This is a genomic window from Saonia sp., from assembly GCF_056326165.1.
Genome location: NZ_JBWFBN010000006.1, coordinates 115,344 through 173,014 on the forward strand (window position 1 = coordinate 115,344; position 57,671 = coordinate 173,014).

A 57,671-nucleotide genomic window follows, 5' to 3' on the forward strand; every position below is an offset into this window, starting at 1 on the left:
AGAACTTTTCTCCTCTAAATATCCCATTTCAGCAAGATTCCAAATAGTATGGGCAATTGTTCCATAGGCTTCACTTTTACTATCTAATTTTTTAAGTACATCATCAATTTTTTTTTGGCCAAAACCAACAACAAATGTTAAACAAGCAATGACGGATAGGAGTATTTTTTTCATAATTGGAAGAATAAATTAGCTATTAGATAAATATACTAAAAACAAGTTCATTCTTTTGTGCTGACAAGGGTCTAATGCTTAATTTTGCGACTTATTTATCAATTATGAATATTCCACAGTCTAGTTTTCCAAGAATAGTAATTATTGGCGGTGGTTTTGCAGGTGTTTCATTGGCTAAAAAGTTAAGTAAGAAAGAAGTTCAGGTAGTATTGTTGGATAAGCACAACTACCATAATTTTCAGCCATTGCTGTATCAAGTTTCAACAGGTGGACTAGAACCAGATTCAATTGCCTATCCTATTAGAAAGATTTTACAAGATTATCCTAACTTCTTTTTTAGACTTGCTGAGGTTGAAGAAATTTCTACAGAAAATAAGATAATTAAGACTGATATAGGAGATTTAAAATATGATTATTTAGTGCTTGCAACTGGATCTGAAACCAATTTTTTTGGTAATACCGAAATAGAGAAGAATAGTATGGCCATGAAAACCATACCACAGGCACTGAACCTTAGAAGCCTTATTCTAGAAAATTTTGAGCAGGCATTGCTAACAGATGCAATGCACGAAAGGGATGCTCTTATGAATTTTGTTATTGTAGGCGGTGGTCCTACAGGAGTTGAGTTGGCTGGTGCATTGGCGGAAATAAAAAAAGGAATCTTACCCAAGGATTACCCAGATTTGGACACAAGAAGGGCTCAAATAAATTTAATTCAATCTGGAGATTGTCTTTTAAAGGGAATGAGTGCCAAGGCATCTAAAAAAGCGGAAGATTTTTTAGAAAAATTGGGAGTGCAAGTATGGAAAGAAACTCGAGTTACGGGGTATGACGGAAAATTGGTTACTACTAAAACCGATCTTACTTTTGAATCCGCCACCTTGGTTTGGGCAGCAGGGGTAAAAGCGGTTAGTATTAAAGGGTTGGATGCCATAGATTTTCTTACTTATGGTAACCGACTAAAAGTGAACGAATTTAGTCAGGTCAAAGGATTTGTTGATGTTTTTGCTATCGGTGATGTGGCTTTTATGGAAACAAAAGATAGCCCTAATGGGCACCCAATGATGGCACAGCCAGCCATACAACAAGGAAAATGCTTGGGAGACAACTTGGTTAGGATATTGGAAAACAAGCCTTTAGAATCGTTTCAATACAAAGACAAAGGAAGTATGGCAACCATTGGCCGTAACAAAGCTGTGGTAGATTTGCCAAAATTTAAGTTCCAAGGTGTCTTTGCATGGTTTGTGTGGATGTTTGTACACCTGTTTTTTTTAATTGGTTTCCGCAATAGAATGGTGGTCTTTGTAAACTGGGTTTATAATTATATTCGTTTTGATCGGGAGGCACGTTTAATTATTAGACCATACAAGAAGAATTATACTCAATTTAAGGATTAATACCTTGGAGATGTTCTTTATGATTATATCAGTAAGTTTTAATCAGTTTCCGTAATTCCACCGTAAACAATTAATAATTGTGCTAAACCATATGTGAGCATAATTGCTACACCCGAAAAAGGAAAATCAGTATAAAATTTATTGAGGGCCAAAAGTGAATCTGAAATAATAAAAAAGAGTGCTCCAAAAAGCAAAAACAAATAGCTTGCTGAATTTACAAAAGACTTCCTTATCAAAGCAACTAACCCCAGTAACATAATTGCAAAAATATAGATTATGACATAGGGCAATAATGCTCCAAGATTGGGTCCAATAAAGAAAAGTATTAAAGCAGTATATAAAAGCAAACCAATTGAGGAAATTACAAGATACTTAGATTGTAGAAATGATTTCTTAAAAAACCCAGTGATATACATGAGGTGTGCCATTAAAAAAGCAAAAAGACCACCCATAAAGTAGAGTTCAGATTTATTGGTGAACATTAGCAAAACATCACCAAGTAATGAGAACAACAACCCAAGGGCTATAAACTTTTTAGTTCTACTATGTACCTTCTTTTGTAATAACAAAAAGACTAGTAGAGAAATAGTAATGGCTGGTTTTGTGGCGTAACGGATGGATTCATATTTGGCAAATGCACAGCCTATTAAATCCATTGACAAAATAATGCCAAAAATAATAGTGAATAACCTGTTCTTCATAACTGCTCTTAATTTTTTCTTGGATGAAATTTATTTAAAACATCAGCTAAATGACTGCGGTCTACATGCATATATACCTCAGTTGTAGTAATGCTTTCATGTCCTAACATTTGTTGTATTGCTCTTAAATCTGCGCCGTTTTCTAATAAATGGGTGGCAAAGGAGTGCCTAAACGTATGCGGACTAATATTCTTTTTCAACCCAATTTTTTCAGCTAATTGTTTTATAATGGTGAATACCATGGCTCTTGTCAATTGCTTCCCCCTTCTATTTAGGAACAACGTGTCCTCATAACCTTTTTGGATGGTCATGTGTACTCTAACTTCTTTTCTATAGATATTGATGTACTTTTTATTGACCTTGCTAATGGGTACAAAACGTTGTTTGTCTCCTTTGCCAGTTACTTTTATAAAATCTTCATCAAAGAATAGGTCAGATATTCTTAAACCTATTAGTTCTGATACTCGTAATCCACAGCCATACAATGTTTCTAACATAGCTCTATTGCGTTCACTTTCTGGCTTAGAAAGGTCAATAGCTTCTATAAGAGCGTTAATTTCCTCTTCTGAAAGTGTATCTGGAAGTTTTCTGCCAATTTTAGGGGACTCTATTAAATCTAAAGGATTGTCTTTTCTATAATCTTCAAAAACCAGATAATTAAAAAAACTTTTGAGACCAGAAATAATACGTGCCTGTGATCTTGGGTTTACGGCTGTAGCAACCTCATAGATAAATTGCTGAACAGTTTCTTTATTAATGGATAGGGGAGTTTCTGTTAGTTTATGTGATTCTAGAAACAATAGGAGTTTTTCAACATCAAACACATAATTTTTTATTGAATTGGCAGATAATCCACGTTCTATACTTAGATAATGTTGATAATCTTGTATGGCTTGTTTCCAATTCATTACTCCAAAGATAGTATCATATCATTCAAAAAAAATAGTGGCACACCATTTGATTTAAGTTTTTATATATTTGAGAAAACACAAACGAAACACTAATTATTATGAAAAAATTATTTATTGCTCTTATTGTAGCATCATTCTTGCACCTGGGCTTGCAAGCCCAAGGAAATGTAAAATTTGGGGTAACTGGTGGACTGCTTAACACCAATGCTGATATAAACGTATCTCTTTTAGGATTTAATTTGGCAAACCTTGATGCTGTTAACAAAACTGGTTTTTATGTTGGAGGCCTGTTGGATATTGCCGCTACCGATAAATTACATGTGCAACCAGAACTTACCTATGGTAGTGCTGGGGATTTGTCCTTTGTTTATTTACCTGTTATGGCAAAATATTATGTAGCGGATGGCTTTCATGTACAAGCAGGACCACAATTTAGTTTCTCATCTAATTTGGATGATATTAAACAGGCAATACAAGATGTAGAAGGCGTTTTGGGAACGAATGGTAATATTGATGATGTGTTGAATACTGTTGGGGTAGAACTTGGTTTTGGCGCTGGGTTTGATGTTAGTGAAAACTTTATGATTCAGGCACGATATGCATTTGCACTTACAGATTGGTATTCAGGACCTTTAGGAGGGTCATTAGATGTTAAAAGTGCAACATTAAATATCGGCGTAGCTTATTTCTTTAAATAGGGAAGAAAAAATATATTAAAAAGCGGAAGTTTATCTTCCGTTTTTTTTTGCATTTATTTTCATTTACTTTTACCATTATGAAGCTACTAATCATAAACGGACCAAATTTAAACCTTCTCGGTAAGCGCGAACCAGAGGTATACGGCAGTACTACTTTTGAAGATTATTTTAAAACGTTGCAAGCTAAATTTTCTGAAATTTCTCTGGAATATTACCAATCTAATATAGAGGGAGAAATCATAGATAAATTACATGAAGTTGGTTTTTCGTATGATGGAATTATACTCAATGCTGGCGCTTATACCCATACTTCAATTGGTATTGGAGATGCTATAAAAGGGATTGAAACTCCAGTTATAGAGGTTCATATATCTAATACCCATAAACGAGAGGAATTTAGACATGTGTCCTATATTTCCCCAGTGGCAAAAGGTGTTATTCTTGGTTTTGGATTACAAAGCTATGATTTGGCAATACAGAGTTTTTTGTAGTTTTTACGTCATTGCGAACATAGTAAAGCAATCTCCATATGAGCAATATATCTTAAAAAGTTATACCTGTATTTTTAAGGAATGTGTAGCAATTAAAAACCTTGGTATAAGGTTTCGATTCTGCTCAGCCAAACATTTTTTACTGTTCTCCTTTTAAATACTTTTTGTCTACATAAAAAGTAGCAAAAGGTAAAAGGGATGCAATTCCTAAAATAAAAAACTTTTTAAAGCCCCACTTTTTTTCAAAAGTCAGTATAACCAATAACACAACATAGGCAATAAAAAGTCCTCCATGTACATAACCTATCCATTTATTAGGTTCTGGAATATTTGCCCAATACTTTAAGGGCATACTAAATCCAAAAAGCATAAGGTAGGAGATGCCTTCTAGGATGGCTGTTCCTCTAAAGATTTTTAGCATTATAAGTGGATTACTTCATCATAAGCATGAGCTACAGCTTCCATAACTGCTTCACTCATGGTTGGGTGTGGGTGTACTGCTTTTAAAATCTCATGTCCAGTAGTTTCTAACTTACGTGCAACAACAGCTTCTGCAATCATATCTGTAACTCCAACACCGATCATATGACAACCTAACCATTCACCATATTTGGCATCAAAAATTACTTTAACAAACCCATCTGGATTTCCAGCAGCTTTTGCTTTACCACTAGCGGAGAAAGGAAATTTACCAATTTTAATATCCAATCCTTTTTCTTTTGCTTGTTTTTCAGTTAGACCTACAGATGCAATTTCGGGCATGCAATAAGTACAACCTGGTATGTTTCCATAATCCAATGGCTCAACATGCATTCCAGCAATTTTTTCTACACATATAATTCCCTCTGCCGAGGCAACATGAGCTAATGCAGGCCCAGGAGTTACATCACCAATGGCATAATATCCTGGAATGTTTGTTTGGTAAAAATCATTGACCAAAATCTTATCTCTATCGGTAGCAATACCAACATCCTCCAAACCTATGTTTTCTATATTGGTTTTTATACCCACTGCAGAAAGCACTATGTCTGCTTCCAAGATTTCTTCTCCTTTACTGGTTTTAACAGTCACTTTAACTCCTTCTCCAGATGTATCAACCTTTGTTACTTCAGAAGAAGTCATTATTTTAACTCCTGCTTTTTTAAAGCTGCGCTCCAATTGTTTGGAAACATCCTCATCTTCAACAGGAACAATATTTGGCAAATATTCAACAACAATTACTTCTGTACCCATTGCATTGTAGAAATACGCGAATTCAATCCCGATAGCACCACTACCAACTACAACCAATTTTTTAGGTTGCTTTTTTAGACTAAGGGCTTCACGATATCCAATGATTTTTTCACCATCTTGTGGCAAACTTGGTAATTCTCTACTACGGGCACCTGTAGCAATAATTATATGATTGGCGGAATATTCTGTTTCTTTTCCATCTTCAGCAGTTACTACTACTTTTTTGCCAGATTTTATTTTTCCAAATCCGTTAATGACTTCAATTTTATTTTTTTTCATTAAAAACTGAACGCCTTTGCTCATTCCATCAGCAACATTTCGGCTTCTTTTTACTACAGCATTAAAATCTTTGTCCACTCCATCAGCTATAAGTCCATAATCGCCAGCATGTTGCAAATACTCAAAAACTTGAGCAGATTTCAACAATGCTTTTGTTGGAATACAGCCCCAATTTAAGCAAATACCACCTAGGCTTTCCTTTTCTATAATGGCTACTTTTAAACCCAATTGAGAGGCTCTAATAGCCGTAACATAACCTCCAGGACCACTACCTAAAACAATAACATCAAAGTTGCTCATGAATATTTTTTTTGATATGCTTTTTTGCAGGTGCAAAGTTACAAAACCAAAACGGAAAGCCTATAAGGGGAGTAAAAATTAATAAACTAAAATTTCATTTTTTAATTTAACCTTTAGGAATAAATTTTAGTGCCGCACCATTAATACAATGTCTTTCTCCAGTGGTTTCTCTTGGACCGTCATTAAATACATGTCCTAAATGCCCACCACATGTAGCACAATGTTCCTCAGTACGCGCGTATCCTATTTTGTAGTCGGTGTCAAAAGCAACATTTCCTTCAATTTCACGGTCAAAACTTGGCCACCCTGTGCCAGATTTAAACTTATGATCGCTTTTGAACAATTCTGTGTTGCAACCTGCGCAGACATAGACCCCTTTTTCCTTATTGTTTAGTAAATCACTGGTAAAAGCATTTTCTGTTCCCGCTTTTCGAAGGATGTAGTATTGCAAATCAGTCAATTGGCTTCTCCACTCTGCATCTGTTTTTGTAACCGCATACTGTTCTTGTTTTGCAGATTCCTCTATTTTTTTTTCTTGAGAATTCCCTTTGCATCCAACTAGGACAAGAAATACAATAAAATATATTTTTTTGAACATGATGTATTTAAATGTTAAGGATTAAATATAATTCAAAATTAATATAACCATATCACAATTTTATCACGGAAACATAAAAGAAAACCCTATCCTCAAAATGAAGATAGGGTTCTGCTAAATTGTGTTGGGGATTAATCTAGCATAATTTTTTGTACATTCTTTTCTTCTACCCCTAAAGCCTTCATAACAGATGAGATATTAGACTTATCCATTTTACCAGATGTAAAGTCCGCAGGAATAACTGCAATTCTGAAAACCTGATTGTCTGTATCACCAGCCTGTAATGTTCCCAAATCAAAATCAGATTCCAAGAAAATATTCACATCCAAAAATGTGTGGTCATAATTGTACTGTAACAGTCCTTGGTCCAAAATTCTAGTTTGTGGTAATAGTCTCCATATATCCACTGCTTCTCCATTGTTATCTTCAGTTTGATCCCATAAGAGGTATACCAATACCACATCAGACTCAAATACCTCAATAGTTTGTGGAAACTCAAAGAAAATGGAATAATCATCCTCTGGAGTAAAACTTCCCTCTATATCTATAACTTGGCCTAAAATATTTATACCATCTTGTCCATTCTGGCCATCAATCCCATCAAAACCATCAAACCCTGGAGGTCCTGGAGGTCCTTCACATGATATGATGAATAGAGTTAAAAATGCGCCGAGTACTAATGTGATTTTTTTCATAATATCTAATTTTTAATTGTTTGTGTTTGGTTCTCAATAAACAGAAATAGACTGTTTAGAACACTTAGTTATTGGTTAAAAACAAAAAGCATTCCAAAAAAATGTTTTTAGCAAAAAAACTTATTTTAATGAAAATGTATAGTGTACTGTATAAGTAACTTTTCATTAGAAAAACATTACTTTTGGTGCCTGTTAACAATATTACTTCTTATGCAAATGGCCAAAGTAATTACACATAGTTTATTTACGGAATTTGATATAAATCTTTTTAAATCAGGTAAGCACTATAAACTTTATGAAAAGCTAGGTTCACATGCTATAAAAGTAGATGGGGTTGAAGGAACTTATTTTGCCGTTTGGGCCCCATCAGCAAAGCAAGTTTCTGTAGTAGGTGATTTTAACTATTGGACAGGTGGGGAGCATAATCTTTATGTAAGGTGGGATGAAAGTGGTATTTGGGAAGGTTTTATTCCAAATATAGGCCATGGCAGTAAGTACAAGTATAAAATAGAGTCTAATAATAATGGTATAATTACAGAAAAAGCTGATCCTTTTGGCAGGTATTGTGAGCATCCACCGAATACAGCTTCTGTAGTTTGGAATGCAGATTATAAATGGAACGATTCTGCTTGGATGGGCTACAGAGCAGATAAAAATGGGCTAGACAAACCCTATGCCGTTTACGAAGTTCATTTGGGTTCGTGGAAAAGGAAGAATGGCAATGAATTTATGTCTTACCTAGATTTGGCCGACGATTTAGTAAAATACCTTAAGGAAATGAACTTTACACACGTAGAGTTTATGCCTATTATGGAATATCCGTACGACCCTTCTTGGGGATATCAACTTACAGGATATTTTGCGCCTACATCTAGATTTGGAAAACCGGAGGAATTTAAAACGCTGGTTGATAAATTGCATCAAAACGATATTGGAGTTATTTTGGATTGGGTACCTTCTCATTTTCCAGAAGATGCGCACGGTCTAGGCTTTTTTGATGGATCTCATTTATATGAACACCCAGATTATAAAAAAGGATACCATCCAGATTGGAAAAGCTTGATTTTTAACTATGGAAGAAATGAAGTAAGGGCCTTTTTAATTAGTAACGCTTTGTTTTGGCTGGATCAATTTCATGCAGATGCCTTGCGAGTAGATGCTGTTGCTTCTATGCTTTATTTGGATTATTCTAGAGAAGAAGGTGAGTGGGAGCCTAATATGTACGGTAACAATGAAAATTTAGAAGCCATTTCTTTTATTAGAGAACTTAATGAAACCATATATACAACTTTTGATGGTGTACAGACCATTGCAGAAGAATCAACCGCTTTTACAGGAGTTTCCAAACCTGTAGAATATGGTGGGCTTGGTTTTGGAATGAAATGGATGATGGGTTGGATGCACGATACGTTGGAGTATTTTAAAAAAGAACCAATTTATAGAAAGCACCATCAGAATGATTTAACATTTAGTATGACCTATACGTTTACAGAGAATTTTATGCTTCCTTTTTCTCATGACGAGGTGGTTTATGGTAAGCAATCCCTCTTGTATAGAATGCCAGGAGATGAGTGGCAACGTTTTGCAAATCTTAGATTGTTGTTTGGGTATATGTATACCCATCCAGGTGCCAATCTTGTTTTTATGGGCGGTGAATTTGGGCAGTCCTCGGAATGGAATTTTCAACAAAGTTTGGATTGGCATTTGATTCAGTACGATTTTCATGCAGGGGTACAAAAAATGGTAAAGGATTTAAATGGCATTTATAAAAATTATCCTGCATTATATGAAAAACAGTTTAGCTCAGAAGGGTTCCAGTGGATAGATTATGGAGACCATGAAAATTCCGTTTTAACGTATATTAGAAAAGGGCATGATGAGAAAAATGATGTAATTGTGGCTTGTAATTTTACGCCAGTTCCTAGGGAAAATTATAGAGTGGGAGTACCTTTAAAAAAGAAGTTAAAAGAGATATTTAATAGTGATGATGTTGCCTATGGAGGTAGTGGAATGCTTAATAAAAATGTAAAAACTACCATGGAGCCTTGGCATGGATATAATAACTCTATTGAAATTGATATTCCACCGCTAGGTGTTGTCATTTTTCAATAAAAAATAGTATAAAAAAATCACATTATGCAAATACTTCGGTAATGTGCATTGTATAGTTTTAATATTATCGACCAAAGTATTTCTTTTGTTGGGGAATAAAATAAATAATTTATGATTACCAATACTGATGTTAATAAAAGAGGAAATCAATTTCCAAATTTTATCACTTCGTTTAAGCAAGAAAAAGATAAAGTATATTTTACAACCAAAAATGGAGTTATATTAGAAATAACCATTTTAAGAGATAGTGCTGTTCGTTTTAGATATGCTACAGAACATGTTTTTGAACCAGATTTTTCTTATGCTATAAGTGATGATGTAAGCACAGGATATAATCATTTAGAAGTAACCGAGGAAATTCCAGAATATGTTATAAAAACCTCTAAGATTATTATCTATGTAAAAAAGGATGACTTAAAAGTACAAATAGCAGATTTAGAGGGGAACATAATAAATGAGGACGAGCTTGGCTTTCATTGGGAAGAAAATTTTGATTACGGTGGTAACATTGTAAAAATGAGTAAAGTAACCCAGTCTGGTGAGAGCTATTATGGAATGGGTGATAAAGCTTCACATACTAATCTAAAAGGGAAAAGAGTAAACAATTGGGTCACTGACCAATATGCTTATGGAAAAGATCAAGAACCTTTATATAAATCTATTCCTTTTTATATTGGTTTGCATAACGAAGCTGCATATGGAATTTTCTTTGACAACTCTTTTAGCACTTATTTTGATTTTGCTCATGAAAAAAGGCATGTGACTAGTTTTTGGGCAGATGGAGGAGAAATGAATTACTATTTTTTCTATGGCCCCAAAATGTCGCAAGTTGTTGAAGCTTATACAGATTTAACTGGGGTACCAGAGTTGCCACCGATGTGGGCAATGGGCTTTCATCAATCCAAATGGAGTTATTTCCCTGAAAAAAATGTAAAGAAAATTGCATCTACTTTTAGGGAGAAAAATATACCCTGTGATGCCATTTATTTGGACATAGATTATATGGAAGGTTTTCGTTGTTTTACCTGGGACAACAAACGTTTTCCAAACCCTAAAAAAATGGTTGATGATTTAATGGAAATTGGCTTTAAGACAGTGACCATGATTGACCCAGGAATTAAAATTGACAATGAATATTGGGTATATCAACAGGCTATGGACAATGGTTTCTTTTGCCGTAGGGCAGATGGTCCACATTTTAAAGGAAAAGTATGGCCTGGAGAATGTAAATTTCCTGATTTTACAAATCCAGAGGTGAGAGAATGGTGGGCTGGTCTTTATAAAGAAATGATGGCAGATATTGGTGTTCATGGTGTTTGGAATGATATGAACGAACCAGCTATTATGGAAGTGCCCACAAAGACTGCCAACTTGGATATGAGACACGATTATGATGGTCACCCTTGCAGTCACCGTAAGGCTCATAACGTTTATGGTATGCAAATGGTTCGTGCAACTTATGACGGATTAAAAAAGTTTACTTATCCAAAAAGACCTTTTGTATTAACTAGAGCAGCCTATTCTGGAACACAAAGATATTGTGCTACTTGGACTGGGGACAATGTAGCTACCTGGGAACATCTTTGGATTGCCAATGTTCAGATTCAACGTATGTGCATAAGCGGGTATTCTTTTGTGGGAACAGATATTGGAGGTTTTGCCGAACAACCCAATGGGGAATTGTTTGCTAGATGGATTCAATTAGGAATTTTCCATCCTTTTTGCAGGGTACATTCCAGTGGCGACCATGGAGACCAAGAACCTTGGTCTTTTGGTGAAGAAATAACAGATATAGTTAGAAAGTTTATAGAGCTTAGGTATCAATTGTTACCGTATCTCTATACCATGTTCTATAAATATATTAAGGACGGTTTGCCAATGATACAGTCTTTGGTTTTCTATGATCAAGGTGATTCTCAAACCCATTTTAGGACAGATGAGTTCATTTTTGGGGAGAAAATTTTGGTTTGCCCAGTACAGGAACCAAATGCTCAAGGACGTAGGATGTATATACCTAGGGGAGAATGGTATAATTATTGGACAGACGAAATGGTAAAGGGTGGTGTGGAAAAATGGGTATCTGCAGACTTGGACAAAGTGCCAATGTTCATAAAAGCGGGAGCCATGATTCCAAAATACCCAATACAACAATATGTTGGTGAAAAGGAAATTGAGGAGTTAGTTCTAGATGTATATTATAAAGATGGTATAGAACATTCAGAAATTTATGAAGACCAACAAGACGGGTACGACTATAAAAAGGGAAGATATAGTTTGAGAAAATTTAGATTAAGAGGAAAACAAGATGAGCTTATTATTCAGCAATTTAAAGATGGTAGTTTTATTACACCTTACAAAACATTTAAATTGCAGTTTCATGGATTACCCTTTACAATTGAAACTATAGAAGTTGATAATGAGCAAGTTGAAACCAGTTCTGTAAAACTTAACCAAAATAATAGTATTATAGTAAGTAAAGACTTTACAGAATTACATATAACAGGGAATTAATTTTTTTGTAAATTACCTATGTTAAAATAAACACTAACATTATGAAAAAAGTAGTATTGGTAATGGCCATTTTTTTGGGCGTTGCCTCATGTAAAGTAAATCCCTTTACAGGGAAAAAAGTATTGAATTTTTACCCAAATAGTCAGATTTTTCCAATGGCTTTTGCGCAATACGATCAATTTTTAGGGGAGAACGAAACAGTGACTGGTACAGCAGAAGCCAACATGATTCGAAAAGTTGGTCAACGAATCTCATCTGCGGCAGAAAGATGGTTAACAGCAAATGGATATCCTGGATACCTTAAAGATTATCAATGGGAGTATAACCTGGTAAAGGATGAAACTGTAAATGCTTGGTGCATGCCTGGGGGTAAAATTGTATTCTATACAGGAATTTTACCTATTGCACAACAAGAAACAGGAGTGGCAGTAATTATGGGTCACGAGGTTGCCCATGCTTTGGCCGATCATGGAGCCCAACGTATGAGTGCTGGTACACTGCAACAAGTGGGAGCCGTTGCAGGAAATGTAGCCATTAAAGACCCACAGAAAAGGAATATGTTTAACCAAGCATATGGCATAGGTTCCCAATTGGGACTAATGCTTCCTTTTAGTAGAAGTCATGAAACTGAGGCTGATAGAATTGGTTTGCAAATTATGGCCATTGCAGGTTACAATCCAGATGAAGCTGCAGAACTTTGGAAAAGAATGAAGGCAAATAGTGGAGGAGAGGCTCCACCAGAGTTTATGAGTACGCATCCATCCAATGATACAAGAATTGCTAACCTTACTGCTTGGGCACCATTGGCTAAAGAAGAAGCTGCAAAGTATGGTGTTGTATCTTATTATTAATTAAAAGAAATTATTAATTGTATATTAGAAGCTGCTCTTTTTAGAGCAGCTTTTTTATTTTTAGCATATGGTAAAAGCATTGGCAATCAAAGGGAGTAAAAAACTTTTAAACGCATGGGCATTTTATGATTGGGCAAATTCGGTATATAGTTTGGTCATTGCATCGGCTATTTTTCCCATCTTTTATGGAGCTCTTTTTAGAACTGCGGAAATAGAGAAAGTAACGGTTTTTGGAGGTGAAATTGCTAGAGCTCCTCTTATTAGTTATGTGACCTCTTTGGCTTTTGTGTTTATTGCATTGATTATTCCGTTGTTATCAGGAATTGCTGATTACTTGGGGAACAAAAAAATATTCATGAAATTCTTTTGCTATTTGGGTGGAATTTCTTGTATAGGACTCTATTGGTTCTCTTTAGAAAATATTTATATAGGTTTAATCTGTTATTTCTTTGGTTTGGTAGGTTTTTGGGTAAGTTTTGCTATCAATAATTCATACCTGCCAGATATAGCCTTTCCAGAACAGCAGGACCGCATTAGTGCCAAAGGTTTTTCTATGGGTTATGTAGGTAGTGTTATTTTACTTCTTTTTAATTTGGCCATGGTGATGAAACCCGCTTTTTTCGGAATTCAAGGTGATGCGGGTGAAGCGGCAGAGATAAAAGCCATGAAGTATTCCTTTATTACAGTGGGTGTTTGGTGGATTTTATTTAGTCAATACACATTTAAGCATTTGCCAAAAGGAAACAAAAGGGAAGGGGAACGCAAGAATATTATTCTAAACGGTTTTAAAGAATTAAAAGGGGTATGGCATCAATTAGGAACTGAAACCAAGTTAAAACGGTACTTGGGTGCTTTTTTTGTTTACAGTATGGCAGTACAGACCATTATGTTGATAGCTGCTTATTTTGGCGAAGAAGAAATTATGTGGGGTTCGGATAGTGAACGTACAACTGGATTGATTATCAGTATTCTTGTGATACAAGTTGTGGCTATTTTAGGAGCCACTTTAACGGCCTTGGCCTCTAAAACATTTGGAAATGTAAAGACCCTTATTTTTGTTAATATTTTATGGGTGATTATATGTATATATGCCTATTTTATGGTAACTCCCATGGATTTTTATATAGCTGCCGGGTGTGTAGGTATGGTAATGGGCGGTATACAAGCCTTATCTAGATCTACATATTCAAAATTTTTACCTGAGACAACAGATACTACTTCCTTTTTTAGTTTTTATGATGTAGCGGAGAAAATAGGAATCATTATTGGCACATTTCTTTATGGTTTTGTGGCACAAGTGAGTAGTATGCGCAACGCCACCATATTTCTTGGGCTGTTTTTTATAATAGGGGCTGTTTTGCTTACAAGGGTTAATATTCAAAAGAAGCAATAATATTTTTTTAACTTTTTAAAGTTTGATTTTTTACTTTTTTACCTGAACTTTAGTAAGTTACAAATAGAAGTAAGTTGAAATTTATTCTGCAAACTTAGGTATTATGAAAAAACTTAAAAAGGAAGATATAAATCAAGAGGTATTTGATTTATACGATGATTATGCACACAATAAAATTGATAGAAAACAATTTCTTAAAAAGTTGTCACTTTATGCCGTTGGGGGAATAACAATTCCATCTCTTCTTAGTTTTATAATGCCCAACTATAAAGATTCTATTTTGGTAAAACCAAATGATTCTAGATTAGAATCGGGGTTTATTAATTATGATTCTCCAGATGGTGGAGGAAATATAAAGGCTCTTTTTTCTAAACCTGTTGAATCTAAAGGTAAATTACCAGGGATTGTTGTTGTGCATGAGAATCGTGGGCTTAATCCATACATAGAAGACGTTGGAAGAAGGGCTGCTTTAGAGGGTTTTATGACATTGGCACCAGATGCACTATCTCCACTTGGGGGATATCCTGGAAATGACGATGAAGGAAGAGCAATGCAAAGAAAAAGAGACCGAAACAAAATGCTGGAAGATTTTATTGCTGCATATGAATACCTTATTAACCATAAAGATTGCAATGGAAAAGTTGGTGTTGTTGGATTTTGTTTTGGAGGGTGGATTTCAAATATGATGGCTGTAAGAATACCTTCTTTATCTGCCTCAGTCCCATTTTATGGAGGACAACCATCAGAAGAAGAAGCTGCAATGATAAAAGCACCTTTAATGCTTCAGTTTGCAGGGTTGGATCAAAGAGTAAATGCTGGGTGGCCGGCTTATGAAAAAGTGCTAAAGGAACATGATATTGAACATTCGGCTTATTTTTATCCAGATGTGAATCATGGTTTCCATAATAATACTACACCAAGATATGATGATTCTGCAGCTATACTGGCTTGGAATCGCACTATGTCTTTTTTTAAAACAAAGCTTAGTTCATAATAATATATAAAGAATACCAATAAAAAAGCCCCATAATTGGGGCTTTCTTGATGAATAAACTCAAGTTGTCTTAACTTTTGGAAATATCTCCAGATCCGGAAGATTTAGAATCGATTTTTTTAGGATTTCCCCTGTAGTGAATGTCACCTGATCCCGCAACACGGGCTTTCAATTCTTCATTTACGGTAACTTTAATATCAGCCGAACCAGATACTCGCGCATCCACATAATCGGCTTCCATATCATATGCCTTAATATCCCCAGAACCAGAAATACTTACATCAAAATTTGATGCTTTACCACTTAAGGTAATGTCCCCAGAACCAGACATGTTTGCTTTTATTGTCTTGGCTTCAACAGTGAGAGAAATATCTCCAGAACCAGAAATGGAAGTTCTAAAATTATCGGTTCTAATAGTTGTTTTACCTACAATGTCACCAGACCCAGATAAAGTTGCCGAATCAATACTTTCTATTGGTACAGTAATATGTATACCCTCCTTCCAAAGAGATGGCCTAAGATTAACTCCTTTTTCTACTTTAATGACCAGTTTACCATCTTTAACTTCCGTCTTAATGTACTCCAATAAATTTTCTTCTCCTTTTAATATAAGTTCGCCCTCATTGCCTGCAACTAAATCTACATCAAACCATCCAGCGAGTGCAACGTCATCATAATCGCCTACTGATCGCTCAATGGTTACAACGTTTCCGTTTCCTTTTATTTTTCGGCCCCATTGTGCAGTAACGGTAGCTACCATACATAGTGCTAATCCAAATGTTGTTAATTTTTTCATGATTGATTAATTTAAGATTGATTAATTTTTATAAAATGATACACTTCCATATTCACTATCCACAGAAACCTGGTTACCACTGTTTTTCTTTCCATGATAGCCTTTGTAATGTTTCTCTTGTGATTTTTCTATACTAATATTGATTTCAAATTCATCCTTACCACTTACACCAGCATATTCAGTTGTAATATCAAAGTCAAAATAATATTGAGCGTCATAGCCAATTTTAATTCCTGTATAGTCAGTTCTAATATTTATATTTCCAGCGTCGGCTGCCATATTGTTGATTTTTACCGAACCATAATCTGCAGAAATATCAACATTGCCATGTATAGTTCCTAACTTTATACCCACATAATCTCCAGTTCCATGTACGTTGTTGGCTTCTCCAATTTCCATACTTCCATAATCATTGGAATATTCCAAGTCTTCCATATGCTCAACGGTGGCATTGGTATAATCAGCTTTTATGGTTAAATCTCCTGCTTTTTCAACTGTAAAACCAGAATAATCTGCTATAATTTCTCCACTGTTTATATAGCCAATGGTAGAACGGGATGTGTAATCAAAATTTAGTTGATTGTTGCGTCCTCGTAATTCTCCAAGCTCTAACCTACCATAATCACAGTTTATTTTTGCATGGCCATCTACACGATCCAATATTATATTACCGTAATCGTTGTTAAGGTTTACACTATTTTTAATAGGGAGTTTAATAGTATAGTTAATTTGCATATTTACATTATTGTTACCCCAGTTCCATCCCCAACTGCTTTTATTTTTGTTGAAAATAGTTCTTGCGGATACCATACTATTACTGGCTTCAAAATCTACTGAAATATTATCCAATTTACGTTGTACTTTCTCTTCGTTGTTGCCATTGGTCTTTATATGGACCTCAATAACAATTCTATCCTCGTTCCAAGAGGTAATGTTTAGATTGCCATAACTGTTGTTTACTTTAAGTAAGGCATCAGCATTTACATTATACTCTTTTTTAATGGTTTTTTCTTTGGTATACTTTCCTTTAAGTTTCCCGTTGTTCGCCATAAGGGCGGTAGGAAGAGCAAATAGCATTACGGCTACATATTTAAATAGTAAAGTTTTCATCATTATAATTCTTTAAATTCTTAATTGTTTCTACTTGGTTTAAAACCTCTTGTAATAAATCTATCCTTGTTTGGAAGTTGGTGATCATTGCACTTAAGATGAGTTTGCTGTTACCACCATTTAAAAGGTCCAGCTCCAAAACCTGATAATTAGTCTCCAACTTTTTAAGTTGAATCATGGTATCATCTATCATCTTTTTTGTCTCTGGAGTACTTTCGCTCTCCAATTGTTTTACCTGCTCATTTATTAAATTGACAAAGTAAAATTCTGTTTGTGATGCTTCTGGTGATATCTCTGCCACTTGCTCCTCAATGGAGGACGTGTTGCCAAAAAAAAGATTTGCGCCAATTGCACATAACAATGCTATAGATGCCGCTATGGACAAAGGCTTCCACCAAGACTTTCTTTGGTGTATACTAACTGCTCCGTTATCGGTATTTAGCTTTTCCAAAAATCTGGTCTCATGCCCAGTCATTGGTTCTTCAATATCAAAAGAACCTTGTAGGCTTTTAAATAGGTCTTCTAAATTTTCTTCCTTCATAATTAAGCAGTTATCATTTTTTGTCTGAGGCTTTCTTTAGCCCTGGAAATGGTGGTTCTGCAATTTGCATAACTCATATCCATTATATTGCTAATTTCCTCATAGTCATACCCTTCTATTAAATGTAAGGTCAAAGAAATTCTGTAATTATCTTTTAACCGTTTCATGGTCTCCATCACTTTTTGAGCCTTCAGTTCTGTTGCGCCATAATCCGAAACAATCGCTTCATTATCTTCGACCTTATACAGAATATCATCCAGACCAACTTCCTTGTTCTTTTGTTGTTTTCTGTAATGATAAATACTGTTGTTTATTACAATCCGTTTTAACCAGGATCCAAAAGTTACATCACCTTTAAATGTTTGCAGTTTGGTGAACGCGTTCAAAAATGATTCCTGCATTACATCCTCGGCTTCGGCACTATTCTTAACAATTCTAAAAGCAGTGTTGTACATTGCTTTGTAGTACCGGTTGTAAATTTCCAATTGCGCTGTTTGTTTTCCTTTTAAACACAATTGCAATAATTCATCAATATCAGTATGTCCTTTAGTTTGGCTCAAAAAGTTCAAGGTTTGTATTAGAGATGATTCAATTTAAGGATTGTTACAGTTTTTTTAAGTTTTTTCTTCTTTGTTGGCATAAGAATTGAATTATTATGATGAAAGATAAAGCTATATACTTGTATTCTGTTAGTATTTAAGCTTTTACAAAATATATTTTAACAATAAAGAATTTAGATTTCTGTTTTATTATGACAGAATGACGCAGATATATAGATATGGGAGATGCTAAGTTTTCAAATTTTGACAATATGTCGTTACAGGGGATTGATGAGGATTCAGAGTTAATACCGCTTTTGACTGCCGAGGATGAAGAGGAAATGACAAAAGAAGGATTACCAGAAACGTTGCCTATTTTGCCTCTGAGAAATACAGTTTTGTTTCCGGGAGTTGTTATTCCGATTACTGCAGGGCGAGATTCATCTATCAATCTAATAAAAGATGCTAATAAAGGTTCTAAGGTTATAGGTGTGGTTTCGCAAAAGGACGAAAGTGTTGAAAATCCTGGAATTAAGGATATCAATACCCTAGGGACTGTAGCAAGAATTTTAAGAGTTTTAAAAATGCCTGATGGAAATACAACAGTTATTATCCAAGGTAAAAAACGTTTTGAAGTGGCGGAGGTTTTAACTGAAAAGCCATACATGACTGCTACTATAAGAGAAACAAAAGAAGAAAGGCCAGACCAAACCAATGAAGAGTTTTTGGCTATTATAGATTCTATTAAAGAACTTTCATTACAAATTATAAGAGACAACCCTAACATTCCAAGCGAAGCGTCTTTTGCTATAAAAAATATACAGAGCAATTCCTTTTTAATCAATTTTGTTTCCTCTAATCTTAACCTTCATGTTAAGGAAAAACAAGAGCTTTTAGAAATCCCCAATTTGCAGGAGCGAGCTATGGCAACTCTTAAATACATGAATGTTGAGCTCCAAAAACTGGAGCTAAAAAATGATATTCAGTCTAAGGTTCGTAGTGATTTAGATCAGCAACAACGGGAGTATTTTCTTCACCAGCAAATGAAAACCATTCAAGAAGAATTGGGAGGCATTTCTTATGAGGAAGAAGTGGATGATATGGCTGTAAAAGCCAAGGAGAAGAAATGGAGTGAAAAGGTGCAGGAGCATTTTGAAAGAGAACTAGCAAAAATGCGTCGCATGAATCCACAGGTTGCTGAATATTCCATTCAAAGAAATTATTTGGATTTGTTTTTGGACTTGCCGTGGAATGAATTTTCCAAAGATAAATTCGATTTAAAAAGAGCCCAAAAAATATTGGACAGAGACCATTATGGTCTCGAAGATGTAAAAAAGAGAATTATAGAGTATTTGGCAGTATTAAAGCTAAGGAACGATATGAAATCTCCAATTTTATGTTTGTATGGACCTCCTGGAACAGGAAAAACATCACTTGGAAAATCGGTTGCAGAAGCTCTTGGTAGAGAATATGTTAGAATTTCTTTAGGAGGATTGCGTGATGAAGCTGAGATACGTGGCCATAGAAAAACTTATATAGGCGCCATGCCGGGGAGAATAATACAAAGCCTTAAAAAGGCAGGAACATCAAATCCTGTTTTTATTTTGGACGAAATAGACAAATTATCCAACAGTCATCAAGGAGACCCATCATCAGCCATGCTAGAAGTTTTGGACCCCGAGCAAAATAGTGAGTTTTATGATAATTTCTTGGAAATGGGATATAATCTCTCCAAAGTAATGTTCATTGCAACGGCCAATAATTTATCTACCATTCAACCTGCATTAAGGGACAGAATGGAGATTATTAACGTTACTGGCTATACTATTGAGGAAAAGGTAGAAATTGCCAAAAGACACTTACTTCCCAAACAATTAAAAGAGCATGGTCTTGAAACAAAACATTTAAAAATTGGGAAACCTCAGTTAGAAAAAATAGTTGAAGGATATACTCGGGAATCTGGTGTGCGATCTTTGGAAAAGCAAATTGCTAAAATGGTACGTTATGCAGCTAAATCTATTGCTATAGATGAGGAGTATAATGTGAAAATTTCTAATGAGGATGTAGAAAAAGTATTAGGCCCAGCAAGGTTGGAGCGCGATAAATATGAAAATAATGATGTTGCAGGTGTTGTTACTGGTCTTGCATGGACAAGTGTTGGAGGGGATATTCTTTTTATAGAATCTATTTTATCTAAAGGAAAGGGAACCTTAAATATAACAGGGAATCTAGGCAAAGTGATGAAAGAGTCTGCCACTATTGCGATGGAATACATAAAATCCAATGCTGATATCTTTGGGATAGATTCAGAGGTTTTTGATAAATACAATGTACATATTCATGTTCCAGAAGGTGCAACCCCAAAAGATGGGCCAAGCGCAGGTATTACTATGTTAACATCTCTAGTTTCTTTATTTACTCAGAAAAAAGTAAAGAGAAGTTTGGCGATGACAGGTGAAATTACGCTGAGAGGAAAGGTATTACCAGTTGGTGGCATCAAAGAAAAAATATTAGCTGCCAAAAGAGCTAGAATAAAAGAAATTATTCTTTGTGAAGAAAATCGAAAAGATATTCTTGATATTAAGGAGGATTATTTAAAAGGACTTACATTTCATTATGTTTCTGAAATGAGTGAGGTTATAAATATTGCTATTTTAAATCAGAAAGTAAAGAATCCCAAAAAGCTTTAGAAAAACATTTCTTACTATTTTTGTGGTATGAATAAAATCACCATAGCCATAGATGGTTATTCCTCAACAGGGAAAAGTACCATTGCCAAGCAATTGGCAAAGGCATTGGGCTATGTGTATGTGGATACCGGGGCTATGTATAGGGCGGTTACTCTTTTTGCCATTAAGAACGATTTTATTGGAGGTAAAAGGGATAATATTGATGCACTTGTGAAGCTTTTGCCTAAAGTAAATCTAAAGTTTGTTTTTAATGAAGAACTGGGATATGCAGAAATGTATCTCAATGATGTAAATGTTGAAAAGGAAATACGAGGAATGGATGTTTCCAGACAAGTAAGTAAAATATCTACTATAGAGCAAGTAAGGCACAAGCTAGTGAATATGCAAAAGAAAATGGGAGAGGAAAAAGGCATTGTGATGGATGGTAGGGATATAGGAACTGTAGTTTTTCCTAATGCAGAACTTAAAATTTTTATGACAGCTTCTCCAGAGGCAAGAGCATCTAGGCGTTATAAAGAATTATTGGATAGAGGTGAAAAAGTAAGTTATGCCGAAGTTCTCCAAAATGTGGAAGATAGGGACTATAGGGATTCCCATAGAGAAATATCTCCTCTTAGGAAGGCAGATAATGCTATTGAGTTTGATAATAGCGATATGGGACTAAAAGAACAATTTGAACGCATACATAATTATGCGCTTAGGGTCATTAAAAAACAAGTATAAAAAAAGGAGCGTTTAAAACGCTCCTTGTTTAATTTCAATAAAACTGTTTTTAAAGATTTGGTATTACCAAAACTTGATCTGGATGTATTACATCAGGATTCTTTAAAATGTCTGTATTCGCAGCAAAGATTTCCTTATACTTCATAAGGTCACCATAATAATGCTTGGCAATTAAACTTAAAGATTCTCCACTTTTTACAGTATGTCTTGCATAAACAGATTCATCTTCAACAGCGATGTTTGCTTTTATATCAGAAAGGTCCCCACTGGATATTTCTTTAATTTTATCCCAAAGAAGGTTCTTTTCATATTGAGTACCTGCCATGCCTTTTACTTTAAGGACACCATCTTCAACGGTAACTTTACCATCTTTGATGCCTAGTTCTTCTCCCAAATCCAAAACTGGCTGGTATTTTTCTTTAACGCTCATTTTTACTTTATTTTAATGGTTAATAATAAGGGTTTCAAGATAGCAATTATTGCCCTATTTTACTAAAAAAAGCAAAGATTTATAAAAAGGTTACTAACCTTCTAAAAATAAGGTTTGTAAAACAATATTTTAATTGTATTTTTGCACTCCTTTTTAGCAAATACACAAGAGAAAAAAGGGAAATAAGTAAAATTAATTAATCCTTCTATAAGTATTGTTAACTCTTGTAACCTTATAGAATACAAATTTAATCAGCAAATGGCTGAAGAAAAAACTCCAGCAGTTGAAGAAACTGCAGCAGTAGTTGAGGAAACTACAGAAACAGTACAAGAAGCAAAAGTTGAAGCTCCTGTACAAGATCCAAAAGAATTTCTAGAAAACTTTAACTGGGATAAATACGAGCAAGGAATTGAGCGTGTTGATGATTCCAAACTTGAAGAATTTGAAAAACTGGTAACAGAAAATTTTGTTGATACAGCTGATGAAGAAGTTGTAGAAGGAAAAGTTGTTTACCTAACGGATCGTGAGGCAATTATTGATATTAATGCTAAATCTGAAGGTGTAATCTCATTAAATGAATTTCGTTACAACCCAGACTTAAAAGTAGGGGATAAAGTAGAAGTTCTTATTGATATCCGTGAAGATAAAAGTGGGCAGTTAGTATTATCTCATAGAAAAGCCAGAACAATTAAGGCTTGGGAAAGAGTTAATACTGCTCATGATAAAGAAGAAATAGTACAAGGTTTTGTTAAGTGTAGAACTAAAGGTGGTATGATTGTAGATGTTTTTGGCATTGAAGCATTCCTTCCAGGTTCTCAGATTGATGTGAAGCCAATTCGTGATTATGATCAGTATGTTAACAAAACAATGGAATTCAAGGTGGTGAAAATCAACCATGAATTTAAGAATGTTGTTGTTTCACATAAAGCATTGATTGAAGCTGATATTGAAGAACAGAAAAAAGAAATCATTGGTCAACTAGAAAAAGGACAAGTATTAGAAGGTGTTGTTAAGAACATTACTTCTTATGGTGTCTTTATTGACCTTGGTGGTGTTGACGGACTTGTACATATCACGGACCTTTCTTGGAGCAGAATCAACCATCCAAATGAGGTGGTAGAATTGGATCAGAAATTAAATGTTGTTATTCTTGATTTTGATGACAATAAATCTAGAATCCAATTAGGTCTTAAACAATTAGAAAAACATCCTTGGGAAGCACTAAGTGATGAAATTAAAATTGGTGACAAAGTAAAAGGTAAAGTTGTTGTTATTGCAGATTACGGTGCATTTATAGAGGTTGTAGAAGGCGTAGAAGGATTAATCCACGTTTCTGAAATGTCTTGGTCAACACATTTACGTTCCGCACAGGATTTTGTAAAAGTAGGTGATGAGGTAGAGGCTGTAGTATTGACCTTGGATAGAGATGATCGTAAAATGTCTTTAGGCATTAAGCAAATGACTCCAGACCCTTGGACAGATATTACAACTAAATACCCTGTAGGTTCTAAACATAGTGGAATTGTTAGAAACTTTACCAATTTTGGTGTGTTTGTAGAATTGGAAGAAGGTATAGATGGTCTTATTTATATTTCTGACCTTTCTTGGACTAAGAAAATCAAGCATCCATCAGAGTTTGTTGCCGTTGGCGATAAATTGGAAGTGGAAGTATTAGAATTAGATGTTGAAGGACGTAAACTAAGTTTAGGTCACAAACAGACTACTGAAAATCCATGGGATAAATACGAGGCTGATTTCGCATTGGGAACTGTACATAAAGCTGCCATTGGGGAAATAGTTGACAAAGGTGCTACTATTGATTTTAATGAGGATATTGTTGCTTTTGTACCTTCTCGTCATTTAGAAAAAGAAGATGGTAAAAAATTAGCTAAAGGTGAAGAGGCAGAATTCAAGATTATTGAGTTCAACAAAGAATTCAAAAGAGTTGTTGCCAGCCATACTGCTATTTTTAGAGAAGAAGAGCAACGTAATGTAAAGCAAGCGGTTAAGAAAGCGGCTGCGGCTGCGGATGAAGCCAAACCTACTTTAGGTGATGCTAATGAGGCACTACAAGCGTTGAAGGATAAAATGGAAGGTAAAACTACTAAGGCGAAAGCCAAGAAATAGTAGAATTTCATTCCAATAGAGTATTAAAGACCCAGACATATGTTTGGGTCTTTTTTGTTTATTGAAGTTCTAAGAAGAGAGAGCTAAACTCTAATAATATAAATGCCCTCAACTAAATTGACTAGAAATTCCTATTTTTGTACTTCTAAAGTGTTGGTTAATTAGCCCATGAGTCAAAAAGTACTGCTTTCCTCAAAAGAAATACACATCATCTTACATCGTTTGGCTTGCCAATTATTAGAAACCCATTTAGATTTTAAGAATACTGTTTTAATAGGAATACAACCTAGAGGAACTTTTTTGGCCCAACGTTTGGCAAAGTTGCTTGCTACTGACTATAATGTCAAAGATATTAGCTTGGGATTATTAGATATTACTTTTTACAGAGATGATTTTAGAAGGGGAGACAAAACATTGGAAGCCAATAAAACAAACATTGATTTCTTAGTGGAAGGCAAGAATGTGGTGCTCATAGACGATGTATTGTATACTGGGCGTAGCATAAATGCGGCATTAACAGCTTTACAATCTTTTGGTAGACCAAAGGAAGTTGAATTGTTAACACTTATTGATCGGAGATTCAGCAGACATTTACCCATTCAACCAAATTATAGAGGAAGACAGGTTGATGCTATAAACAATGAAAAAGTAAAAGTAATGTGGGAAGAAAATGAAGGAAAGGACATAATATATTTGGTAAATAATTAAATATGAGCGAATTAAGTGTAAAACACTTGCTAGGAATTAAATATCTAAATGAAAAAGATATTCAGCTTATTTTTGAAACTGCCGATCATTTTAAAGAAGTTATCAATCGTTCCATTAAAAAAGTTCCTTCTTTAAGAGATATTACAATAGCCAATATATTTTTTGAAAACAGCACACGAACAAAGCTTTCTTTTGAATTGGCGGAGAAACGTTTATCGGCCGATGTACTTAATTTTTCTGCCTCTCAATCTTCAGTTAAGAAAGGGGAAACACTTATAGATACGGTAAACAATATTTTATCCATGAAAGTGGATATGGTAGTAATGCGGCACCCAAATCCAGGGGCAGGTATTTTTTTGTCCAAGCATGTAAATGCATCCATTGTAAATGCTGGTGATGGAGCTCATGAGCACCCAACCCAAGCATTATTAGATTCTTATTCCATAAGAGAAAAATTGGGAGATGTAGCGGGGAAAAATGTGGTAATCGTAGGTGATATTCTTCACTCTAGAGTAGCATTGTCCAATATTTTTGCTCTTAAATTACAGGGAGCAAGTGTAAAAGTATGTGGCCCAAAAACATTGATACCCAAACATATAGAATCGTTGGGTGTTGAAGTGGAAACTAATTTGGAAAAAGCATTACAATGGTGCGATGTTGCCAATATGCTTCGCATACAGAATGAACGGATGGATATTAGTTATTTTCCAACCACAAGAGAGTATACCCAGCAATTTGGCATAAACAAATCTAAACTAGACAAATTAGATAAAGAAATTGTGATTATGCACCCTGGACCAATTAACAGGGGAGTAGAAATAACCAGCGACGTAGCAGATTCTAAACAATCCATTATTTTGAATCAAGTTGAAAATGGCGTAGCCATTCGCATGGCGGTGATATATTTATTAGCATCAAAAATAAAATAAACAGTATGATTTTTGATAAAGAAGGATCTACAACTACAGTTTTACAAGAGAATATTTCTCTAAATGAGTTTTTGCATAACTTAAATGGAGCATATCAAAGAATAAAGAACGATCATCTTATAATTAACCTCTTCTCATTTTCTAAATTAACCTCCAATGATATTTTGGAGTTTTTAACGCTTTCCAATACACACAGGTCTTCAAAAAAATCTTTTGTTTTAGTGACCAATAAAGTTTCTTATGATGAGGTTCCAGAAGAAATATTGGTAGTACCAACCATACAAGAAGCAAAAGACATCATTGAAATGGAAGAAATAGAGAGAGATTTGGATATATGAAGAATTTTTATTTAGCTCAAGTCAATATTGCTAAAATGTTGGCGCCTTTGGATAGCCCAGTTATGGCAGATTTTGTAAATAATCTTGACAGAATAAATGCAATTGCTGACCAAAGTGAGGGCTTTGTTTGGAGATTAACTGGTGAAGAGGATAACGCCACGGCTATTTCAGTGTTTGAAGATGAATATCTTATTATAAATATGTCAGTTTGGGAATCAATCGATGCTTTGTTTAAGTATGTTTATAAATCTGACCATGTAGAAATTTTCAAAAGAAAAAAAGAATGGTTTAGTAGCATGAAGGAAATGCATATGGCCTTTTGGTATGTGGAAGAGGGTGTTGTTCCAACACCAGAAGATGCAAAGGAAAGATTGCAGTATCTAAATGTACATGGAGAAACACCTTATGCATTTACGTTTAAAAGTAAATTTACAATAGAAGATTTATTGAAATATAAGACTAATAACTAGGGATTATAATATGAAATTACACATCCTAGGTTGTTATGCTGCTACTCCAAGAACGTTGACCAATCCCACCTCACAAGTATTGGAAATTAAGAATCATTTGTTTTTAATTGATTGTGCAGAAGGGACACAAGTACAGCTTAGGAAAAACAAAATAAAATTTTCTAGAATAAACCACATTTTTATTTCCCATTTGCATGGAGACCATTTTTTTGGATTACCGGGTCTTATTTCAACTTTTAGACTATTAGGAAGAGAAAAGGAAATGCATATCTATGGCCCAAAAGGAATAAAGGAAGCTATAACCTTACTCTTAAAACTTGGAGATTCTTGGACCAATTATCATTTGCATTTTCATGAATTGAGCTCTAATGAATCTGAATTAGTTTTTGAAGATGATAAAGTAACTGTGCACACGATTCCTTTAAATCATAGGGTATATACCAATGGTTTTTTGTTTAGGGAAAAGTTGGATGATAGAAAATTAAATGTTGATGCATTGGCTAAGTATAAGATTGATAAAAGCCAATTTAGAAATATTAAAAAAGGAAGTGATGTAGTTTTGGACAATGGCAATATTGTTTCAAATTCTGAAATTACCCTCGACCCCAAAAAACCTAAAAGCTATGCTTACTGTAGCGATACGGCATATTTGCCGGAAATTGTTGAACAAATTAGAAATGTGAATGTGTTGTATCACGAGTCAACTTTTTTAGAGTCAGAAATGCAATTGGCAACTAAAACCAAACATTCTACGGCAAAGGAAGCGGCTTCCATTGCAAAGCAAGCAAATGTGGGGCAAGTAATATTGGGGCACTATTCTACGAGATATAAATCAATTAACTTGTTTAAGGAAGAAGCCAAAGAAATTTTCCCAAATGTTGAGTTGGCTGACGATGGCAAAGTGTTTGAAATATAGTAGTGCTACTACCTTAAATAACTAAAATTTAACTCGGCCTTTAAATAAAAGGCTAAACTCTTTTCTTCTTTTCCTATCTTTTGTGCAACTTTGTTAACATAGCGTGCTATAATCCACTATAATGGAAAAGGACTTAGGAAAATATAGAAAAGTGTACGAGAAAAGCTCCTTAATTGAGGGAGCTATTTCGGATAATCCCATGGAGCTTTTTCAAAAGTGGTTCTATGAAGTGGAAGTATCAGATGGTATAGATGAGACTAATGCTATGACATTGTCTACTATTGGCTTGGATGGTTACCCAAAAAATAGAGTGGTGTTATTAAAGAAATACACATTTGAGGGGTTTATTTTTTATACCAATTATAAAAGTGAAAAAGGGAAGGCCATTCTAAAAAATTCCAATGTTTGCCTATCATTTTTCTGGCCTAATATGGAACGGCAGATAATCGTAAAAGGGAAAGCTGAGAAGGTTTCTGAGAATTTGTCCGATGGTTATTTTGAATCCCGACCAGAAGGCAGCAAATTGGGAGCGATAGTCTCAAATCAAAGCGAGGTTATTCCCTCAAGAAAAGAAATAGAAGAAAAATTAAAGGAGGCTGAATCTAAATATGCCAATATGGAAATTGAGCGCCCTAAACATTGGGGAGGATATATAGTAAAGCCTATTTCGATTGAGTTTTGGCAGGGTAGGCCAAATAGATTGCATGACCGTATACGCTATACATTGCAAGAAAATTATAGTTGGAAAATAGAAAGACTGGCTCCTTAAAAATAGAAAATGAAAAACCTGATACTAGTAAGGCACGGCAAATCTTCTTGGGAATATAATGTAGATGATAAGGACCGGTCCTTATTGAAAAGAGGTATTGATGATGGTCATCTGGTTGCATCAAAATTTTCTGAACAGAATATGAATTTGGATGCTGTTTTCTCTAGCCCAGCTAACAGGGCATTACACACTTGTATGATTTTTTTACGCACATTAAAACTTCCTTTTTCTGAGTTTAGATTAGAGAATGAATTGTATGATTTTTCTGGGGATGGAGTTTCTTCATTTATTAAAAACTTGCCAGAAAGTGTGGATAGTGTAATGATATTTGGTCATAATAATGCATTTACCAATTTGGCAAATTTATGGGGGAATGAGTATATTGATAATGTACCAACATCTGGGCTCGTACATTTAGTTTTTAATGTAGATAATTGGAGAAATATTTCAAAAGGAGTTACAAAGCAGATTTTGTTCCCAAAACAATTGAAGTAATGGTAAAGAAAGAAAAAAATCAATATATAAATAGGGAAATTAGTTGGTTGCGGTTTAATGAAAGGGTACTCCAAGAGAGTATGGATAAGAAAGTCCCCCTAATTGAGAGATTAAGATTTTTAGGAATTTTCTCCAATAACCTAGATGAATTTTTTAAGGTTCGCTATGCCACTGTAAAGAGGATTGTTGAAGCAGGAAAAAAGGGAAAGAGTGCCTTGGGAGGAGAAAAAGCAAAAGATTTGCTAGAGGAAATCACCAAAATTGTAATTACGCTACAAACAAAAAGCGAAAAGATATTACGGGAAATTGAAAATGAACTGGAAGCACAGAATATTTTCCTAATTACCGAGACAGAGGTTAAGGAAAGTCAAGTGGACTTCATAAAGGATTACTTTGTAAATAAAGTAAGTCCAGAACTCATGACAATTATTTTGAATGATTTGGCAGAGTTTCCAACTCTTAAGGATACGGCTGCTTATTTGGCTGTTAAACTGGTGCTTATAGATGAAAACAGAAGGAAAGAGGAGAAAGAAATCAGGTATGCCTTGATTGAAATTCCTAAGGGAATAGACCGTTTTGTAGTACTTCCTAAAGAAGGGAATAAGAATTATATCATTATGCTGGATGATTTAATCAGATATTGCCTTAGAAGTATTTTTACGATGTTTGATTATGAGTCTATAACTGCACATATGATTAAGATTACTCGAGATGCCGAGTTGGATATGGACAATGATCTTAGTAAAAGTTTTATTGAAAAAATATCATCCAGTGTTGAGCACAGAAAAATTAGTGACCCTGTACGTTTTGTATATGACAAAAATATAGAAAAGGACACCTTACTTTTTTTAAAGGAAAAAATGGGTATAGAAGGTACGGATAGCGTTATTCCTGGTGGCCGTTATCATAATAGACGAGATTATATGGGTTTCCCAAGTTTGGGAAGAACAGATTTAATGTATGATAAAATAAACCCTTTGCCAGTAAAAGGGTTTAGCTTGGAAGGAAGTTTGTTTGAGCAAATTGCGAAAAAGGACTATTTAATTTATACACCCTATCACACATATGCTTACCTAATTAAATTTCTTAGAGAAGCAGCCTTAGACCCAAAAGTCAGGAATATAAAAATCACAGTATATCGTTTAGCAAATAACTCCCAAGTAGCAGCATCTTTAATAAATGCAGCTAAAAATGGAAAACAGGTAACAGTACAAATAGAATTACAGGCTCGTTTTGATGAAAGAGCTAATATAGAATATGCAGAGCAACTGCAGGAAGAAGGTATTAAGCTTATTTTTGGAGTACCTGGACTAAAAGTGCATAGTAAAATATGTGTTATAGAGAGAGAAGAGAATAACGAGATTAAACGGTATGGATTTATTAGTACTGGTAATTTTAATGAATCTACGGCCAAAATCTATACAGATTTTACCTTGTTTACGTCACATGTGCCTATCTTAAAAGAGTTGAATAAAGTTTTTAATTTCTTTGAGACTACATATAAAATAAATAAGTACAAGCATCTTATTGTTTCACCACATTATACCCAATCGGTTTTTGAAAAACTCATTGATAATGAAATCTCCAATGCTATTGTAGGTAAGGAAGCTTACATAAAAATTAAAATGAACAGCTTTACTTCCTATAAGATGATAGATAAGTTATATGAAGCTAGTAGGGCAGGAGTAAAAATTAAGTTAATAATTAGAGGTATTTGCTGTTTAGTTCCGGGAGTAAAAGGGATGAGCGAAAATATTGAAGCCATTAGTGTAGTGGACAAATTTTTAGAGCATCCAAGAGTGTTTATTTTTGGAAATGAAGGGAATCCAAAAGTATATATTTCATCTGCTGATTGGATGACCAGAAATATTGATTTTAGGGTTGAAGTAGGCTGCCCTATTTATGATGAGAATATTAAGCAGGAATTATTGGACACGTTCAATATTTCTTGGAATGACAATTTAAAAGCAAGAATATTCAATGAAAAACAGGATAATAGGTATAGAAAAATTGTAAAACCAGAAATAAGGTCACAATTTGAGCTTTATTTCTATTATCAAAAAAAATTAAAAACTTAACCGTGAATAGTTTCTTTATTCCCTAAACTTTTCATGATATTGGCTTCATGGGTCAATAAATCTTGCCACTTTTTATCCACTTCTTCTCGGTTTCCGTATTGTCTGGCAAATTGAAGAAACATTGTATAATGTCCGGCCTCACTAACCATTAGTTTGTTGTAGAATTCTGCCAACTCTTTGTCTTGTAATTCTTCTGATAGCAATCTAAAACGTTCACAACTGCGAGCTTCAATAAGAGCAGCATATAAAAGTCTGTGAACCAATTGAGTGGTTCTGCTGCCTCCTTTTGGGAAAAACTTCAGTAAATCTACTACATAATGATCTTTACGATCCCTTCCAAGAACATTGCCACGAGCAATAATTCGGTCATGAACCATTTTAAAATGAGCCATTTCTTCGCGAACCAAAGCCGTCATTTCTTCAACCAATTCTGTATATTCAGGAAAACTAACTATAAGTGACATTGCAGTGGCAGCAGCTTTTTGTTCACAAAAGGCATGGTCCGTTAAGATTTCGTCAATATTTTTTTCTACAATGTTTACCCAGCGCGGGTCAGTTGGCAGTTTTAGTCCTAACATAGAATTGTTTTTTTTCAAAATTATAAAAGAAAACTCAAATTGGATAAGAATTATTTTTATATAAATATCCTAATGATATTGCCTTTAAAACTATTATAACTAGCTTTGTTATAGGTAGGCAAATGGGGTGGTTAAAATATGGGCGCAAAATTTAATTTTTAATGCAGTTTATAGGAGTTGGACAACAATTAGAGGAAGTTTTAAAAAATAATCTTGATGAAGAAACTTGGAAATGGGTTCTGAGTAAAATTAATCTGATTGTTGAAACTAAATCTACTAAGGATTTGTATCTCACATACAGTTTATTACCCTCTAAAATTTCATCAGCTACTTTAGATTTTTCATCTACAGGGTCAGATTTAAAAAATTATTTAGGGCACCACAAAGCTAGTACGGTTGAATTGGTAAGAATTTATCTTTTAATAAAAGTACTAGAGGCAGATGCTAACTTTTTTGAAAGTAAGGTGGCTAACCTTATTCAAATAGCAGACACAACGGAATTAGAAACTTTTTTAAAGTATTTAATTTTGTTACCAAAACCAGAAGCATTTAAAAATGTTGCAGTAGATGCTTTACGAACCAATATTGGTTCTGTTTTCAATGCAATTGCGTTAAATAACCCTTATCCGGCCATTTATTTTAGCGATAAACAATGGAGTCAGATGTATTTAAAAACCATTTTCATTGAAAGTGATCTAAGCGGAATTTTAAATGTAGATGAAAGAGCCAATGAAGATTTAACTCGAATCATATCGGATTATGCTCATGAACGCTGGGCAGCAGGCCGAAAAATTGACCCTTTGTTTTGGAGGCCAGTAGCTAAATTTTTAAATGAAACTCTTTTGGTTGATATGAAGCGATTGTTAGAAAGTGATGATGAGTTAGAAAATATAGCGGGTGTTCTTTGTTGTAAGGCTTCAAACAATAATAAAGCTATAGAATTGGTAAATAAGTACCCTGAACTAGTAAGCAAAGTTGAAAACAAAAATAGTAGTTGGAAGAATCTCAACGGATAATTATGGAAGAAAATATAAAATTTATTGACCCGCATATTCATATGACATCCCGTACTACGGATGATTACCAAGCCATGGCCGCCGCAGGTATTGTGGCAATTGTAGAACCTGCATTTTGGTTGGGACAACCAAGAACTCAAGTGGGTTCTTTTCAAGATTATTACAGTAGTTTGGTGGGTTGGGAGGCCTTTAGGTCTAGTCAATTTGGAATTAAGCATTATTGTACAATAGGCCTTAACTCAAAGGAGGCTAATAATGAAGCTTTGGCAGAGCAGGTAGTAGAATTGTTGCCTTTGTACCTGCATAAAGAAAATGTTGTAGGTATTGGTGAAATAGGTTATGATGATATTACTGAGGCGGAAGATAAATACTTTAGAATGCAATTAGATTTGGCCAAAGAAATGGATATGCTCGTACAGGTGCATACGCCACATAGAGATAAAAAGGCTGGTACTATTCGTAGTATGGAAGTTTGTATTGAGCATGGTATTGATCCATCTAGAGTAATTATCGACCATAATAATGAAGAAACGGTAAAAGAAGTACTAGATCGTGGTTTTTGGGCTGCTTTTACCATTTACCCAAGAACAAAAATGGGAAATGAGCGTATGGCGGCAGTTGTTGAGCAATACGGAAGTAAGAACATTATTGTTAATAGTTCGGCAGATTGGGGAGTAAGTGACCCACTTTCAGTACCAAAAACAGCGGCTTTAATGTTGAAAAAAGGAATAGCAAGAGAAGACGTTGTAAAAACCTGCTATGGTAATGCTTTGGAGGCTTTTGGACAAACAGGACGTATGAAAGAATCGGACTGGTCTGATGCCAAAGGTGTTGATCAAAGAGAATTATTTCATGATAATAGTGTACTACGTGGCCAGAAACCCCAAATTGATGATGATAAAATAGTATAATGGGTAAAACCTTAATGGGATATTTGCAGCTTACTCGGCCTGCTAATTTACCTACTGCTGCAGCCGATGCTTTAGCAGGTATGGTTGTTGCCGGGGTTGTTGCTAAAACCAATTCTTCATTTTCTTGGAATCCAGATTTTTTGGTAGAATCTGTCTGCCTAGTTTTAGCTTCAGTTTTTTTATATGCTGGTGGTGTTGTTCTTAATGATGTTTTTGATTTTAAACTTGATGCAATTGAGCGGCCAGAACGACCTATTCCTAGCGGTGTTGTATCATTAAAATCAGCCGCATTTTTTGGTGGCGTATTAATGTTGTTAGGCATAATTTTCGCTTTTTTGGTTTCAATACTGAGTGGAGTACTAGCTGTAATTTTGGCCATAGCAATAGTATTGTATGATGCTTTTTCAAAAGAACATACGCTAATTGGGCCATTAAACATGGGCTTATGTAGAGGTTTAAATCTGCTTATGGGTATGTCCATTTTTGGAGTTTTACTCTATTGGGAATATGCCTTTATTCCCGTAGTTTATATTGCGGCAATAACTTTAATAAGTAGAGGTGAAGTTCATGGAAAAAATAAAAGCCATATTGTGTTGTCAGGGTTTTTATATGCCTTGGTAATTATATGTATTTATGGTTATCATTATATTAACGGTGGCAATACTTTACAGGCAATTCCGTTTATTTTAATATTTGGAATTTTAATTTACAGACCATTGTTTAAAGCATATAGAGACAATTCTCCAAAGAATATTAAAAAAGCGGTTATAGCAGGTGTAATATCTATTGTACTTTTAGATGCTGCTTTAGCTGTTGGTTTCTCTAATTGGGTAGTTGGTATAGGTATTGCTTTACTTATGCCGCTTTCTATTTTTCTTTCCAAACTCTTTGCAGTTACCTAAATTTGATTTTTAATGAAGCATCCAAAAACAATAGAACAATCTTTTAAAGTGTCGTATGATTATAAATTATACTTCACGGAGCAATTGTTTGCTATAGATAATGAGTTGTTTAGAGAGGTGCTGTCTCAATATGGAAAAGGCAAGCCCGTAAAAGTTTTGTTTGTTGTAGATGATGGTGTTAAAGCAAAACATCCACTTCTTTTAAATGAAATTAAAACATATTGTGAAACTTTTAAGGAGGTTGTAATCTTAAAAGATATTTTAGTAGTAAAAGGAGGAGAGGCTTGTAAAAATAATCATGATTATGTTACTGAAATTCTTAGTAGTGTAAATGATGAAGGTATTTGTAGACATTCATTTGTGGTCGTCATAGGTGGTGGAGCAGTTATAGATATGGCAGGTTATGCTACAGCTATTGCACATAGAGGTGTAAAATTAATACGAATACCTACAACGGTACTTTCCCAAAACGATTCCGCAGTTGGTGTTAAAAATAGTATCAATGAATTTGGTAAAAAGAATTTTCTTGGCACTTTTGCACCACCATTTGCTATTATTAATGACTCCCGTTTTTTAACCACTTTAGAACAGCGAGACTGGATTTCTGGCATTGCTGAGGCCGTAAAAGTGGCATTAATAAAAGATGCAGCGTTCTTTAGTTTTATTTCTGATAATGCCAGTAAATTGGCAAGCAGAGATATGGAAACAATGGATTATTTAATCTTTAAATGTGCAGAAATGCATATGCATCATATAGCTCAAGGCGGAGACCCGTTTGAAAGCGGTTCTTCCAGACCCCTAGATTTTGGACATTGGGCGGCTCATAAATTAGAGCATATGACCCATTATAATATACGTCATGGTGAGGCTGTTGCAATTGGCATTGCTCTAGATGTAACCTATGCATTTTTAATCGATTTAATTGATGAAAAGGCCTTAAATGAAATTCTTCTTGTGTTAGAAGAAATAGGATTTAGTCTTCAGATTCCTGTGGAAGGAGAAGAGCAAATAAATGAACTTTTAAATGGTATTGAAGAGTTTAGAGAGCATCTGGGAGGTAAACTTACGATTACGCTTATCTCGGCAATAGGAAAGAAGCATGATGTTCACGAAATTGATTTAAATAAAATGAAGAAGGCAGTGTCAATGAGAAGTGCAATTGGCAAACAAAAATTATCTTGCTAGTATGTTTTTAAACGATTACTTCCATTTAACCTATTGCACGAATATACACCCAGGAGAGAACTGGAAAATCACTTTTGAAAATATTGAAAAATTTGTTCCAATTATTAAAAAAGAGGTTTCTAAAGAAAAGTCTTTTGGCTTGGGATTGCGGTTGTCTAATACTGCTAGTGAGGAATTAGGATTAGAGGAAAATTTGTCCCAGTTTAAAAAATGGTTAGACGATAATGATATTTACGTTTTTACCATGAATGGATTTCCTTATGGTAATTTTCACAATGAGAAGGTGAAAGATATGGTTCATGCTCCAGATTGGACAACGAGAGAACGTTTGGACTACACCAAAAGGATATTCGACCAATTATCTTATTTAATTCCTAATGGTATAGAGGGAGGTATTTCTACAAATCCCATTAGTTATAAATATTGGTACAATACTGAAGAAAAGACAAACAATGCTTTTTCGATAGGAGCCACTCATATGGCCGAAATTGTTTTACATTTATCTGACATTGAGAATGTAACTGGCAAATATCTGCATTTAGATATTGAACCAGAGCCAGATGGAATGATAGAGAATAGCGATGAAGTGCTTATGTATTATCAAAAGTATCTAATCCCAATTGCCTCAAAAATTATAATGGAGGCTTTGCGTTGTAATAAAGAAAAAGCTAAAGAATTAATTCTAAGATACATTACTATTTGTTATGACATTTGCCATTTTGCATTGGCTTTTGAAGAACCTGAATTTACAATGAACAAACTCGAGGTCGCTGGGATTAAGATTGGTAAAATTCAGGTGAGCGCTGCTTTAAGGATTCTTTTTGATGGTAAGAATGATGAGAAAATCTGGGACTCATTAAATAGGTTTAATGAGCCTACTTACTTACATCAGGTAACGCAAAAAATTGGAAATAAGGTAAAAACCTATTGTGATTTGCCAGATTTATTAAAGAATAAAAAGGAATTTACTGAGCTTAGAGCTCATTTTCATGTTCCCATTTTCTTAGATAGGTTTGATGAATTACACTCAACTCAAGACCATATTTTAAAGTTTTTAAAATATTTAAAAAAAGATAAAGTTTCCAATCATTTGGAAATTGAAACGTATACATGGGATGTGCTTCCAAAGTCTTTAAAACTAGAACTTTCGGATTCTATTGTTAGAGAAATAGACTGGTTAAAAAATAACCTTTAGACAAATGAAAAAAACGGTGGTGCTTAATGTGGTTGGTTTATCAGTTAGATTAATTGGAGAACATACACCATTCATTAAATCGTTTTTGGAAAAAGGAAAGGCAACTAGTATAACTCCAGTAGTGCCTGCGGTGACCTGTAGTGCTCAATCAACCTATTTAACTGGTAAATGGCCACAAGAGCATGGTATTGTTGGTAATGGCTGGTATTTTAAAGAAGAACACGAGGTAAAGTTTTGGAGGCAGTCCAATACATTGGTACAAAGTGAAAAGATTTGGGACAATCTTAAAAAGATAGATGCCAATTTTACATGTGCTAATCTTTTTTGGTGGTATAATATGTACTCTACGGCAGATTTTAGTGTTACTCCAAGACCTAATTACTTGGCTGATGGGAGAAAGATTCCGGACATTTACTCGTATCCCTCAGAATTACGAGATACACTTCAAAAGGAATTGGGTACATTTCCCTTGTTTCATTTTTGGGGTCCAAAGACGTCCATAAAGTCTAGCCAATGGATTGCGGATTCGGCTATAAAAACAGATGAGTTACATAACCCAACTCTGACCTTGGTCTACTTACCACATTTGGATTATAATATTCAACGTCACGGAGTTAACTTTGATAAAATAGCAAAGGATTTGCAGGAGGTGGATGATGAGGTTAAAAAGCTAGTGGCTCATTATGAAAAACAAGATGCTCATATTATTTTGTTGTCAGAATATGGGATTACGAACGTGAGCAACCCTGTTCACTTAAATAGAATACTTCGTTCAGAAGGGTATTTAGGAATACGAATGGAACGTGGTTTAGAACTTTTAGATGCGGGAAATAGCAAAGCTTTTGCTGTGGCGGACCACCAAATTGCTCATGTGTATCTGCATGATAAATCAATAAAAGAAGTTGTTAAAGGGCTGCTTCAAGGGGTTAAAGGGGTTGAAAAAGTATTGTCTGATGATGAAATAGTAGATGCTAAGCTTAACCATGAACGTTGTGGAGATTTAGTGGTATTGGCAGATAAAGATTCTTGGTTTACCTACTATTTTTGGATGGATGATAAAAAAGCCCCGGATTATGCCAGGATGGTAGATATTCATAAAAAACCAGGATATGACCCTGTAGAAATGCTAACAGACCCGAAAGATAGATTGGTAATGTTTAAAGTCATTTGGAAACTTTTCAAAAAGAAACTAGGTTTTAGAACCCTAATGAATGTAATACCTTTAAAAGCTGAATTAATAAAAGGGTCTCATGGTAGAATTCCTGATGAAAAGGATGATTACCCTATTTTGATTAGCAATAATCCTAATTTAATTGACAAATCTGATGTTGAGGCCATTGATGTATTTTCAATTATTAAAAAACATGTTCTAACTAATTAAATTTTCTAACTTAAAACCACATGAGTATGAAAGCACTTTTTAAAATTATAGGATTCATTTTTACTGCATTGTTTGCTTATGCAGTAGTTGTTCAACATAACGACCCAGATGCAGTAAAATGGTATGTTATTTATGGTTTGGCCGCTTTGGCATCATTGCTTTTTGCTCTGGATAAATTGAAGTTTTTATGGGCTGCATTCCTTTTTGGGTTTTATATAGGTTTCACCATTTTTGTTTGGCCAGAGAAGTTTGAAGGTGTTACCATTGGTGAAGGTGATATTGTGAATATCGAAAGAGGTCGTGAAGCTTTGGGCTTATTAATTGCAGCTTTATTAATGCTGGTATATGCCTTTAGAATTAGATATGTTAGTAAATCAAAGGTCTAAATCAAATTCCTTTCTAAGAATATCTATTGCTGGGTTTTTCTCCCGTAATTTTTCATACTTTTCTTCTGGAGTAAAAGCAAATTTCTTGGCAGTTGCCTCATTGACTGTAATTTGAAGTTCAATGAAATAATTGCTCAGTTTTTGTTTGAGGTATTCCATAAGGTCATATTGCTCCCGCTCAATTTCCTTTTTCATGGTACTATTTGGGAGTTCTATCCAAATGGTAGTATTATCACTTTTAAGTTTTGGAATATCAGCAGATAAATTTGATGCTAATATTTTCTGCCCTTGTTTATCAATTACTTCAACAAAATTATTCCAATGTTTTTGCATGTCTTCCTCTGTAAAAACTTCTTTTGGTAACTGAGTTTTATCTAGTACTTCTCCTTTCTTTTGAAGTTCATGCTCCTTTTTTGCCTTTAGGCTAGAAATTGATAATCCTGATACTCTTTTAGCTGGTACTTTGATATTTATTTTTGGAACAGTTGATTGTTCTACTTCTTCAATCACAGGCTCTTTTAAAACAACTGAAACATTGGAATTTTCATTTTGAATAACAGGAATAGTTTCTGCCTTAGAAGATTCAACTATTTGATTTTCATTAGTTTCTACAACTACTTTAGTTTGCGATTTGTTTAATGATGGACTTTTTAATCTAAAGAAAGAAGCCGGTACAATAAAATCAATCGTTTTTCCGTCAAGTGCTACGGATTCAGGATTTTTTTTTTCTCCATCATAAGTGATAGAGGCCAATTTCATTAGAGCAAGCTCAACCAACAATCTTTGGTTTCTACTTGTTTTATACTTTAAGTCAGTATCGTTAGCAATATCAATGGCTTTGAGCAAGAAATCGCTTGAAGCTTTTTTTGCCTGCTCTCCATAGCTTTTTTTAGCATCGTCTCCTACTTCCAAAAGAGCAATGGTGGCCTCATGTTGGCATACCATTAAATCTCTAAAGTGGGATGCCAATCCAGAAATAAAATGATGCCCATCAAAACCTCTTGCCAATGTATTATTAAACAAGATCAGTAAATCTGGGATATCATTTTGTAATATTAAATCTGTAGCTGAAAAGTAGGTGTCATAGTCCAGCACATTTAGATTTTCCGTAACCGATTTTCTCGTCAACTCCTTTCCAGAAAAGCTTACCACTCGGTCAAAAATAGAAAGAGCATCACGCATAGCTCCATCTGCCTTTTGGGCAATAATATGCAACGCACTGTCCTCAGCTTCTATACCTTGTTGTTCAGCTATATATTTTAAATAATTGGCAGCATCTTTAACAGTAATTCGTTTAAAATCGAATATTTGACATCTGGAAAGGATGGTGGGAATTATTTTGTGTTTTTCAGTGGTTGCTAAAATAAAGATAACATGTTTTGGCGGTTCTTCCAGTGTCTTTAAAAAGGCATTAAAGGCCGATTGGGACAACATATGTACTTCATCAATAATGTACACTTTGTATTTTCCTATTTGTGGAGGAATACGTACCTGATCGGTTAAACTTCTAATATCATCTACAGAATTGTTTGAAGCAGCATCTAACTCAAAAATATTGAAAGCAAAATCCTCATCGGTATGTTCCTTACCATCTTCGTTGATTTTTTTGGCCAAAATACGGGCGCATGTAGTCTTACCAACACCCCTTGGTCCAGTAAATAAAAGAGCCTGTGCCAAATGATTGTTCTCAATGGCATTAAGCAAGGTATTTGTAATGGCTTCTTGCCCTACAACATCCTTAAATGTTTGAGGTCTGTACTTACGTGCCGATACTACAAAGGGTTCCAAAAACTATAATTTAGATGGTATTTTTCAATACCGAGGGGTTCTATACAAATATAAAAATAGGAATGTATTATAGTGTTCATTTGGATAGGTTAAAACCATTTTTTATTAACAATTGATTTACCTTTGCCAGCAGCAGGTCACCTTATCGCTCCAAGTAATTGGGGAGGAAAGTCCGGACACCATAGTGTAGCATAGCGGGTAATGCCCGTCCACCGAAAGGTGAGGACAAGTGCAGCAGAAAGTATGTACAGGTAAGGCTGTAGTGAAACCAGGTAAACTCTATGCGGTGCAACGCCATGTAAATCAGTGTTTAAGGGTGCACGCCCGAGCTGAAGGGTAGGCGGTTTGAGCTTTTGGGCAACCAAAAGCCTAGATAAATGATAAGGCTAGACAGAATCCGGCTTATGACCTGCTATTTTTTTAAATCTGCATTGCATTCCATGGCCATTGTACCGGACCTACTGACCTGAGAAACAATTTTTAATTTTGCATTTTCATTTTCATTATACCAAATATTTTCACCAATATTCTCCAATGGTATAATTGGCAATGCAACCGGGACATCTTGAATTTCTGATTGATTTTCAAAACCGTTAAAAAATATTATTTCATAGGATTCACCAACGGATATCCCCCCTTCTATGTCATCAAAATATACTTTTGTATTACCTTCCGTATTATTGGATAGATTTTTAGATCGGGCACTATGGGTATAGAAGGTTAGGGTAGAGTCATCTAAAGGCATATAGTTTGGGTATTGAAGTTGAAATTCTGATAAATCCACACTAACATTTTGCCCATCACCTTCTATTCTAACAGAATTGAACATGAGTAAATCAAAGTTGGCTTCAATGGTCATTTTATACCATATTTTTGGTTTTAAATTAAACCCAATATTTTTTATTTCCCAATTATCTCTATTGACAGTTCCATTTAAGTTTTCTGGAATACCTGTAGGAATCCAAAGATCTCCGTTTCTATTGAGTGCCGCATATGCCATCCAATCTACACCTTCAAAACGGATAGGGTTTGTTGTGCCTTCCATTAACTCTATATCTAGCCCAAAAAGCACATCATTGGGTAAAGTATCTTCAAAATAAAAATACCCACTTACATAGGCGTTTCCAGGCTCCTTTAAAAAAGATTGTAAATTGCTTCCGCTATAGGAGAATGCCACCGAAGCACTTAAAATACTTTCAAATAAATCTGGTTCATCTACATTTTCTTTCTTACAGAATATGAAGGATAGAGATGTTAAAATAATGAATATTTTTTTCAAAGCTAAATACCGTTTAATACAATCTAGTACAATGATTTATATTATTTAGAATTTTCTAAATCTAATCTTTGGTTTAAAAACGGAGCTTTTAGCAAAAAAATTATATTTCAAAGAAACTAAATACACTGCTACCGTATTTTTTTTGTTTGCAAAAGTGAGGCTGCAGGGATAAGTCGGTATCTTTAAAGTGCTCAATAATTAGTACTCCATCTTCTAAAAGTATATTGTTGGCAAAAACCAGCTCTGGCAGTTTACAAAAATCTTCTAAAGGCATATCATAGGGTGGGTCCGCAAAAACAACATCAAACTTTCCTTTTGCTCTTTCTAAGTATTTAAAAACATCGCTTTTTATAACAGAAATACCAAAATCTAATTCATCAGATATTTTTCCAATAAAGTTTGCACAGCCGTAATCGGCATCCACTGCCACTACTTCTGTGGTACCTCTAGAGGCAAATTCATAACTAATGTTTCCAGTCCCTGCAAAAAGATCTAAAACTGCTAGATTTTCAAAATAATAAGTGTTGTTCAATATATTGAAGAGCCCTTCCTTTGCCATATCTGTCGTAGGGCGTACGGGTAATTTTTTTGGCGCCGTAATTCGCCTGCTCTTGTGTTTACCAGAAATAATCCGCATTAGAGAGTATTTATTAAAGTAAAGTCAATAGTTTCTTTGTCTAGCTGCGTAGTTAAATAGGGTAGATTCTCTGGAACGTATATAGAAATGTTTTTTATATAGGAACTGCATAAGGTGTGTAAATCATCATGCTCATCAATAGAACCAAACAAACGCAAAGTAACTGTTTCAGTATCAAATTTTAATTGTTCTAGAGTGAAAAGTAAATAATAAATAAAATCTTCTTTAGTATAGTATGTAAAGTTATTGTAGAACAATAATTTCTTTTGTGAAATTATTATAACCTCCATTTGTTGCTTGGCAACATGTACATAACATATTGGCTCCTTGGCATTTGTATGATTGTTTAAAAGTGTTTGGATTAAAACTGTGCCACTATGTACAAACTCAAACTCTCCGAAGAGTTCATATACATAATTATTAATGTTCACAAAAGGGACGAAGGTATTTATAATTTCATAGGGTTCAATTTCATCATAGGCAAAATGATCAGTCTCTAAAATCTTCGCATTAAATTTTAAATAATTCGCGATGTCTTCTTTATTAAAAAGGGATTTAGGTACTAAACTGAACAGGTTGTTTTTATGGATAACCACCACTTCAGAAAATTTGGCATTATGTATGTTATGTCTTTCCAAAAAAACCTTAAGTTCTTCTTGAAGTTTATAGGCATTGATTTCCTTTTCAAAAACAATACTCTCAGATAATAATAAAGTATTGTCAATGGTATCCATCACACAAAAAGAAAGTCCATTCAAGCTAGCTTGAATGGACAATTTTTTATAATCCGATGACGAACTGTCTACTTTATTATTGGTCGTCTTTTCTATCATATATTGGTGGCCAGTTTCCATTGGTGCTAACATCTACCAATGAACCAACTTTAATTTCACTTCCATTTACTTCTTCAACGCTGTTGTGTGTAACTTCCCTTGCCAATAAATCTTTGGGTTGGTCATATAAAACAACTTCTTTTTTAATTTTCGCCTCAAATACAGATGTTCTAAATCCACTTTTATCAATAACGTCTGATTTCATTTCAAACTTTTCACCGTTTGCTGCTCCAGGTACATTCATCATTGTTTTAAAACGATCATCACTTTTAAACAAAGAATCTTTTACAGAAACAAAACCTAATGTATCTATAATTACTGAATCTTTTTGCATATCAATTTGATACGTTTTATCATAACGCATAAAAGAAGTATCTCTTTGTTGTGTAATGGTATATTTTCCAGAATCAACAAATGCAACCAAAGTATTAAAGTCTTTGGCAAATTTTCCATTTACTGTTTTATAGGCTTCTTGTGAATTTCTAATATCCTTTAATGAGGAAACTACTTTAGCATATCTTTCTTGCTTAACTTTTTTAAATTCAATTGGACCGCTAACCGATTTATAAATCAAGTATCCTAGTAAGATACATACTATCCAAAGTGCTATTTGTAATATGGTCTTCATTTTATAAGTGTTAATTAGATTTAGTGGTTGTCACAAATTTACATTTTTATTTTAAACACAAAAGTATTTGCCCTTAAAAATCATGATTATATTTGATGCTTATGAAAGAGCTTTCTGCCGACGCATTTTATCAAATTTTAAAGGAGAAGTACCCTCATGTTCCAACTCTTAAGCAGGATATTGGTCTTGATAAGATGGCTTCTTTTATTCTATCAAAAGAGAAAGCAGGCTTATTTTTGTTAAAGGGGTATGCAGGTACTGGCAAAACTTCAATTATTGGAACCATTGTAAGTAATTTATGGAAAACTACCATGAAGGCTGTATTAATGGCCCCAACAGGAAGGGCGGCCAAAGTAATGTCTAATTACTCTAAAACACAGGCATTTACCATTCATAAAAAAATATATTTTCCCAAAAAGGAAAGTGGCGGTGGAGTAAAATTTATTCTCGCTCCAAACAAACATAGGAACACTATTTTTATTGTTGATGAGGCATCCATGATACCCGATACCCCTGCGGATTCCAAACTGTTTGAGAATGGCTCTTTGTTAGACGATTTACTTATGTATGTCTATTCTGGTCATAATTGTAAACTCATATTAATAGGAGATACAGCGCAGTTGCCACCAGTACATTTGGATCTGAGCCCGGCTTTAGATGAAAATAAACTTTCTTTAAATTACAATAAAGAGGTCACTAACTTGGAATTGGACGAAGTTGTAAGACAAGCTGAAGATTCTGGAATTTTGTTAAATGCTACCAATCTTCGGGAACAATTGCAGACTCAGTTTTTTGATGAATTTAAATTTGATGTAGGTGGTTATTCTGATATTGTTCGTTTGATTGATGGGCATGATATTCAGGAAGCCATAGATGAATCCTATAGTGAAAATGGAAAAGAAGAAACAGCAATAATCGTTCGTTCCAATAAAAGGGCCAATCTGTATAATGAGAATATTAGAAATAGGATTCTTTATTTGGAAAACGAGTTAGCAGTTGGGGACTATATGATGGTGGTTAAGAATAATTATTTTTGGTTGCCACCTACCTCTGAGGCTGGATTTATTGCCAATGGTGATATTATTGAAGTGCTAGAGATTTTTGCTATAAAAGAACTATATGGTTTTACCTTTGCAGAGGTAAAGGTAAAAATGGTGGATTATCCCAACCAAAAACCATTGGAGACGGTACTCTTATTAGATACAATTAAGGCTGAAACACCGTCATTACCTTATGAAGAGGGGAACAGGTTGTACCAAGAAGTGCAGAAAGATTATGCTCATGAAAAATCTAAGTACAAAAAGTTTTTGGCAGTAAAGAATAATAAATATTTTAACGCATTGCAGGTAAAATTCTCATATGCAATTACATGCCATAAATCTCAAGGAGGGCAATGGAATACTGTTTTTGTGGAGCAACCTTATCTACCCAATGGGGTAGATAAAGAATATCTACGCTGGTTGTATACAGCGGTGACCAGAGCACAAAAGAAATTATACCTTATAGGATTTAAGAACGATTTTTTTGTTGATTAAGAATACCATATTTTAGTAGGAAAGTAAAAAAATGACATCAGAAACCATCATTAGTATATTTTTAGGAATCGGACTTGCTGCCTCTGTTGGGTTTAGAGTGTTTTTACCCCTGTTTGCATTGAGTTTGGCGTCCTATTTTAATGTCTGGGATTTAAATGATAGCTGGCAATGGATAGGAAGTATAGCAGCTGTGGTAACTCTTGGTGTAGCTACGGTTATAGAAATCTTTGCATATTTTATTCCTTGGGTTGATAATCTTTTGGATACGGTAGCAATTCCTTTGGCAGCTATTGCTGGGACAGCGGTAATGGTGTCTACTGTTGCAAATCTAGACCCCGTAATTACATGGTCTTTGGCAATTATTGCAGGAGGAGGTACTGCAACGGCGATAAAAGGAGCAGGGGCTACAAGTAGGGTTGCTTCAACTGCAACTACTGGTGGTTTAGCCAATCCCATTGTGTCAACAGTGGAAACAGGAACAGCGGTAGTGGTATCAACGGCATCCATATTCGCTCCTGTATTGGCAATTGTAATGGTAATTATCATATTAATTATCATTTTTGCTGTTTATAGAAAATTAAGACCCAAGAAAAATAATTCATAAATCTGCCAAATTCAATGAAAATTATTGCCATGATACCTGCGCGCTACGCTGCATCTAGATTTCCTGCAAAATTGATGCAGGATTTGGCTGGAAAACCTGTCATTTTAAGAACGTATGAGGCAGCTGTGAGTACAAAGCTTTTTGATGAGGTATATGTAGTAACTGATAGTGATATTATTTATGAAGCCATTGTTAGCGTAGGAGGAAGTGCAATTATGAGTGAAAAAGAGCACGAATGTGGAAGTGATCGCATTGCTGAGGCGGTAATGGATATGGATGTTGATATTATTGTAAATGTACAAGGGGATGAACCTTTTACAGATAAAGAAAGTTTAAAAGGTGTTTTGGAGGTTTTTAATGATGACCCAAATAAAGAAATAGATTTAGCTTCTTTGATGACCAAAATAACCGATTGGGATGAAATTAATAATCCCAATGTAGTGAAGGTGGTGGTAGATAATAGGGATTTTGCTCTTTATTTTTCTAGGGCTCCCATTCCATTCCCTAGGGACAAGAATGCAGGGGCAACATATTATAAACATAAAGGAATCTATGCTTTTAGAAAAAGGGCTTTGATGGATTTTCAACGCCTTCCTATGAGACCTTTGGAAGGAACCGAAAAACAGGAGGCCTTGAGGTATTTGGAATATGGTAGAAAAATAAAAATGGTGGAAACCAATGTTACAGGAATAGAGATTGATACACCTGAGGATTTAGAAAGAGCAAAAGCAGCATGGAAGTAGATTTTAGCAACATAAAGGTAATTGGCTTTGATGCTGATGATACTCTTTGGGTAAATGAAACCTATTTTAGAGAAGCAGAAGAACAATTTGCGGAGCTTTTAGATGGGTATGAAACTAAGAATAAAATAGACCAAGAGCTTTTTAAAATGGAAATGAAGAACTTGGAGCTCTATGGTTATGGAATTAAAGGTTTTATGCTTTCTATGATAGAATCAGCCTTAGAATTGTCAAACAATAAAGTACCCCAAGAAACCATGTTAGATATTTTGGATTTAGGAAAGAAGATGATTTCCCATCCAGTGGAACTATTGGAAGATGTTAAAGAGGTGCTAGAAACTTTATCAAAAAAGTACCGATTAATTGTTTTAACAAAAGGTGATTTATTGGACCAAGAGCGTAAATTAGAAAGATCAAGTTTGTCACGGTACTTTCATCACGTGGAGGTTTTGAGTGATAAAAAAGAAGTCAATTATAAAAACCTTTTGGAACATCTAGAAATAGATGTTAATGAGTTTTTAATGATAGGAAATTCTTTAAAGTCAGATGTTTTGCCTATTATTAACATAGGAGCCCAAGCAGTACATGTACCCTTTCATACGACTTGGCAACATGAGGAAGTATCCAATGAAGAATATGATGATAATCACCTTACTTTAAATAAGTTGTCAGATGTTTTAGAGTATTTTAATTGAAATTAATGCAGATAAAGAAACAAGATAGAATTGCAGATAATGCCCCAAAGCTTATGAATACATACAGGAATTTTCCTATGGTGCCGAGAGTGATTTTTGGTAACGGTAGTTTTAACCAGCTAGGTGAAATACTATTACCCAAAAGAAAACACTCAGATGCCCCAATTATTTTTCTTATTGATGATGTTTTTGAAGGAAAAGTACTAGTAGATAGAATCCCATTGATTTTTAATGACCAAATTGTATTTATTTCAGCGGATGAAGAGCCAAAGACTCAACAAGTTGATACATTGGTAGAAAAAATAAAGAATGACTTTCAAGAATTACCTTCGGGAATTGTTGGGATTGGAGGAGGAACTGTGTTAGATTTGGCAAAAGCAGTTTCCATTTTGTTGACCAATGATGGTAGTTCTTCAAAATATCAGGGTTGGGATTTGGTGAACAAATCCGCCATATATCATGTAGGAATTCCCACCATAAGTGGAACAGGGGCAGAAGTCTCTAGAACCGCAGTTCTCTTAGGACCCGATAAAAAATTGGGCATCAACTCCGACTATACCACTTTTGACCAAGTAGTTTTGGATCCAGAACTTACGCAGGGTGTTGACAAAAAACAATGGTTTTATACTGGGATGGATTGTTTTATCCATTGTATAGAATCTTTGAACGGAACCTATTTAAATGCTTTTAGCCAGAGTTATGGAGAAAAGGCAATGGAACTGTGCAAAGAGGTTTATTTAGGCAGCCTTACTGATAATGAATCTAGGGAAAAATTAATGATGGCGTCTTGGCATGGAGGTATGAGTATTGCGTATTCCCAAGTTGGTGTGGCACATGCCATGAGTTATGGGTTGTCTTACCTTTTAGGTGTAAAGCATGGTATTGGTAATTGTTTAGTATTTCAACATTTAGAGGAATTTTATCCAGAAGGGGTTGTTCTTTTTAATAAGATGAAAGAGAAGCATAACATAGCACTTCCAATAGGAGTTTGTTCTAACCTTAGCGAGAGTGATTTTGATACCATGATTTCCGTAGCGCTTAGTTTGGAACCTTTATGGGAGAATGCCGTGGGCAAAGAGTGGAAGTGTAAAATTACACCTGAAAAATTAAAGAACATTTACCAAAAAATATAAACAGCCCTAGTTTACTAATTCATTCTCTTATGAATGCATAATTTCTCTAAGTTTCTTTACTATAAAATGCTTAAATGGAAGCTCGCAGGAAGTTTTCCCCAAGTAAATAAATGTGTGGTCATTGTTGTACCACATACCAGCTGGGTAGATTTCTTTTTAGGATTATTAGTTAGAAGGGTAATAAAGGAAGAGATTAATTTTATTGCAAAAAAGAGTTTGTTTAAACCTCCTTTTGGATGGTATGTAAAATGGGTGGGAGGTGCTCCCATTGACCGTTCAAAAAATAACAATACGGTTGAAGCTATTGCATCAATTTTTAAAGAACGCAAAAAGTTTAGATTGGCTCTTTCCCCAGAAGGTACCCGTAAAAAGGTAACCGAATGGAAAACAGGTTTTTATTTTATTGCAAAAGAGGCAAATGTCCCCATTGTCATGATTTCTTTTGACTATGAAAACAAACAGGTAAAAATATCTGATTTACAATACCCTACGGATAATAAGGAAGAGGATTTTAAAAAATATAAAAGCTTCTTTAAAGGTGTTAAGGGGAAGGTGCCTGAGTATAGTTTTTAAAAACTTTATTCTTGCATGGTATGATATACATTCTGTACATCATCATCCTCTTCAATTTTTTCCAAAAGCTTTTCTACATCGGCAACTTGCTCTTCAGTCAATTCTTTGGTTACTTGTGGAATACGCTCAAAACCTGATGAAAGTATTTCAATTCCTCTTTCTTCCAATTCTTTTTGGATGGAACCAAAACTTTCAAAAGGTGCATAAATCAATATTCCATCTTCATCAACAAAAACTTCTTCAGCACCAAAATCAATCATTTCCAATTCCAATTCTTCGGGGTCAATACCCTCCGCATTGATTCTAAAATTACAGGTATGGTCAAACATAAACTCAACAGAACCTTGTGTTCCCAAACTACCATTACACTTATTAAAATAGCTGCGAACATTGGCAACTGTTCTTGTATTGTTATCGGTTGCGGTTTCAATTAAAATGGCAATTCCGTGAGGAGCGTAGCCTTCAAACAACACTTCTTTATAATCGCCTAAACTTTTATCACTAGCTCTCTTTATTGCCCTTTCTACATTGTCTTTGGGCATGTTAACCGACTTGGCATTTTGGATAACCGCTCTAAGTCTTGAGTTGGAATCTGGATCTGGGCCACCCTCTTTTACCGTCATAACGATATCTTTTCCAATTCTTGTAAACGCTTTGGACATGGCAGACCAACGTTTCATTTTACGTGCTTTTCTAAATTCAAAAGCTCTTCCCATAGTATATGCGTATTTTATTGAATAAAGGCAAATTTAACAAAAAGAAGTAGTAATTCTCAAGGTTTGCCTTCTGGATTTAGCTAACTCCATTAGATTATAACATGGTGGTCAATGATTGCCTGATATTCTATTTGAAGATTTTTTGGCAACTTATTTGATTTTGGAAGTACGGCTAAATACCGGTCTTCATTAGTAGTAAATACTCTTTTGTAAACTGGTTTAATGATTCCTATCCGATTTACAATTTCTTGAATAAACTCTTCATGATGCACTAAATCTTTACTGCCCAAATGAAAAACACCACTTTTATTTCTATTAATGAGATAATGTATTTGTTGTGTTAACCTATCATCATTAGTGACATTGATGATGAGGTTTGGAAAAACCTCAATAGGCTCTTTATTGGATATTAAGGTCTTTATTTCTTTAATACGAGGAGATGAATTACCAAACACCATGGGCAATCTTAAAATACCCATTTTTTCCTTTGGAAGCCGCAATAGCATATTTTCAATTTTTATTTTGAAACGACCATAAATGCTCATAGAAAGTGTTTTGTCGTGCTCATAGGATGGATATTGACTATAGGCATCAAAAACATTGGCAGATGAAATAAAATAAAGCTTGCAATCAACTTTAGATATATATTCTACTATATGTTGATGTGCTTGGACTTGCGCAGGAAATTCTCCCCTTAAGGCAGAAATGATGAGATTGGGACGTACTTTTTCCAAAATGGTGAAAATATCATCCTCATTTAAATCATACGAATAAAACTGTTGGTTGTTCTTATATAATTTTCCTTTGGAAAAATAGGTTCCGTAGGTGTCAAAGTAAGAGTTCAGTTCTTTGTACAGTGCATTTCCAATAAAACCACTTGCACCAAGGATGAGTATCTTTATTCCTTTTTTCTTCAAATTTACCCCTTATAGAATGGAAGTTTAATTACTTTGGCTGGTATTGCGTTTTTTCTAATCTGTATGTGGATAGTACTACCCACTTCTGAAAAAACTTTAGGTACATAACCCAATCCAATACCTATTCCCAGTGATGGAGACATGGTTCCAGAGGTTACAATACCAATTTTTTTACCCTGTCCATCCACAATGTCATAATCATGTCTTGGAATACCTCTTTCAGTTAGTTCAAAAGCAATAAGTTTTCTTTCTGGAGTTCTTTTTTTCTCATCTTCTAAAGCTTCGCAATTCACAAAATTCTTGGTGAATTTGGTTACCCAGCCTAGCCCAGCTTCAAAAGGTGAAGTTGTGTCGTTAATATCATTTCCATAGAGGCAATACCCCATTTCCAATCTTAAAGTATCCCTAGCTGCCAATCCAATTGGTTTAATGCCAAAATCCGAACCAGCTTCCAGTACTTTGTTCCAAACCTGTTCAACCTCGGAATTTTTACAATAGATTTCAAAACCACCAGAACCAGTATAGCCCGTTGCGGAAATAATTACATGGTCAATTCCTGCAAAATCTGCTACTTCAAAATGGTAGAATTTAATGGCTGATAAGTTTATAGAGGTAAGAGATTGCATGGCCTCAACGGCTTTTGGTCCTTGTATAGCTAATAAAGAATAATTTTCAGACAAATCTCTTATATCGGCTCCTATTTCCTTATTGTAGTTAGAAATATGCTTCCAATCTTTCTCAATATTAGATGCATTCACCACCATTAAGTACGTTTCTTCTTTAACCTTATATACAATTAAATCATCTACAATGCCACCAGTTTCGTTGGGCATATAACCATATTGTGCCTTTCCAACGGTCAATTTTGATGCATCATTGGAAGTTACTTTTTGGACCAACTCCAATGCTTTTGGTCCTTCTATCAAAAATTCACCCATATGGGAGACATCAAACACTCCTACATTGTTTCTAACGGTTTCATGCTCTATGTTGACTCCTTCATATGAAACAGGCATATTATAACCAGCAAAAGGAACCATTTTAGCTCCAAGATTTTTATGAATTTCTGTTAATGCAGTATCTTTCATTAAAATAATTTTCTAGAGCAAATTTATTGAAATAAAGATGATTATTAGTGGTCATATAAAAAGAATAAAGTGGTAAATTGAAAGCCTAAAAATTTTATTTTAATGAGAAAGAGTATATATGTTTTTTTGATTTTAGTGGTTGTTTGCAAATCTTGGTCACAAGATACCCCAAGTGATTTTTTATCGTCCGAATTTCACAAAGAAAGAAGAGAAGCGGTACGGAGTAAAATGCCTGCCAATAGCGCAGCCGTATTTTTTGCCAATGCTGAACGCAATAGGGCCAACGATGTAGATTACATATATCACCAAGATCCCAATTTTTATTACCTAACGGGGTATAGGGAACCCAATGCGGTTTTAGTTATTTTATCTGAAAATAAAGTAGACCAAACAGGAGTTGAGTACAATGAAATTTTATTTGTTCAGGAAAGAAATGCAGCTGCCGAACAATGGACAGGAAAACGTTTGGGAGTAGAAGGGGCTAAAAAATTATTAGGGTTTAAGCAAGCGTTTAATGGAAGGGATTTTTCTGATTTTTCATTGGATTTTTTATCATTGGATGAAGTTTTATTCATTGATTTTAAAAATGATTATAGAGATGGAAGAGATAATGCAGATTTGTTTGATTTAATTAAAATATTTAAGGCGAAAACAAATTATCCTTCAGACTACAATTCAACTAAGCAGCAACTTTATAGTATGATTAAAGTTACTGAAGAAAAAAATAATACCAATGTGGTTAGGGCGATAGAGCGTTATTTAGAGCGTAATTCTAACCTTAAAGAGGACGAATTAATAGATGGTTTTGTAAATGCAAAAGATGATGAGGTTAGAAAGGAAATTAAAGAAAGAGTAGAATTAAAACTAAGCGCCAATAATCTTAATTCTTCAAAATTGCCACAAATTATGGGCGAACTACGAGAAGTTAAAACAGAAGAAGAAATGGTGCTGTTAAAAAAAGCGGTTGAAATTTCTTCAGTGGGCCAAATAGAAGTAATGAAAGCTATGCACCCAAATATGTCTGAAACTGAAATTCAGGGAGTACATGAGTTTGTGTATAAAAAATATGGAGCAGAGTATGAAGGTTACCCATCAATTGTTGGTGGGGGTAATAATGGCTGTATTCTTCATTATATTGAAAACAATAAGCCAATGGTAGGCAGTGATTTGGTGTTGATGGATTTAGGGGCAGAATACCATGGATATACGGCAGATGTTACTAGAACAATACCTGCCAATGGAAAATTCAGTGAGGAACAAAAATTAATCTATGACATAGTGTACAATGCGCAGGAGGCCGGTATTAATGCAAGTGTTGTAGGAGCAAAGTTCCAAGCTCCAGGAATAGCATCCAAGGAAGTGATTGCCGAAGGGTTGATAAAATTAGGAATCATTAAGAATGAATCAGAAGTAAGAACTTATTTTCCACACAGTACCTCGCATTATTTGGGACTCGATGTTCATGATGCGGGTACGCGTCAGCCTTTTAAGGCAAATACAGTGATTACTGTTGAACCAGGTATTTATATTCCAGAAGGAAGCCCATGTGACGAAAAGTGGTGGGGCATTGCAGTTAGAATTGAAGATGATATTTTGATTACAAATGAGGGACCTGTAAATTTATCTTACATGGCTCCTAGAACTACTGATGCCATTGAGGCAATGATGGCACAACCAAGTCCGCTGGATGATTTTATACTTCAAAAACTTTAAAAAAATAACCTCCATACTTTAGCTGGAGGTTATTTTTATTTATTACTGTTAGTCACTAAATACGTTTTTAACTCTGCGTAACTAGAAATAATGTTGGATACTTTTTTTCTGCCCATTACTTTTTGAATCTGTGGTGGAATTTTCGGAGATAGTTCAAGAGTTTCTTCTACCACATCTAAAAATTTTACAGGATGGGCTGTTTCCAGAAAAATCCCGAAAGTATTGGGATGTTTTTCTTGATATTTTTTTAGCCCTAGATATCCAACGGCACCATGTGGGTCCGCTACGTAATCAGATGTTTTATGGATGGATTTCATAGCATTTTTGGTTTCTTCATCTGTAAAAGAATATGAAGAAAGGTTTTTGGCCAGTTGAGTTAAATCATCCTGATATAAATGACGAATCCTAATAAAATTACTCGGGTCACCCACATCCATTGCATTGGAAATAGTTGCAATTGAAGGTTTTGGCTCATATTTGCCTTTTATCATGTAATTGGGAACTACATTATTAACATTGGTAGAGGCAATAAAATGTTTAACGGGCATACCAAGTTTTTGCGCTACCATACCGGCACAAATGTTTCCAAAATTCCCACTGGGAACAGAGAAAACAATTTCTTTCCTCTTGGATTTTGCCTGTTTATATGCAAAAAGAAAGTAAAACAATTGAGGCAACCAGCGTGCTACATTAATTGAATTCGCAGAAGTTAACTGCATAGTGCCGGTAATTTCAGAATCCAAAAAGGCTGTTTTAACCATTTTTTGACAATCATCAAAAGTACCATGAACTTCCATGGCGGTAATATTTTGCCCTAATGTGGTCAGTTGTTTCTCTTGGATATTGCTTACTTTTCCACTTGGATATAGAATAACAACTTTCACTCCGTCTACTCCTAAAAAACCATTGGCAACGGCACCACCAGTATCGCCAGATGTTGCAACCAAAACTGTTACGTCACTTTGTTTTTCTTTTGAGAAATATCCCATGCAACGAGCCATAAAACGTGCGCCAACATCTTTAAATGCCATAGTGGGACCGTGAAAAAGCTCCAAAGTGCTTACGTTTTCTTCAATCTGTACAACAGGAAAATCAAAATCCAGGACTTCTTCCAGAATTTCATATAATACATTGTCTGGAATTTCATCTCCTACAAATTGGTGTATTGCTTTAAAAGCTATTTCTTCATTGGAAAAAGTTTCAATTTCTTCAAAAAAAGAATCTGGTAGGGGTGTGATGCTTTCTGGAAAATACAATCCTTTATCTGGTGCAATTCCTTTTATGACGGCTTCTCTAAAAGAGACTTTTGGCGCATTATTGTTTAAACTGTAAAAGTTCATCTAGTCAATTATTTTTATTCCAGTAGGGTTTATTTTGGAAACATGTATATCAAAATCTATTCCTATAGGTTCGTATACTTTTCTCATGGCCTCTGCCACTTTTTTTGCAGTAGCTTCTCCTTTACTCAATGCAAAAATAGAAGGCCCAGAACCTGAAATACCGCCACCCAAAGCACCAGCTTTTAAAGACTCTGATTTTACTTTGTCAAATTTGGGAATCAATATGGAACGAATGGGTTCAATAATATGGTCTTCTAATGACCGACCAATAAGGTCATAATCTTCAGTGAATAGCCCAGCAATTAAACCACCAACATTCCCCCATTGTTTTATACCATCTTTTAATGTGATACTGGTTTTAAGAATTTTTCTAGAATCTGAAGTTTTTACTTCTATCTGCGGATGGATAACCGTTGCGAACAATTCATTTGGGGTATTAATTTTAATAACATCCAAAGGCTCATAGCTTCTCACCAAAGTAAACCCGCCAAATAGGGCAGGGGCAACATTGTCCGCATGGCGAACATTACTGGCCAAATATTCACCTTCCATGGCAAATTTTACCAAATCTATTGTAGAAAATGGCCTTCCCAATAATTCATTTATGGCCCAAACAGCACCGGTAGAACTGGCGGCACTGCTACCAATACCACTACCGGCCTTAATATTCTTGTAGATTTCTATTTCAAATCCATTTTCATGCCCTATTTCATCTAGCAAAGCCAATGCCGCCACTCCTGCAACATTTTTATGAGTTTCTATTGGCAAATCTTGACCAACAAGCTTGGTGATTTTAATTCCTTTTTCATTGATTTTCCTTACAACCATTTCGTCACCAACTGAATCTAGAGCAACGCCAAGAACATCAAACCCACAGGAGACGTTTGCAATGGTAGCCGGACAGAATATTTTTATTTCATTCATGAACTAGAAATTACCAATTCGTATGATGTCTGCAAAAATACCAGAAGCAGTAACATCTGCACCAGCGCCAGCACCTTTAATAATCATTGGCTGGTTGGGATAACGCTCAGTATAGAACAGTACAATATTATCACTTCCTTCTAGGTTATAGAAATCGTGTCCTTTAGGAATTTCTTGCAGACCAACACTAGCTTTACCATCTTCAAATTGTGCCACATACTTTAACTTGCTGTCTTTTTTAACGGCATCATGGTATATTTTCTGAAAATCATCTTCGTACTTTTTCAATGATGAGAAAAAATCCTCATTGTTTTTGGTGCTCAAACTTTCTTGGGGAAGAAAAGGTTTATTTTCAATATCCTCTATATCTAACTTATTTCCACTTTCTCTGGCTAAAATCAGGATTTTCCTCATAACATCAATCCCACTTAAATCAATCTTTGGGTCTGGTTCTGTATATCCTTCTTCTTGGGCTTGTTTAACCACATCATGAAAAGTAGTCTTGTCATTAAAATTATTAAAAACAAAGTTTAGGCTTCCTGATAATACTGCCTGTATTTTAAGGATTCTATCCCCAGATACAATTAAATGTTTAAGCGTATCAATGATGGGTAGTCCTGCTCCTACATTGGTTTCAAACAAAAATGGAGCATTAAATTGCCTGGCCAATTCTTTTAAATTCTTATAATTTTGGTACTCGGATGAGCACGCAATTTTATTACAAGTGACAATAGAAATGCTGTTCTTTAAATAATTATTATAAGTCTCGGAAACCTCATGACTAGCCGTATTATCAACAAAAATACTGTTACGGTAATTTAAATTGTTGATTGTATTAAAAAACTTTCCCTTATCTGCTTTTTCTCCTGTAGGCAATAAAACTTCCCATTTATCCAATGGAATTCCATTTTCATCAAAATACATGGTACGTGAATTGGAAATTCCTATCACCCTGACATTTAATTTTAGGTTGTCCTTTAAATATTTCTTTTGCTGTTTTATTTGGTTCAAAAATTTAGAGCCCACGTTGCCAACCCCCATTACAAATAAGTTCAGTTGTTTTATGTTTTCTTCAAAAAACTCCTCGTGTAATGCATTTAGTGCTTTTTTAACATCATGTGTGTTGATTACTGCAGAGATATTCCTTTCAGATGCTCCCTGGGCAATTGCTCGGATGTTTACATTGTTTTTGCCAAGAGTACTGAACATTTTGCCACTTAAACCTTGATGATTTTTCATGTTATCACCAACCAATGCAATAATGCATAAATTTTCCTCAACAATAATTGGTTTTATTTTCCCTTGTGAAATTTCGTATTCAAAAGCGGTGTTTAGTACTTTCACGGCTCTAGCAGAATCTGAATTTGAAATACCTACACAAATGGAATGCTCAGATGATGCTTGGGTGATTAATACAACACTAATTTCTTCAATGGAAAGTACTTCAAAAAAACGTTTGGAAATCCCGTGAATTCCTACCATTCCAGGCCCTTCTATGGACAATAATGTAATATGCTCTACATGACTTATTCCACGAACTGACTCTTCTTTATTACTTGGATTTTTAGTTATAAATGTTCCTGATTGATTGGGCTCAAAAGTATTTTTTATGTTGATTGAAATGCCTTTTGAAAACACAGGTTGTATAGATGGTGGATATAAGACTTTTGCCCCAAAATGCGAGAGCTCCATTGCCTCTTCGTATGAGATAAGCGGAATTGGTTTTGCTTGTTTTACAATTTTTGGATTGGCCGTGAACATACCACTAACATCCGTCCAAATCTCTAATATTTCTGCATCGATGGCTCCAGCAATAATTGCCGCTGTGTAATCAGAACCTCCTCTACCCAAAGTGGTTGGGTTGCCCGCCTTGGACGAAGAAATAAACCCACCTAGTACAACAATTTTATTTAAACAATTTGTGAAGAAGTCATCGCAGTTAGCGTTTGTTAATTCAAAATCTACGGCAGCTTTACC

At 34.7% G+C, this 57,671-nt stretch carries 57 protein-coding genes and 1 other RNA gene (2 of these 58 cut by a window edge); 34 read left to right on the top strand and 24 right to left on the bottom strand.

The window, feature by feature from the left end:
- On the bottom strand, window positions 1–174 hold the 5' end (the start) of the coding sequence (locus AC000W_RS07490; RefSeq protein WP_474747273.1) for an amidohydrolase. Its footprint begins 1,251 nt before the window's first position; only the first 174 of its 1,425 coding nucleotides appear in the window; it begins with the start codon at window positions 172–174; the stop codon falls past the left edge of the window.
- A gap of 104 nt (window positions 175–278) precedes the next feature.
- Here AC000W_RS07490 and AC000W_RS07495 point away from each other — a divergent pair, with 104 nt between their 5' ends.
- Entirely contained in the window at window positions 279–1,571 is a 1,293-nt protein-coding gene (locus AC000W_RS07495; RefSeq protein ID WP_474747275.1) for an NAD(P)/FAD-dependent oxidoreductase, read from the top strand.
- Between the two features lie 38 nt (window positions 1,572–1,609).
- Here the strand turns inward: AC000W_RS07495 and AC000W_RS07500 are convergent, their stop codons facing one another.
- Together AC000W_RS07500 and xerD are read right to left on the bottom strand one after the other, a co-directional pair.
- Window positions 1,610–2,272: a lysoplasmalogenase gene (locus AC000W_RS07500; protein ID WP_474747276.1), complete on the bottom strand. Its 663-nt coding sequence runs from the start codon at window positions 2,270–2,272 to the stop codon at window positions 1,610–1,612.
- An 8-nt stretch (window positions 2,273–2,280) separates the two neighbouring features.
- The gene (gene xerD, locus AC000W_RS07505) at window positions 2,281–3,180 is read right to left on the bottom strand and encodes a site-specific tyrosine recombinase XerD (protein ID WP_474747277.1); all 900 of its coding nucleotides are present in this window, start codon (window positions 3,178–3,180) and stop codon (window positions 2,281–2,283) included.
- A gap of 101 nt (window positions 3,181–3,281) precedes the next feature.
- Here xerD and AC000W_RS07510 point away from each other — a divergent pair, with 101 nt between their 5' ends.
- Complete coding sequence (locus AC000W_RS07510; RefSeq protein ID WP_474747279.1) at window positions 3,282–3,881, top strand: porin family protein; 600 nt, start codon at window positions 3,282–3,284, stop codon at window positions 3,879–3,881.
- Window positions 3,882–3,958: 77 nt separating this feature from the next.
- Window positions 3,959–4,372, top strand: a complete 414-nt coding sequence (gene aroQ / locus AC000W_RS07515) for a type II 3-dehydroquinate dehydratase (RefSeq protein WP_474747280.1) — start codon at window positions 3,959–3,961, stop codon at window positions 4,370–4,372.
- Between the two features lie 139 nt (window positions 4,373–4,511).
- Here the strand turns inward: aroQ and AC000W_RS07520 are convergent, their stop codons facing one another.
- The 4 genes from AC000W_RS07520 to AC000W_RS07535 all read right to left on the bottom strand — a co-directional run bounded on the left by AC000W_RS07520 (window position 4,512) and on the right by AC000W_RS07535 (window position 7,477).
- Window positions 4,512–4,793 (bottom strand): DUF3817 domain-containing protein, encoded by a 282-nt coding sequence (locus tag AC000W_RS07520; RefSeq protein ID WP_474747281.1) that lies wholly within the window; start codon window positions 4,791–4,793, stop codon window positions 4,512–4,514.
- Window positions 4,793–6,184 (bottom strand): dihydrolipoyl dehydrogenase, encoded by a 1,392-nt coding sequence (gene lpdA / locus AC000W_RS07525; protein ID WP_474747283.1) that lies wholly within the window; start codon window positions 6,182–6,184, stop codon window positions 4,793–4,795. Before lpdA ends, AC000W_RS07520 begins: the two co-directional genes overlap by 1 nt.
- Window positions 6,185–6,290: 106 nt before the next feature.
- Window positions 6,291–6,782, bottom strand: coding sequence for a peptide-methionine (R)-S-oxide reductase MsrB (gene msrB / locus AC000W_RS07530; RefSeq protein WP_474747284.1), 492 nt, complete (start codon window positions 6,780–6,782; stop codon window positions 6,291–6,293).
- A 131-nt stretch (window positions 6,783–6,913) separates the two neighbouring features.
- Window positions 6,914–7,477: a collagen-like protein gene (locus AC000W_RS07535; protein ID WP_474747286.1), complete on the bottom strand. Its 564-nt coding sequence runs from the start codon at window positions 7,475–7,477 to the stop codon at window positions 6,914–6,916.
- Between the two features lie 216 nt (window positions 7,478–7,693).
- Between AC000W_RS07535 and glgB the strand changes: the two genes are divergently transcribed.
- The 5 genes from glgB to AC000W_RS07560 all read left to right on the top strand — a co-directional run bounded on the left by glgB (window position 7,694) and on the right by AC000W_RS07560 (window position 15,338).
- Window positions 7,694–9,589, top strand: coding sequence for a 1,4-alpha-glucan branching protein GlgB (glgB, locus tag AC000W_RS07540; protein WP_474747288.1), 1,896 nt, complete (start codon window positions 7,694–7,696; stop codon window positions 9,587–9,589).
- 111 nt (window positions 9,590–9,700) lie between these two features.
- Complete coding sequence (locus AC000W_RS07545; RefSeq protein WP_474747289.1) at window positions 9,701–12,100, top strand: glycoside hydrolase family 31 protein; 2,400 nt, start codon at window positions 9,701–9,703, stop codon at window positions 12,098–12,100.
- Window positions 12,101–12,141: 41 nt separating this feature from the next.
- Window positions 12,142–12,951, top strand: a complete 810-nt coding sequence (locus AC000W_RS07550) for a M48 family metallopeptidase (RefSeq protein WP_474747291.1) — start codon at window positions 12,142–12,144, stop codon at window positions 12,949–12,951.
- 67 nt (window positions 12,952–13,018) lie between these two features.
- Window positions 13,019–14,344 (top strand): MFS transporter, encoded by a 1,326-nt coding sequence (locus AC000W_RS07555; protein WP_474747292.1) that lies wholly within the window; start codon window positions 13,019–13,021, stop codon window positions 14,342–14,344.
- Between the two features lie 103 nt (window positions 14,345–14,447).
- A complete protein-coding gene (locus AC000W_RS07560) occupies window positions 14,448–15,338 on the top strand; it encodes a dienelactone hydrolase family protein (protein WP_474747293.1) in 891 nt (296 codons plus the stop codon).
- A 70-nt stretch (window positions 15,339–15,408) separates the two neighbouring features.
- Here the strand turns inward: AC000W_RS07560 and AC000W_RS07565 are convergent, their stop codons facing one another.
- From AC000W_RS07565 to AC000W_RS07580, 4 genes are read right to left on the bottom strand one after another with little or no spacing between them, the layout of a single operon-like run.
- Window positions 15,409–16,134, bottom strand: coding sequence for a head GIN domain-containing protein (locus AC000W_RS07565; protein ID WP_474747295.1), 726 nt, complete (start codon window positions 16,132–16,134; stop codon window positions 15,409–15,411).
- 21 nt (window positions 16,135–16,155) lie between these two features.
- Window positions 16,156–17,244, bottom strand: a complete 1,089-nt coding sequence (locus tag AC000W_RS07570; protein WP_474747296.1) for a DUF4097 family beta strand repeat-containing protein — start codon at window positions 17,242–17,244, stop codon at window positions 16,156–16,158.
- The gene (locus tag AC000W_RS07575) at window positions 17,225–17,785 is read right to left on the bottom strand and encodes a hypothetical protein (protein WP_474747298.1); all 561 of its coding nucleotides are present in this window, start codon (window positions 17,783–17,785) and stop codon (window positions 17,225–17,227) included. Before AC000W_RS07575 ends, AC000W_RS07570 begins: the two co-directional genes overlap by 20 nt.
- Before the next feature lie 2 nt (window positions 17,786–17,787).
- A complete protein-coding gene (locus AC000W_RS07580) occupies window positions 17,788–18,345 on the bottom strand; it encodes an RNA polymerase sigma factor (RefSeq protein ID WP_474747299.1) in 558 nt (185 codons plus the stop codon).
- 218 nt (window positions 18,346–18,563) lie between these two features.
- Between AC000W_RS07580 and lon the strand changes: the two genes are divergently transcribed.
- Window positions 18,564–21,014 carry an endopeptidase La gene (gene lon / locus AC000W_RS07585; protein WP_474747300.1) on the top strand — a complete coding sequence of 817 codons (2,451 nt, stop codon included), beginning with the start codon at window positions 18,564–18,566 and terminating at the stop codon, window positions 21,012–21,014.
- A 27-nt stretch (window positions 21,015–21,041) separates the two neighbouring features.
- Window positions 21,042–21,737 (top strand): (d)CMP kinase, encoded by a 696-nt coding sequence (gene cmk / locus AC000W_RS07590; RefSeq protein ID WP_474747302.1) that lies wholly within the window; start codon window positions 21,042–21,044, stop codon window positions 21,735–21,737.
- A gap of 49 nt (window positions 21,738–21,786) precedes the next feature.
- Here cmk and AC000W_RS07595 read toward each other — a convergent pair whose 3' ends face one another.
- On the bottom strand, window positions 21,787–22,167 hold the full coding sequence (locus tag AC000W_RS07595) for a LysM peptidoglycan-binding domain-containing protein (protein ID WP_474747303.1): 381 nt from the start codon (window positions 22,165–22,167) through the stop codon (window positions 21,787–21,789).
- A 258-nt stretch (window positions 22,168–22,425) separates the two neighbouring features.
- On the opposite strand from AC000W_RS07595, the gene rpsA reads away from it, so the two are divergent.
- The 9 genes from rpsA to ppk1 all read left to right on the top strand — a co-directional run bounded on the left by rpsA (window position 22,426) and on the right by ppk1 (window position 30,997).
- On the top strand, window positions 22,426–24,294 hold the full coding sequence (gene rpsA, locus AC000W_RS07600; protein WP_474747305.1) for a 30S ribosomal protein S1: 1,869 nt from the start codon (window positions 22,426–22,428) through the stop codon (window positions 24,292–24,294).
- Between the two features lie 168 nt (window positions 24,295–24,462).
- Window positions 24,463–25,002, top strand: coding sequence for a bifunctional pyr operon transcriptional regulator/uracil phosphoribosyltransferase PyrR (pyrR, locus tag AC000W_RS07605; RefSeq protein ID WP_474747306.1), 540 nt, complete (start codon window positions 24,463–24,465; stop codon window positions 25,000–25,002).
- Between the two features lie 2 nt (window positions 25,003–25,004).
- On the top strand, window positions 25,005–25,931 hold the full coding sequence (locus tag AC000W_RS07610) for an aspartate carbamoyltransferase catalytic subunit (protein ID WP_474747308.1): 927 nt from the start codon (window positions 25,005–25,007) through the stop codon (window positions 25,929–25,931).
- A gap of 5 nt (window positions 25,932–25,936) precedes the next feature.
- A complete protein-coding gene (locus AC000W_RS07615) occupies window positions 25,937–26,269 on the top strand; it encodes a ribonuclease Z (RefSeq protein ID WP_474747309.1) in 333 nt (110 codons plus the stop codon).
- Window positions 26,266–26,739 (top strand): DUF3291 domain-containing protein, encoded by a 474-nt coding sequence (locus AC000W_RS07620; RefSeq protein WP_474747310.1) that lies wholly within the window; start codon window positions 26,266–26,268, stop codon window positions 26,737–26,739. The genes AC000W_RS07615 and AC000W_RS07620 overlap by 4 nt, the downstream gene beginning before the upstream one ends.
- 10 nt (window positions 26,740–26,749) lie before the next feature.
- Window positions 26,750–27,655, top strand: coding sequence for a ribonuclease Z (locus AC000W_RS07625; RefSeq protein ID WP_474747312.1), 906 nt, complete (start codon window positions 26,750–26,752; stop codon window positions 27,653–27,655).
- Between the two features lie 121 nt (window positions 27,656–27,776).
- Entirely contained in the window at window positions 27,777–28,424 is a 648-nt protein-coding gene (gene pdxH / locus AC000W_RS07630; RefSeq protein WP_474747313.1) for a pyridoxamine 5'-phosphate oxidase, read from the top strand.
- 9 nt (window positions 28,425–28,433) lie between these two features.
- Window positions 28,434–28,919, top strand: coding sequence for a SixA phosphatase family protein (locus AC000W_RS07635; RefSeq protein WP_474747314.1), 486 nt, complete (start codon window positions 28,434–28,436; stop codon window positions 28,917–28,919).
- Window positions 28,919–30,997 carry a polyphosphate kinase 1 gene (gene ppk1 / locus AC000W_RS07640; RefSeq protein ID WP_474747316.1) on the top strand — a complete coding sequence of 693 codons (2,079 nt, stop codon included), beginning with the start codon at window positions 28,919–28,921 and terminating at the stop codon, window positions 30,995–30,997. Before AC000W_RS07635 ends, ppk1 begins: the two co-directional genes overlap by 1 nt.
- Here ppk1 and AC000W_RS07645 read toward each other — a convergent pair.
- Window positions 30,994–31,575 carry a MiaE family protein gene (locus AC000W_RS07645; RefSeq protein ID WP_474747317.1) on the bottom strand — a complete coding sequence of 194 codons (582 nt, stop codon included), beginning with the start codon at window positions 31,573–31,575 and terminating at the stop codon, window positions 30,994–30,996. The genes ppk1 and AC000W_RS07645 overlap by 4 nt on opposite strands.
- 161 nt (window positions 31,576–31,736) lie before the next feature.
- Between AC000W_RS07645 and AC000W_RS07650 the strand changes: the two genes are divergently transcribed.
- The 7 genes from AC000W_RS07650 to AC000W_RS07680 are packed head-to-tail and all read left to right on the top strand — an operon-like array spanning window position 31,737 to window position 38,551.
- On the top strand, window positions 31,737–32,591 hold the full coding sequence (locus AC000W_RS07650; protein WP_474747319.1) for an EboA domain-containing protein: 855 nt from the start codon (window positions 31,737–31,739) through the stop codon (window positions 32,589–32,591).
- 2 nt (window positions 32,592–32,593) lie between these two features.
- Entirely contained in the window at window positions 32,594–33,502 is a 909-nt protein-coding gene (locus AC000W_RS07655; protein WP_474747320.1) for a TatD family hydrolase, read from the top strand.
- A complete protein-coding gene (gene eboC / locus AC000W_RS07660) occupies window positions 33,502–34,404 on the top strand; it encodes a UbiA-like protein EboC (RefSeq protein ID WP_474747322.1) in 903 nt (300 codons plus the stop codon). Before AC000W_RS07655 ends, eboC begins: the two co-directional genes overlap by 1 nt.
- A 12-nt stretch (window positions 34,405–34,416) precedes the next feature.
- A complete protein-coding gene (locus tag AC000W_RS07665) occupies window positions 34,417–35,589 on the top strand; it encodes a 3-dehydroquinate synthase (protein WP_474747323.1) in 1,173 nt (390 codons plus the stop codon).
- Window position 35,590: 1 nt separating this feature from the next.
- Entirely contained in the window at window positions 35,591–36,784 is a 1,194-nt protein-coding gene (gene eboE, locus AC000W_RS07670) for a metabolite traffic protein EboE (RefSeq protein ID WP_474747324.1), read from the top strand.
- A 4-nt stretch (window positions 36,785–36,788) separates the two neighbouring features.
- On the top strand, window positions 36,789–38,165 hold the full coding sequence (locus tag AC000W_RS07675; protein WP_474747326.1) for an alkaline phosphatase family protein: 1,377 nt from the start codon (window positions 36,789–36,791) through the stop codon (window positions 38,163–38,165).
- A 26-nt stretch (window positions 38,166–38,191) separates the two neighbouring features.
- Window positions 38,192–38,551 (top strand): transmembrane 220 family protein, encoded by a 360-nt coding sequence (locus tag AC000W_RS07680; RefSeq protein ID WP_474747328.1) that lies wholly within the window; start codon window positions 38,192–38,194, stop codon window positions 38,549–38,551.
- On the opposite strand, the gene AC000W_RS07685 is transcribed toward AC000W_RS07680, so the two are convergent.
- The gene (locus AC000W_RS07685) at window positions 38,540–40,339 is read right to left on the bottom strand and encodes a DNA polymerase III subunit gamma/tau (RefSeq protein ID WP_474747330.1); all 1,800 of its coding nucleotides are present in this window, start codon (window positions 40,337–40,339) and stop codon (window positions 38,540–38,542) included. The two genes, AC000W_RS07680 and AC000W_RS07685, sit on opposite strands and share 12 nt — an antisense overlap.
- 129 nt (window positions 40,340–40,468) lie before the next feature.
- On the opposite strand from AC000W_RS07685, the gene rnpB reads away from it, so the two are divergent.
- Window positions 40,469–40,759: RNase P RNA component class A (gene rnpB, locus AC000W_RS07690), an RNA gene on the top strand.
- Here the strand turns inward: rnpB and AC000W_RS07695 are convergent.
- The 4 genes from AC000W_RS07695 to AC000W_RS07710 all read right to left on the bottom strand — a co-directional run bounded on the left by AC000W_RS07695 (window position 40,752) and on the right by AC000W_RS07710 (window position 43,716).
- Entirely contained in the window at window positions 40,752–41,618 is an 867-nt protein-coding gene (locus tag AC000W_RS07695; RefSeq protein ID WP_474747331.1) for a hypothetical protein, read from the bottom strand. The genes rnpB and AC000W_RS07695 overlap by 8 nt on opposite strands.
- Window positions 41,619–41,718: 100 nt before the next feature.
- Window positions 41,719–42,255 carry an RsmD family RNA methyltransferase gene (locus AC000W_RS07700; protein ID WP_474747332.1) on the bottom strand — a complete coding sequence of 179 codons (537 nt, stop codon included), beginning with the start codon at window positions 42,253–42,255 and terminating at the stop codon, window positions 41,719–41,721.
- The gene (locus tag AC000W_RS07705; RefSeq protein ID WP_474747333.1) at window positions 42,255–43,088 is read right to left on the bottom strand and encodes a DUF3822 family protein; all 834 of its coding nucleotides are present in this window, start codon (window positions 43,086–43,088) and stop codon (window positions 42,255–42,257) included. Before AC000W_RS07705 ends, AC000W_RS07700 begins: the two co-directional genes overlap by 1 nt.
- Entirely contained in the window at window positions 43,066–43,716 is a 651-nt protein-coding gene (locus AC000W_RS07710) for a hypothetical protein (protein WP_474747335.1), read from the bottom strand. The genes AC000W_RS07705 and AC000W_RS07710 overlap by 23 nt, the downstream gene beginning before the upstream one ends.
- Window positions 43,717–43,817: 101 nt before the next feature.
- Between AC000W_RS07710 and AC000W_RS07715 the strand changes: the two genes are divergently transcribed.
- Genes AC000W_RS07715 through AC000W_RS07740 form a run of 6 tightly spaced genes read left to right on the top strand, consistent with a single transcriptional unit; the run spans window position 43,818 to window position 48,996 of the window.
- Entirely contained in the window at window positions 43,818–45,251 is a 1,434-nt protein-coding gene (locus tag AC000W_RS07715; protein WP_474747336.1) for an ATP-dependent DNA helicase, read from the top strand.
- A gap of 31 nt (window positions 45,252–45,282) precedes the next feature.
- The gene (locus tag AC000W_RS07720) at window positions 45,283–45,855 is read left to right on the top strand and encodes a DUF4126 domain-containing protein (RefSeq protein ID WP_474747338.1); all 573 of its coding nucleotides are present in this window, start codon (window positions 45,283–45,285) and stop codon (window positions 45,853–45,855) included.
- 14 nt (window positions 45,856–45,869) lie between these two features.
- The gene (gene kdsB / locus AC000W_RS07725) at window positions 45,870–46,598 is read left to right on the top strand and encodes a 3-deoxy-manno-octulosonate cytidylyltransferase (protein WP_474747339.1); all 729 of its coding nucleotides are present in this window, start codon (window positions 45,870–45,872) and stop codon (window positions 46,596–46,598) included.
- Window positions 46,589–47,290, top strand: a complete 702-nt coding sequence (locus tag AC000W_RS07730) for an HAD family hydrolase (RefSeq protein WP_474747341.1) — start codon at window positions 46,589–46,591, stop codon at window positions 47,288–47,290. The genes kdsB and AC000W_RS07730 overlap by 10 nt, the downstream gene beginning before the upstream one ends.
- Before the next feature lie 5 nt (window positions 47,291–47,295).
- Window positions 47,296–48,423 (top strand): iron-containing alcohol dehydrogenase family protein, encoded by a 1,128-nt coding sequence (locus AC000W_RS07735; RefSeq protein WP_474747342.1) that lies wholly within the window; start codon window positions 47,296–47,298, stop codon window positions 48,421–48,423.
- Window positions 48,424–48,456: 33 nt separating this feature from the next.
- Entirely contained in the window at window positions 48,457–48,996 is a 540-nt protein-coding gene (locus AC000W_RS07740; protein ID WP_474747344.1) for a 1-acyl-sn-glycerol-3-phosphate acyltransferase, read from the top strand.
- Between the two features lie 5 nt (window positions 48,997–49,001).
- Here AC000W_RS07740 and AC000W_RS07745 read toward each other — a convergent pair whose 3' ends face one another.
- From AC000W_RS07745 to gcvT, 3 genes are all read right to left on the bottom strand, one after another.
- Entirely contained in the window at window positions 49,002–49,712 is a 711-nt protein-coding gene (locus tag AC000W_RS07745) for a YebC/PmpR family DNA-binding transcriptional regulator (protein WP_474747345.1), read from the bottom strand.
- An 89-nt stretch (window positions 49,713–49,801) separates the two neighbouring features.
- Window positions 49,802–50,629, bottom strand: coding sequence for a sugar nucleotide-binding protein (locus AC000W_RS07750; protein WP_474747347.1), 828 nt, complete (start codon window positions 50,627–50,629; stop codon window positions 49,802–49,804).
- 2 nt (window positions 50,630–50,631) lie between these two features.
- Window positions 50,632–51,717, bottom strand: a complete 1,086-nt coding sequence (gcvT, locus tag AC000W_RS07755; RefSeq protein ID WP_474747348.1) for a glycine cleavage system aminomethyltransferase GcvT — start codon at window positions 51,715–51,717, stop codon at window positions 50,632–50,634.
- A 102-nt stretch (window positions 51,718–51,819) separates the two neighbouring features.
- Between gcvT and AC000W_RS07760 the strand changes: the two genes are divergently transcribed.
- Window positions 51,820–53,430, top strand: coding sequence for an aminopeptidase P N-terminal domain-containing protein (locus AC000W_RS07760; RefSeq protein WP_474747350.1), 1,611 nt, complete (start codon window positions 51,820–51,822; stop codon window positions 53,428–53,430).
- Between the two features lie 35 nt (window positions 53,431–53,465).
- On the opposite strand, the gene thrC is transcribed toward AC000W_RS07760, so the two are convergent.
- The 3 genes in view from thrC to thrA are tightly spaced (at most 3 nt apart) and all read right to left on the bottom strand, a layout consistent with a single transcriptional unit that may run on beyond the window.
- Window positions 53,466–54,770: a threonine synthase gene (gene thrC / locus AC000W_RS07765; protein ID WP_474747351.1), complete on the bottom strand. Its 1,305-nt coding sequence runs from the start codon at window positions 54,768–54,770 to the stop codon at window positions 53,466–53,468.
- Window positions 54,771–55,694, bottom strand: a complete 924-nt coding sequence (locus tag AC000W_RS07770; protein ID WP_474747353.1) for a homoserine kinase — start codon at window positions 55,692–55,694, stop codon at window positions 54,771–54,773.
- Window positions 55,695–55,697: 3 nt separating this feature from the next.
- Window positions 55,698–57,671, bottom strand: the 3' portion of a protein-coding gene (thrA, locus tag AC000W_RS07775; RefSeq protein WP_474747354.1) for a bifunctional aspartate kinase/homoserine dehydrogenase I. The gene runs 471 nt beyond the window's last position; the window shows 1,974 of its 2,445 coding nt (coding positions 472–2,445); the start codon falls outside the window, past its right edge; it ends in the stop codon at window positions 55,698–55,700.

Bases quoted from the DNA above. Each gene is read 5' to 3' on its own strand.
- AC000W_RS07495 (WP_474747275.1), top strand. From the start codon at position 279: ATGAATATTCCACAGTCTAGTTTTCCAAGAATAGTAATTATTGGCGGT.
- AC000W_RS07500 (WP_474747276.1), bottom strand. From the start codon at position 2,272: ATGAAGAACAGGTTATTCACTATTATTTTTGGCATTATTTTGTCAATG.
- xerD (WP_474747277.1), bottom strand. From the start codon at position 3,180: ATGAATTGGAAACAAGCCATACAAGATTATCAACATTATCTAAGTATA.
- AC000W_RS07510 (WP_474747279.1), top strand. From the start codon at position 3,282: ATGAAAAAATTATTTATTGCTCTTATTGTAGCATCATTCTTGCACCTG.
- aroQ (WP_474747280.1), top strand. From the start codon at position 3,959: ATGAAGCTACTAATCATAAACGGACCAAATTTAAACCTTCTCGGTAAG.
- AC000W_RS07520 (WP_474747281.1), bottom strand. From the start codon at position 4,793: ATGCTAAAAATCTTTAGAGGAACAGCCATCCTAGAAGGCATCTCCTAC.
- lpdA (WP_474747283.1), bottom strand. From the start codon at position 6,184: ATGAGCAACTTTGATGTTATTGTTTTAGGTAGTGGTCCTGGAGGTTAT.
- msrB (WP_474747284.1), bottom strand. From the start codon at position 6,782: ATGTTCAAAAAAATATATTTTATTGTATTTCTTGTCCTAGTTGGATGC.
- AC000W_RS07535 (WP_474747286.1), bottom strand. From the start codon at position 7,477: ATGAAAAAAATCACATTAGTACTCGGCGCATTTTTAACTCTATTCATC.
- glgB (WP_474747288.1), top strand. From the start codon at position 7,694: ATGGCCAAAGTAATTACACATAGTTTATTTACGGAATTTGATATAAAT.
- AC000W_RS07545 (WP_474747289.1), top strand. From the start codon at position 9,701: ATGATTACCAATACTGATGTTAATAAAAGAGGAAATCAATTTCCAAAT.
- AC000W_RS07550 (WP_474747291.1), top strand. From the start codon at position 12,142: ATGAAAAAAGTAGTATTGGTAATGGCCATTTTTTTGGGCGTTGCCTCA.
- AC000W_RS07555 (WP_474747292.1), top strand. From the start codon at position 13,019: ATGGTAAAAGCATTGGCAATCAAAGGGAGTAAAAAACTTTTAAACGCA.
- AC000W_RS07560 (WP_474747293.1), top strand. From the start codon at position 14,448: ATGAAAAAACTTAAAAAGGAAGATATAAATCAAGAGGTATTTGATTTA.
- AC000W_RS07565 (WP_474747295.1), bottom strand. From the start codon at position 16,134: ATGAAAAAATTAACAACATTTGGATTAGCACTATGTATGGTAGCTACC.
- AC000W_RS07570 (WP_474747296.1), bottom strand. From the start codon at position 17,244: ATGAAAACTTTACTATTTAAATATGTAGCCGTAATGCTATTTGCTCTT.
- AC000W_RS07575 (WP_474747298.1), bottom strand. From the start codon at position 17,785: ATGAAGGAAGAAAATTTAGAAGACCTATTTAAAAGCCTACAAGGTTCT.
- lon (WP_474747300.1), top strand. From the start codon at position 18,564: ATGGGAGATGCTAAGTTTTCAAATTTTGACAATATGTCGTTACAGGGG.
- cmk (WP_474747302.1), top strand. From the start codon at position 21,042: ATGAATAAAATCACCATAGCCATAGATGGTTATTCCTCAACAGGGAAA.
- AC000W_RS07595 (WP_474747303.1), bottom strand. From the start codon at position 22,167: ATGAGCGTTAAAGAAAAATACCAGCCAGTTTTGGATTTGGGAGAAGAA.
- rpsA (WP_474747305.1), top strand. From the start codon at position 22,426: ATGGCTGAAGAAAAAACTCCAGCAGTTGAAGAAACTGCAGCAGTAGTT.
- pyrR (WP_474747306.1), top strand. From the start codon at position 24,463: ATGAGTCAAAAAGTACTGCTTTCCTCAAAAGAAATACACATCATCTTA.
- AC000W_RS07610 (WP_474747308.1), top strand. From the start codon at position 25,005: ATGAGCGAATTAAGTGTAAAACACTTGCTAGGAATTAAATATCTAAAT.
- AC000W_RS07615 (WP_474747309.1), top strand. From the start codon at position 25,937: ATGATTTTTGATAAAGAAGGATCTACAACTACAGTTTTACAAGAGAAT.
- AC000W_RS07620 (WP_474747310.1), top strand. From the start codon at position 26,266: ATGAAGAATTTTTATTTAGCTCAAGTCAATATTGCTAAAATGTTGGCG.
- AC000W_RS07625 (WP_474747312.1), top strand. From the start codon at position 26,750: ATGAAATTACACATCCTAGGTTGTTATGCTGCTACTCCAAGAACGTTG.
- pdxH (WP_474747313.1), top strand. From the start codon at position 27,777: ATGGAAAAGGACTTAGGAAAATATAGAAAAGTGTACGAGAAAAGCTCC.
- AC000W_RS07635 (WP_474747314.1), top strand. From the start codon at position 28,434: ATGAAAAACCTGATACTAGTAAGGCACGGCAAATCTTCTTGGGAATAT.
- ppk1 (WP_474747316.1), top strand. From the start codon at position 28,919: ATGGTAAAGAAAGAAAAAAATCAATATATAAATAGGGAAATTAGTTGG.
- AC000W_RS07645 (WP_474747317.1), bottom strand. From the start codon at position 31,575: ATGTTAGGACTAAAACTGCCAACTGACCCGCGCTGGGTAAACATTGTA.
- AC000W_RS07650 (WP_474747319.1), top strand. From the start codon at position 31,737: ATGCAGTTTATAGGAGTTGGACAACAATTAGAGGAAGTTTTAAAAAAT.
- AC000W_RS07655 (WP_474747320.1), top strand. From the start codon at position 32,594: ATGGAAGAAAATATAAAATTTATTGACCCGCATATTCATATGACATCC.
- eboC (WP_474747322.1), top strand. From the start codon at position 33,502: ATGGGTAAAACCTTAATGGGATATTTGCAGCTTACTCGGCCTGCTAAT.
- AC000W_RS07665 (WP_474747323.1), top strand. From the start codon at position 34,417: ATGAAGCATCCAAAAACAATAGAACAATCTTTTAAAGTGTCGTATGAT.
- eboE (WP_474747324.1), top strand. From the start codon at position 35,591: ATGTTTTTAAACGATTACTTCCATTTAACCTATTGCACGAATATACAC.
- AC000W_RS07675 (WP_474747326.1), top strand. From the start codon at position 36,789: ATGAAAAAAACGGTGGTGCTTAATGTGGTTGGTTTATCAGTTAGATTA.
- AC000W_RS07680 (WP_474747328.1), top strand. From the start codon at position 38,192: ATGAAAGCACTTTTTAAAATTATAGGATTCATTTTTACTGCATTGTTT.
- AC000W_RS07700 (WP_474747332.1), bottom strand. From the start codon at position 42,255: ATGCGGATTATTTCTGGTAAACACAAGAGCAGGCGAATTACGGCGCCA.
- AC000W_RS07705 (WP_474747333.1), bottom strand. From the start codon at position 43,088: ATGATAGAAAAGACGACCAATAATAAAGTAGACAGTTCGTCATCGGAT.
- AC000W_RS07710 (WP_474747335.1), bottom strand. From the start codon at position 43,716: ATGAAGACCATATTACAAATAGCACTTTGGATAGTATGTATCTTACTA.
- AC000W_RS07715 (WP_474747336.1), top strand. From the start codon at position 43,818: ATGAAAGAGCTTTCTGCCGACGCATTTTATCAAATTTTAAAGGAGAAG.
- AC000W_RS07720 (WP_474747338.1), top strand. From the start codon at position 45,283: ATGACATCAGAAACCATCATTAGTATATTTTTAGGAATCGGACTTGCT.
- kdsB (WP_474747339.1), top strand. From the start codon at position 45,870: ATGAAAATTATTGCCATGATACCTGCGCGCTACGCTGCATCTAGATTT.
- AC000W_RS07730 (WP_474747341.1), top strand. From the start codon at position 46,589: ATGGAAGTAGATTTTAGCAACATAAAGGTAATTGGCTTTGATGCTGAT.
- AC000W_RS07735 (WP_474747342.1), top strand. From the start codon at position 47,296: ATGCAGATAAAGAAACAAGATAGAATTGCAGATAATGCCCCAAAGCTT.
- AC000W_RS07740 (WP_474747344.1), top strand. From the start codon at position 48,457: ATGCATAATTTCTCTAAGTTTCTTTACTATAAAATGCTTAAATGGAAG.
- AC000W_RS07745 (WP_474747345.1), bottom strand. From the start codon at position 49,712: ATGGGAAGAGCTTTTGAATTTAGAAAAGCACGTAAAATGAAACGTTGG.
- gcvT (WP_474747348.1), bottom strand. From the start codon at position 51,717: ATGAAAGATACTGCATTAACAGAAATTCATAAAAATCTTGGAGCTAAA.
- AC000W_RS07760 (WP_474747350.1), top strand. From the start codon at position 51,820: ATGAGAAAGAGTATATATGTTTTTTTGATTTTAGTGGTTGTTTGCAAA.
- thrC (WP_474747351.1), bottom strand. From the start codon at position 54,770: ATGAACTTTTACAGTTTAAACAATAATGCGCCAAAAGTCTCTTTTAGA.
- AC000W_RS07770 (WP_474747353.1), bottom strand. From the start codon at position 55,694: ATGAATGAAATAAAAATATTCTGTCCGGCTACCATTGCAAACGTCTCC.